Below are 57671 nucleotides of genomic sequence, written 5' to 3'. Positions count from 1 at the left end.
ACACGCAACAGCGGACCGGTGTCGATGTTCAGGCTGCGCTGGGCTTCGTCGTTGAGTGAATCGAGGTCGTCTACGCGGCTCAGTTCACAGGTCCACAGCACGCGCTCGGCACTTTCGCTGTCGCGGTAACGCTGCTGCCACTGGCCTTCGTCGTTCTGATGGAAACTCAGGCGCAGGCTGTCGTGGAGGGCCAGCACGGCGGCGAGGGCCTGCTGCAACAGCGCGGCGTCCAGCGCTTCGGGCACGTCGAGCAGCAGCGACTGGTTCCAGTGCTGACGCTGGGCGACCGGCAGGCTGAAGAAGCGTGCCTGAATCGGCGTCAGGGCAAACTCGCTAGGTACGACGGCTACCGGGACTGACGCGGCAGCAGGCTTGGCCTCGGCCACCGTGGCGACCTGGGCGAGTTCGGCAATGGTCTGTTTTTCGAACAACTGCTTGGGCGTCAGGCGAATGCCCTGACGGCGAGCACGGGCGATGATCTGCAGGCTGAGAATCGAGTCGCCGCCGAGGGTGAAGAAGTTATCGTGACGGCCCACCGCCTCGACGTTCAGCGCCGCTTGCCATAGCGCGGCGAGTGCGGTCTCGACCCCTTCACGGGGCGCTTCGAAATCGTCGGACGCCAGGGTCGGCGTCGGCAGCGCGCTGGCGTCGAGCTTGCCGTTGGCGGTGAGCGGGAAAGCGTCGAGGGTCAGGATGTGGCTCGGCACCATGTAGTCCGGCAGGCTTTGCGCCAGTTGCGTGCGCAGCGCCTCGCCGTCCACCTTCGCGCCGCTGTCGACTTTAGCATCGAGCAGCGCATAGGCGATCAACTGACCGCGATCATCGACGCGCACATGGGCGTCGCGCAGGCCGTCGAGCTGACGCAGGCGCTGGGCGATTTCACCCAGGGCGACGCGGTAGCCGCGCACCTTGACCTGATCGTCGGCACGACCCAGGAACTGAATCTGCCCGTTGGCCAGCAAGCGCGCGCGGTCACCGCTGCGGTAAAGCCGCGCACCGCTGCCGCTTGGGTCAGGAATGAACGCCGCAGCGGTCATCGCCGGACGCTGGTGATACCCGCGCGCCAGCCCCGGCCCGCCGATGTACAGCTCGCCGATGTCGCCCTGCACCACCGGTTGCAGCTGGTCGTTGAGAATAAGCGCCACGGCGTTGGGCAGCGGACGGCCGACGGGCACGCTGTCGCCCACCGACTCTTCAAACACCTCATTACTCAGCACGCCAACGGTGGTTTCGGTCGGGCCGTAGTGGTTGATGACCCGGCAGCCGGGCTTCAGGCGTTTGACCTGCGCCACCAGCTCCCACGGCAGCGTATCGCCGCCAAGGATCAGCGCGTGTTCGGGCAGCACATCGGCGGCATTCGTCGCCTGCAACAGGCCGTTCAAATGGGTCGGCACGATCTTCAGCACGCCCACCCTGTGCTCGGCCATGTACGCGGCGAAGCGGTCGGCGTCGTTGGTGCGGTCGGGGCTGATCAGGTGCAACGAACGCGCCGAGCACAGCGCGCCGAACAGCACGGTGTGGCCCAGGTCGGCGCCGACGGTGGAAACCATCGCCATGCTCGCCTCGGGCGCCAGATCAAGACGGGGCAGCAAGGCCTGGACGTAATCGGCCAGCGCGCCGTGACTGATGACCACCCCTTTCGGCGTGCCGCTGGTGCCGGAGGTGTAGATCAGGTAGGCGGCCTGATCGGCGTGGGGTTGCAGATCCAAGGCGTGCGCCGGCAATAAACGCCACGGGGCATCGGGCGCCACCCTGATGAGGTTGCCATGGAAGTCACCCGGCGCCGCCACGTCGCTGATCAACACGCTTGCGCCACTGTCCGCCAGCACAAACGCCTGACGCTCGGCCGGCCATTTCGGGTCCATCGGCACAAATGCGGCGCCACTTTTGAGCACCGCCAGCAGGCCAACGACGAACTCCAGCGAGCGCTCCAGCAGAATCCCTACGCGGCTTTCCACGCCCACACCGGCCTGACGCAGGTGCTGCGCCAGCTGATTGGCCTGGGCATCGACTTCGGCAAAGCAGGCGATGCGCTGTTCGTCTTGCAGGGCCAGGCGATTCGGCTGTGCACTGACACTGGCATCCCACAGGCTCAGCACATCGGTGGCCGGGAAGGTCACAGTTTCGGCAGCGAGGCAGGAAGGCTCGGCGCCGATCTGCAGATCAGCCAGACGCACCTGAGGTTGCGCCACCACTTGCGCGCAGATCCGCAGCAGGTCACCGGCAAGACCGGCGATGCGCGGTTCATCGAACAAGTCGCAAGCGTAGGTGAACACCGCCTGAATGCCGTCGGCGTCGTCAGTGATGTCCAGGCCTAAATCGAAGTGCGCGGAGTAGTCGTCGAGCTGGCTGACGTCCATGCGCACGCCAGCCATGTCGACGTTCTGCGGCAGCGGGAACTGCTGGGTGAATTTCACCTGGCACAGCGGGTTGTGGCTGAGGTTGCGCGACACGCCGAGGGCTTCGACGAGTTGCTCGAACGGCAGGTCCTGATGGTGTTGCGCGCCCAGGGCGGTGTGGCGAACCGACTCGATCAGCGTGCTGAACGACTGCTGGGGCGACACCTCGCTGCGCAGCACCAGCGTATTGACGAACAGGCCGATCAACCCTTCGGATTCGGTGCAGGTACGCCCCGCCACCGGCACGCCGACGCGCAGGTCAGTCTGGCTGCTGTAACGCTGCAACAGGGTTTTGTAAGCGGCGAGCATGACCATGAACAGGGTCGCGCCGTGGCGGCTGGCGAGTTCGCGCAGGCCTTGGCTCAACGCACTGTCGAGGGCGATGGCGTAGCGGGCGCCGCGATGGCTTTGCTGGGCCGGACGCGGGCGGTCGGCAGGGAGATTCAAAACAGTCTGGGCATCACCCAACTGCCCACGCCAGTACGCCAGTTGCCGCTGCCCTTCCCCACCGGCCAGACGCGCGCGCTGCCAGGCGGCGAAGTCGGCGTATTGAATCGGCAGCGGCGACAACGCCCGTTCTATCCCCGTTGCATGGGCGCTGTACAGCGCCGCGAATTCCTTGAGCATGACCTGCACCGACCAGCCGTCGGCGATGATGTGGTGCAGCACCAGCACCAGTTGCTGACGATCCGCCGCCAACCGCACGTTGAGCACGCGCCACAACGGGCCGTTCTGCAAATCCATCGGCTGCTCGACCGCCGCTCTGGCCAGCTCGCTCAATGCTTCCTGCGGGTCGGTGTCCTCGCTCAGGTAATGGCGTTCGATCAGCACCGGGGCCGGCGCGTGAATGCGCTGCACCAGCTTTTCGTTGGCGTCGATGGCGAAGGTGGTGCGCAGGCTTTCGTGACGGGCGGCCAGATCGTCGAGGCTGCGTTGCAGGGCAGCGTCATCCAGCGCGCCGGTCAGGCTCAACTGGCCGCACAGGTGATAGGCGCTGCTGTCGGGTTCAAGCTGCGCAAGGAACCACAGGCGCTGCTGGGCGAAGGATTGCTCGGGATCGGTGTCGCGGGAGATGCGCGGTACGCCAGCAGGCCGCTCGGCCCTGCGGCCCGGGGTGGCAACGTGGGCGGAGACATGCGCGGCGACGTGGGCGTTGAAGGCGCCAAGGGTCGGGTGTTCGAACAGGTGCGCGGGTTCAAGTTTCAGCCCCAGTTCGCTGTTCAGGCGCGACAGCACTTGCACCACGCCGACTGAATCGCCGCCGCGGGCGAAGAATTGGTCGTCGGCATTCAGGTCGCTTTTGCCCAAGACTTCCTGCCACGCGGCCAGGACTTCCGGCAGCAAAGGCGAAGCCTCAACCGAGACGTCCGCGCTGTCAGCATCGAGCAAACGCCCGTCCTGCCAGATCGCGAAGCTGTCCAGGCTGCCGTTCTGCCAGCCGCTGCGGCAGGCGGAACGTTGCAATTTGCCACTGGTGGTGCGCGGCAGTGCGCCCGGTTCCAGCAGCACGATGACTTTCGGCGCCACCAGAAACAGTTCGGACATCGCGTCGCGCACCGCTTCGCAGATCATCGGCGGCTTCATCAGGCGGCGCACGTTGCGGCTGATTTCCAGCGCCAGGCCAACCCCTTCGACGCCCTGCTCGTCCGTCACAGGGAAGGCGGCGATGCGCCCGCGACGCAGCAGCTCGACGCTTTTCTCCAGCGCCTGCTCGATGTCCTGGGGGTACAGGTTCTGGCCGTTGAGGATGATCAGGTCCTTCAGGCGGCCGGTGATGAACAACTCGTTGTCGCGGGCAATGCCCAGGTCGCCGCTGCGCAACCAGCGCTTTCCATCTTCCTCGACGAAAGTCTGCGCGGTGGCTTCGGCTTTCTGCCAATAGCCCTGGGCGACGCTTGGCCCGGCAATCCAGACCTCACCCACGTGGCCCGACGCGAGGGGCTGAAGCGTGGCCGGATCGACAATCCGAAGGTCGTGATCGGGCCGGCACCAGCCGCAACCCGGCAGACGGCTCTTGGCATTCTGATTGGCGAAAACCGCCTCAGCGGCGTCCCCGGCGGCGAGCTGGCTGCCGTCGAAATGCTTGATGCCGAACGGCCTGTCGCGCTCGGCGGCGCTCACATACAGGGTCGCTTCGGCCAGGCCGTAGCTCGGCGTCAGGGCGCGGCGGTTGAAACCGGCCGGTGCAAAATGCTCGCTGAAGGCATCCAGGGTGGCGATGCGGATCGGCTCGGAGCCGGAAAACGCCAGGCTCCAGTTGTCCAGCACAAGGCCTTTCACCGCGGCGGGCTTGATGCGCTCGACGCACAGGCGATAGGCGAAATCCGGGCCGCCGGAGAAGGTGCCGCCGTACTGACTCATCGCTTCCAGCCAGCGCGCCGGCCGGCCGAGGAAATAGTTCGGCGACATCAGCGTCAGGGTGCCGCCGTAGTACAGCGGCAACAGCAGGCCGCACATCAGCCCCATGTCGTGGTACAGCGGCAGCCAGCTGACCCAGCTCTCCACCCCTGAATCGGAGACGAAGTGCCGAGCCATCGCCACTTCGTTGGCCATGAGGTTGTCGTGGGAGACCATCACGCCTTTCGGTGCGCTGGTGGAGCCCGAGGTGTATTGCAGAAACGCCAGCGACGCGGTGTCGATCAACGGCGCCTGAAATCCTGCGTGGCCGTCGGTGATCTCTTCTACCGCGGCGAAGCGCCCGCCAGCGGGCATGAACGGCTGCAACAGGTGCTGGAACTTTTCCAGGTCTTCCCGACGCCCGAGGACCATCTGCGGCGCGGCGTCGTGAAGGATGCCGGTCAGCCGGTCGAGGTGCGTCTGCCGGTTGTACTCGGGGGCGAAGGCCGGGACCGCGATGACCCGGGCGTACAAACAGCCGAGGAACGCCGCCGCGTAATTGGCGCCGGTCGGCAGGATCAGCACGCAACGCTCGCCGCCTTGCACGCCAAGGTGCTGCTGCAGGCAGGCGGCAATGGACCGCGCCTTGGCATCCAGCTGGGCGTAGGTGGTCAGCAGCGGCGGCTGATCCTCGTGGACGATGTGTCGAAGGGCAATCCGGTCCGGCTGGGTCTGCGCATAAAAGCCCACCAGTTCGGGAAAATGCGCGGCCTGATCTCGTATGGATTTCATTCTTTCACCTGTTTGTATCGGCAAGGCTCAACCCGCAGGCAGCGCAGAGGCGGCCCACAACGTTGTGAGAAAAGAGTGGGTGGCCGCTGACGACCACCGCTGTGACGGGCTTTGGCGTAAACCCCGGGCTTAGCGCGCCAGCTTGAGTGCCACGCGAGGCTCAACCTGTGCCGGCGCGTGTCCAGCGCGCGCCGAACACGGTTGCGCCTGGTCACCGAAGATCGATTCGACGACTTCCTGAGAGCGGATCGCCAGCACCGACAACAGGGTGTCGCTCAAACCGTGACTGTCTTCGCAGCAACCCTGCAGGAAGATGCCCGCCTCGCTGCCCGGGCTCAGGGGCAAGCGATAATGACGGTCGACGTTGGCCCCCTCGATGTATTGCTGAATGCCCGAGAGCAGTTCCAGGTGATAGTCGCGGCGGTAACCGGTGGCGAGCACGACGACGTCGAATGACTCGCTGTGCATCTGGTCATGGGGCGCATCGCGCAGGAACAATTCGATGCCATCGCTGGCGACTTCGGCGTGGACCACTTCACGGTTGGTGAGCATGCGGTGACGCTCTTCGCCGCGCACCTTCTGCTGGTACATGCGCTGGAAGATGGTTTCGATCAGGTCGGTGTCGACCACCGAATAGTTGGTGTTGCGGAACTCGTCGAAAAGCGCGACGCGACGTTCCTGGCTGTGATTGAAAATGGTGTCGGTGAACGACGGGTTGAAGATCTGATTGACGAAGGGGCTGTCATCGGACGGTTTCAGCGCGCTGCCACGAATCACCAGCGTCGCCTCGACGTTGTCGAAACGCGAGGCGAGGTCTTCGAAGATTTCCGCCGCGCTCTGACCGCCGCCGACCACCGCCACACGCACCGGGCCGGGACGGTTGGCGAGGAGTTTTTCGATGCCGCCGCGATAGCCGGCAGAGTGCAGCACGCGCGCATCTTCAAGACCGTCGAAGGCCGCCGGCGACTGGGGAATGCCGCCGATACCGAACACCAGATTGCGCGCGCGACGACGGGAGATTTCGCCGTGCTCATCCCGGGACAGCACGTCCATGGCGACAAAGCGGCCATCCTCGAAATGCGGTTCCACCGACATCACTTCCGCGCCGTAATGGGCTTGTTCGTTGAAGTGCGACGCGGCCCAGGTCAGGTAGTCGGTGTACTCCTCGCGCGTCGGGAAAAAGGTCTTCAGGTTGATGAAGTCCTGCAGGCGGCCGCGCTCGTTGAGGTAGTTGACGAAGGTGAAACGGCTCGCCGGATTGCGCAGGGTCACCAGGTCCTTGAGGAAGGAAATCTGCATGGTGGAACCGTCGATCAGCATGCCTTCGTGCCAGTTGAACGCCGGCTTTTTCTCGAGGAAACAGACGTGGGGCGCCAGACCGCTGCGCTGGGCATGCTCCTGGGTGGCAATGGCCAAAGCCAGGTTCGACGGGCCGAAACCGATGCCGATGAAGTCGTAGACGAGTTCCATGCTTCCCTCTCGTAGCGCGATGCGCGATCGACTCCGGCAGGCCGCGCGATAAAGTCGCTGGCGCCGGATGGCCGTTCACGCAGATCAAAAATGTTTAAGACTGATTCTCATTAACATGACGACTGAGGCTGACGGCTGTTTAGTCCCGGTCGCGGAAAACTCTTACAACGTCTCTACTGTTTTCATCCGGTAGGCGGCGCCGATTTCTTCCACCGCGTCGCGGCTGGCGTTTTCCCGGCGATCGCCCTGCAGTTCAATGAGCTGCCCGGCCTCCATCTTCACCAGGCGGTCGGCCAAGTCGAAATACGGGTCGTCGTGGCTGATGGCGAACACCGTGACGCCGGCCCTTTTGAACATTGGCAGCAGCTCGCGGTAGAAGAAGCGGCGGAACAACGGGTCTTGGTCGGCGGCCCACTCGTCCAGCAGCAGAATGTCGCGCTTCTCCAGCAGCGCGAGCATCAGCGCCAGGCGCTTGCGCTGCCCCTGGGAGAAGCGCGTGTCGAGCAAGTGCCCGTCGGCGAGCTGCACCTTGTGCTTCATGTGCAGTTTTTCCAGCCAGTGCTCGACGTCAGCGACATCGGCGTTCTGCCCATCGGCGCCGAGCAATTGAGCAAACAGGTGGAAGTCGGTGAACACGCTGGCGAACAGCTGACGGTAGGCCAGCCAGTCATCCGAACCGATGACCTGGCCGTCGATCAGGATCGCACCCGCCGACGGTCGATACAGGCCGCTGAGCAAACGCGCCAAACTGGATTTGCCGCTGCCGTTGCCGCCCATGAGGAACACCGTTTCGCCCCGGCGCAGGGTCAGGTTGACGGGGCCGACATCGAAACCGGGCTCGTCGCCCTGGGGCGCATAGTGGTATTCGACGTCACGCAGTTCGAGGGTCTGCCAGTGGCCGGCGATGTGGCTTGGCGCGACGTCGAAGCTTTCGTGGTGCTCGGCCAGGGCCAGCGACTCGACTTTATCCAGCGCCACGCGTCCGGAGATCTGCGCCGGAATGGCTGCCACCGCCAGCACCAGCGGCGTGCGCATGAACAGCACGGTCAGCGCATAGGTCGCCGCCACTTCAGTCGGCGCCCAGCCCAGGCCGTTGGCCAGGTAAAACGCCAGGCCGATGGTGCCGAGGACCATGATGTTGGCCCAGTTGCTGGCGAGGCCGTGATAACGGTCGGCCAGGGTGAAATGCTCGCGGTAGCGCTGAGCGGCGACATCGAAGGTTTCGTCGTACAGCCGGCGCGCGCGGTCGCGGTTGAGGGTCAGCTCCTTGCGCCCGTCGATCACGCCTTGGTAGCTCTGATAGAGCTTGTCTTCGGACTCACGCAGGGCGCGGATGTGCGCGTTGAGTTTGCCCACCAGCAACCAGCCGACCCCCAACGTGAACGCCATCCAGCACAGCGTGGTGATGAACAGCGACGGCGACAGCCAGGCCAGGTAACTGAACGACGCAACGCTGAGCACCGAGCCGTAGATCAGGTCCGGCAGTTGCACGAAGGCCATGGTCACGGCGCGAATGTCGCTGGACAGGCTGGCGAAGATCTTCGCCCCGCCGATGGATTCGATACGCTCGATGTGGGTGTCGAGCAGGCGCTTGACCATCACCCGGCGCAGGCCGTATACGAACCGATGGCCCAGCGCGGTCAGCGACAACGACGCCCCGGACGCCAGCGCCAGCAGCACGGCGAGCATCAGGCCGAATTGCCACAGCGCAGTGCCGAGGCCTTCGTGGCTGCTGATCATGCGTTGGTTGACGAAGGCAATCACGCCGACGCTCAACAGCCCGCTGCTGACGCTCAGCAGCAGCACCCATGCAAGCGGCCAGCGGTATTGCTGGAAGACCAGACGAACTAATTTCATGAATGACTCCGGGCAGTGAAAACGGGGAAATGAAGCGGCGGTGCCTAGATCTCGCCGAGCCGCGCGCGGCAGTGAGACAGGGTGTCGCGCAGGAGGAAATTGACCATGGTCGGCGAGGTGCCGATGACCTTGGCCACGTCGCGCTGGGTGTAGCCCTGGATCTGGCTGAGGTCGAAGACGATGCGCATGCGCTTGGGCAGTTCGTTGAGCGCACCGACCAGTTGACCGAGGGACTCGCGACCGGCCAGCACGCGTTCCGGGGACACCTCGAAACGTATCTGCTCTTCATGCTCGGCTTCGGCGCCGTGGTTGCGTTCGAGACGCTGGCGGCGAAGACGGTCGATGGACAGATTGCGCACAACGCGAAACATGTAGCGCGCCGGTTCCGCAGAGGCCAGGTCGCTTTCGAGCATCTTCACGAAAGCGTCCTGGACCACGTCTTCGGCGCGGGCGCGACAGCCGAGGAATTTTGCCGCCAGCCGCAGCAGCGCTTCGCGGTGGGTGTTGTAGGTGCCCATCAGCGCGTCGAGGCGCGGGTCTCTCGCGCCACGGGTGGCGCCAACACACGGTGAGCAGAGCCGGGTGGGCTGGCTCATTGCAGGGCGAAAATCCATCTTGTTCGACATCCCTGGTAACAAAGGAACGCGAAGGATAACGCAAACGATTCTCATTGCAACGTAAGAAAGTTTACCGACTGGTGAAACTTTATCGTCGATACCCGAGTCGTTTTGGCCCTGCCGTTCTCATTTCATCAGGCGCAGCTCCAGGTATTGCAGGAGCATGATGGTCTTGCCGTCATTGATTTCGCCGCTTTCCACCATGGCGATGGCCCGCTCGAAATCCAGCTCCAGCACTTCGATGTCTTCGCCCTCCTCTTCCAGTCCGCCGCCGTCGCCGACCCGATCGTCGGCCTGGTATTCGCCGATGAAAAAGTGAATGCGCTCTGTCACCGAACCGGGGCTCATGAAGGCGTCGAAGATCTTCTTCACCGAACCCACGACATAGCCGGTTTCTTCCTCGGCTTCCAGTCGAATGCGTTCTTCAGGACTGGCGTTGTCCAGCAACCCTGCTGCCGCTTCGATCAAATAACCACTGTGGCCGTTGACGAAGGCCGGCATGCGAAATTGGCGGGTCAGCACAACGGTGCGCCGTTCCAGGTTGTACAACAGAATCGTCGCGCCATTGCCCCGGTCGTACACCTCGCGGGTCTGCGATTGCCAACTGCCGTCACGGCGTTGCAGCTCGAAGCTGTACTTCTTGAGCACGTACCAGTTGTCGGAGAGGAGTTGTTCATCGGTGATGCGGATGAAGTTAGGGGGCATATAGCGGTCCTTGATGAATGCGTTTTTTGATATCAATTGCCGGCGGTGATCCCGCTGATTCAACTGCCACTGGTAATCCCACTGATTCAACGCAATCACTCTGTAGGCGCCGGCTTGCTGGCGAACCCGCTGTGTCAGCCGCTGCGAGGGTGAATCGCCCACCGCGTTCGCCAGCAAGCCGGCTCCTGCAGGTCTTGAGTCCGACGCAGTTCCACAGTGCTACGGAGGTTGAGTGTAGGAGCGCGCTTGCCCGCGAAAGCGTCGGATCAGGCAACGCCTTGGTAAAGGGTCAAACACGCGCGCGACCCGCAAAAACCCCGAACTATTGTTTCCATCGATTGCCAACATAGGCACGAACGCCGTTCAGTTTGCTCGTGCAAATCCGGATGATGGCGGCACTGATTAACCAGACAAGGATTTGCCCGCAATGTCCATCAACATGACCATTCTGTTGGCCCTCATCGTTTCGTTCTCTATCGCCCTGGTGGGAGTGGTGCACATCTGACGCTGTCTGTAGCCGTGCAGTAAGCGCCGAAGCCCGGTCCAACACGCCAGACCGGGCAATCATCGTCACTCGTCGCTCTTTATTCGTAGAAAGCAGCCACCGTCTCCTTGCTGCCGACAAAAAAACTGTCGGCGACGATGCGCAGCGGTTGCAGGTCCAGATCGCTTTTACCCGCGTCGATCAGTCGCGCGAAGTGCCCGTACATGGCCGGGTACTCGCCCTCCTCCGATACGGTCTGCGCCACGCCGTCAATGCTGACCTGCGCGCCCCCCGCGTCCAGGCGCATCACGCCTTCATTGCAGTGCAACTCGATGCTCCACTGCTCGTTGACGCTGTGGTCGAAATCCAGTTCGGCAATCACCTGCACGTCCCGACCTGCGCGCATCTGCAACGACGCTGCGATGGGCGACTGGCAGTTGCTCGGCACGCTCAGATTGGCAGACTCGACGAACAGCGCGCGGGGCAGCAATTCGGTCACGATCGACAACGCGTTGATCCCCGGATCGAACACACCCAGCCCACCCGCCTGCCAGATCCAAGCCTGGCCCGGGTGCCATTTGCGCACCTGCTCTTTCCAGTCAATCCGCACCTGCTTAAGGATCTTGCCCTGCAGCCATTGCGCCGCGTTGCTCACCCCCGGGGCGAAGCGGGAATGCCAGGCGAACAGGCCGCTGACGCCCGCTGCGTTGACCTCGTCGATCAGGGCAAGCGCTTCGCCCAGGGTCGAGCACGGCGGTTTTTCCACCAGCACGTGTTTGCCGGCCTTCAGCGCCTCTTCAACCAGCGCAAAACGCCCCTGAGGCGGCGTGCAAAACGCGATGGCGTCCACCGCCGGTCCTTGCGCCAGCAGCTCAGCCAGCGAGCTGAAATTGGGCACGCCCGGACAGTGCTGACCCAGCGTCGCCACGGCCACCAGCTCAAACCGGTCACTGGCTCGGATCGCCGGCACGTGCTGGTCCTGGGCGATCTTGCCGTAACCCACCAGCCCTAAACGAATTGGATGCATCGATGACTCCTGTGATGTTGTCGTTGTTATGACGGACGCGCCCCAGACGGGACGCCCTGAAGCAAATTAATGAATGGGTGCTGCCTCGCCCTGCTGATATTCGCGAGGGGTGCAGCCGAACTCCCGGCGGAACACCGTGTGCAGGTATTGCGCGGACTTGAAGCCGCAGTTTTGCGCGATGTCGGCGATCGCCGCGTCACCGTGTTTCAGCCCTGAAGCGGCGGCGGTCAGTTTGAAGTTCAGAATTTCATCATGCACGCTGCAGCCGCGCGCCTTGCGAAAGTGTGATTCCAGCGAAGAACGGGAAATGCCGACGTAGCCCGCGACCTGGGCGGTTTTGATGCCCTGGCACGCGTACTGGCGAATGAAGTGCAGCGCCTGCATGACATAAGGGTTGCCAAGAGGCTGATGCAGGCTGGAGGCCTGAACGTTGATGGCCTCGGGCGGCACGAGAATCTGGCGAGTGGTCGAGGGCATGCCGTGCAGCATCTGGTGCAGCAACTGCGCCGCCGTGCGCCCCATCAGTTGAGTACCCTGAGTCACCGAACTGAGCGGCACCCGCGTCAGGGTGCGGGTCAGCGGGTCGTTGTCGATGCCGATCAGCGCCACCTGCTCAGGCACTGCAATGCCCGCCGTCAGGCACGCCTGCAGCAACTGCCGCGCACGGGCGTCGCTGACGGCGATGATGCCGATGGGTTTGGGCAGGCTTTGCAGCCAGGTGATCTGTTGTTCGACGGCGCTGTCCCACAACGGCGCGCTGGTGCTCAGGCCGCGATAGACCTCTCCGTGCAAACCGTCGCGCTGCAACAGCCGGCGGAAGGCTTTCTCACGCTCCTGGGCCCAGCGATTGCTTTGCGCTTCCGGCAGGCTGAAACAGGCGAAACGCGTCAGACCGGCCTCGATCAGGTGATCGTACGCCAGCTTGATCAGCGCGAAATTGTCGGTCGCAACGTAGGGAATGTGCTTCGGATAGGCCCGCTCGTCCTCGTAGGACCCGCCCACGGCCACCACCGGCAAGGTGCTTCCGGCCAGCGCCTCGCCGATCAGCGGATCGTCGAAGTCGGCAATGATGCCGTCGCCCTGCCAGCGCTCGATGCCTTTCAGGCGGCAGAGAAAGTCTTCTTCCAGAAACAGGTCCCAGGAGGCACGGGTGCTGCTCAGGTAATTGCCGATGCCGGTGATGATGCCGCGGTCATAGATCTTGCCGCCGTTGAACAGCAGCGCGATGCGGTGAGCGGGCGGGACGGTTTTCATTATTGTTCCCCGGGCCTGTGAAGCGAGTCGGCACAGACTAGGCCTGCGCCGGGGGAATCTCAATACTCAAAATCGAACACCGAGTTGGTGATTTTCGCAATCGGCGCGGACGGGGCCGTTGCTAGTATCGGGAACAGCCAAGAACAAAAAACGTGAAGAACAAGAAGGAAACCCCGATGCCCTGCTTCCCCGATGTCGACACCATTCGCTACGAAGGCCCCGGCAGCGAGTCGCCCCTCGCCTTCCGCCATTACGACGCCAACAAGATCATCCTCGGCAAGCCCATGCGCGAACACCTGCGGATGGCCGCGTGCTACTGGCACACCTTCGTCTGGCCGGGCGCCGACATGTTCGGCGTCGGCACCTTCAAGCGGCCATGGGTCAAACCGGGAGACGCCATGGAACTGGCGCGGTTGAAGGCCGATGCGGCGTTCGAATTCTTCTCCAAGCTGGGCATCGACTACTACAGCTTCCACGACACCGATGTCGCCCCCGAAGGCGCGAGCCTCAAGGAGTACAGCCATAACTTCGCGCAGATGGTCGACGAACTGGAGCGCCATCAGGAACAGAGCGGCATTCAGCTGCTGTGGGGCACCGCCAACTGCTTCAGCAACCCGCGCTTCGCTGCCGGCGCGGCGAGTAATCCGGACCCGGAAGTGTTCGCCTTCGCCGCCGCCCAAGTGTGCAGCGCGATGAACGCGACCCAACGGCTCAGGGGCTCGAACTACGTGCTGTGGGGTGGCCGCGAGGGGTACGAAACGCTGCTCAACACCGACCTTGCGCGCGAACGCGAGCAACTGGGCCGCTTCATGCGCATGGTGGTCGAGCACAAACACAAGATCGGTTTTACCGGCGACCTGCTGATCGAGCCCAAGCCCCAGGAGCCAACCAAGCACCAATACGATTACGACACGGCCACGGTGTTCGGCTTTCTGCATCAGTTCGGTCTGGAGAAGGAGATCAAGGTCAATATCGAGGCCAACCACGCCACCCTCGCCGGCCACAGTTTTCACCATGAAATTGCCACGGCAGCGTCCCTCGGCATCTTCGGCAGCATCGACGCCAACCGTGGCGATCCGCAGAACGGCTGGGACACCGACCAGTTTCCCAACAGCGTCGAAGAGCTGACCCTGGCCACCTACGAGATCCTCAAGGCGGGCGGTTTCAAGAACGGCGGCTACAACTTCGATTCCAAAGTGCGCCGGCAGAGCCTGGACGAAATCGACCTGTTCTACGGCCACGTCGCGGCCATGGACGTGCTCGCGCTGTAGCTGGAACGGGCTGCTGCGATGATTCAGGACGATAAGCTGCAAGCGTTCAAGGACCAGCGCTACGCCGGCTGGGACCAACCGTTCGGGCGCGCCGTATTGCCGGGGGATTTCAGCCTGGATTCCCTGGCGCAGCACGCGCTGGACAACGAACTCAACCCGCAAGCCGTGAGTGGTCGGCAAGAAATGCTCGAGGGCGTGGTGAACCGGTTTATTTATCCGTGACAGGTGATGATCGCAAAGCTTCCCGGCTAAAGCCGGTCCTACTAACGTCCGCCGGTCCTACTGCACATTGAGGCCGGTTACATTCTCACGACAATTCCCCGCTCGCGGCGCGCGGCCAGTCTCGACAGTTCCACCGGTACACGCTCGGACAGTGTCTCTAAACAAAAATAACAGGACGCAACCCCATGAAGAGTTTCAAGACCACCCTGCTCGCCAGTGCCCTGGCCCTGCTCAGCCTGCCTGTCATGGCCGATTCTGCCCATCCGAAAATCGGCTTTTCCATCGACGACCTGCGCCTGGAACGCTGGTCCCGAGACCGCGACTACTTCGTCGCGGCGGCAGAAAAAATGGACGCCAAGGTGTACGTGCAGTCCGCTGACGCCAACGAGCAGAAGCAGATCTCCCAGATCGAAAACCTGATCTCCCGTGGCGTCGATGTCATCGTCATCGTGCCGTTCAACGCCACCGTGCTGACCAACGCCGTCGCCGAAGCCAAGAAGGCCGGCATCAAAGTGGTGTCCTACGACCGGCTGATCCTCAACGCCGACATCGACGCCTACATCTCCTTCGATAACGAAAAAGTCGGCGAAATGCAGGCGGCCGGCGTGCTCAAGGCGGCCCCGAAAGGCAATTACTTCCTGCTCGGCGGCGCCCCCACCGACAACAACGCCAAGGTCCTGCGCGAAGGCCAGATGAAAGTGCTGCAGCCGGCCATCGACAAGGGCGACATCAAGATTGTCGGCCAGCAATGGGTCAAGGAGTGGAACCCGACCGAAGCCCTGAGCATCGTCGAAAACGCCCTGACCAAGAACAGCAACAAGATCGACGGCATCGTCGCTTCCAACGACGCCACCGCCGGCGGCGCGATTCAGGCCCTCGCCGCGCAGAAGCTGGCCGGCAAGGTACCGATCTCCGGGCAAGACGCCGACCTGGCTGCGGTCAAGCGCGTGATCGACGGCACGCAAACCATGACCGTCTACAAACCGCTGAAACTGATCGCCTCGGAAGCCGCGAAACTGTCAGTGCAACTGGCGCGCAACGAAAAGCCACAGTTCAGCTCGCAGTACGACAACGGCGCGAAGAAGGTCGACACCATCCTCCTGACCCCGACGCCGCTGACCAAAGACAACATCGATCTGCTGGAGAAGGACGGGTTCTACACCAAGGATCAGATCGCGGGTAAGTAAGGCATCAAGCTGAACAGGCCTGATTCGCCGCATTAATGCCAAACCCTGTGGGACCGACGTGATTCGGTGCCGCAGGGTTTTGCGCAAACGGCACTGCCGCACCCGTCTTCTGCTTCTGCGTGAGATCCTGAAATGTCCGATTACCTGCTGCAAATGAACGGCATCGTCAAATCCTTCGGCGGCGTCAAGGCACTCAACGGCATCGACATCAAGGTGCGGGCCGGCGAATGCGTGGGCCTGTGCGGTGAGAACGGCGCCGGCAAATCGACGCTGATGAAAGTCCTCTCGGCGGTCTACCCCCACGGCACCTGGGAGGGTGAAATCCTCTGGGACGGCCAGCCGTTGAAGGCGCAATCCATCAGCGAAACCGAGGCCGCCGGGATCGTCATCATTCACCAGGAACTCACCCTCGTCCCCGACCTGTCGGTGGCGGAAAACATCTTCATGGGCCACGAACTGACCCTGCCGGGCGGGCGCATGAATTACCCGGCGATGATCTACCGCGCCGAAGCCTTGATGCGCGAACTGAAAGTGCCGGACATGAACGTTGCGCTGCCGGTCTCGCAATACGGCGGCGGCTATCAGCAACTGGTTGAGATCGCCAAGGCGTTGAACAAACAGGCGCGCCTGCTGATCCTCGACGAACCCTCTTCTGCCCTGACCCGCTCGGAAATCGAGGTCCTGCTCGACATCATCCGCGAGCTCAAAGCCAAGGGGGTCGCCTGCGTCTACATCTCCCACAAGCTCGATGAAGTCGCCGCCGTCTGCGACACCATCTCAGTAATCCGCGACGGCAAGCACATCGCGACCACGGCCATGGCTGACATGGACATCCCGAAGATCATCACGCAGATGGTCGGCCGCGAGATGAGCAACCTCTACCCCACCGAACCCCACACCGTCGGCGACGTGATTTTCGAGGCGCGCCACGTCACCTGCTACGACGTCGACAACCCGAAGCGCAAGCGCGTGGACGACATTTCGTTCGTGCTCAGGCGCGGGGAAATCCTTGGCATCGCCGGGCTGGTCGGGGCCGGCCGCACCGAACTGGTCTCGGCGCTGTTCGGCGCCTATCCAGGCCGGTACACCGGCGAAGTGTGGCTGGACGGCAAGCTCATCGACACGCGCACGCCGCTCAAATCAATCCGCGCGGGCCTGTGCATGGTTCCCGAGGACCGCAAGCGTCAGGGCATCATTCCGGACCTGGGCGTGGGCCAGAACATCACCCTCGCCGTGCTCGACAGCTTCGCCCACCTGACGCGCATCGACGCCGAAGCCGAGCTGGGCAGCATCGACAAAGAAATCGCGCGCATGCACCTGAAGACCGCGAGCCCGTTCCTGCCGATCACCAGCCTGTCCGGCGGCAATCAGCAAAAAGCCGTGCTGGCGAAGATGCTGCTGACTCAGCCGCGAGTTTTGATTCTCGACGAGCCCACCCGCGGCGTGGACGTTGGCGCCAAATACGAGATCTACAAACTGATGGGCGCGCTGGCGGCCAGCGGCGTGTCGATCATCATGGTGTCGTCGGAACTGGCCGAAGTGCTCGGCGTCTCCGACCGAGTGCTGGTGATCGGCGATGGCCAGTTGCGCGGGGACTTCGTCAATCAGGGCCTGACCCAGGAACAGGTGCTCGCGGCGGCACTCAGCGAGTCCGGCGACACTGCGCACAACAAAAACAATAACGACCGGCCAGGTGCTGTGGGAGACGCGCGTCAATGAATCAGCTCAAGCAACTGTTCACCCGCTACAAAATGCTCGCACTGGTGATCGCCATCGCGGTCATCTGGCTGTTCTTCAGCTGGGAAACCGATGGGGGCTTTCTGACGCCGCGTAACCTGTCCAACCTGCTGCGGCAGATGTCGATCACCGGGATTCTGGCCTGCGGCATGGTGCTGGTGATCATCAGCGGCGAGATCGATCTGTCGGTGGGTTCGCTGCTCGGCTTGCTCGGCGGCGTGGCGGCGATTCTCGACGTGGTCTACCACGTGCCGCTGCCGCTGAATCTGTGCATCGTCGCCGGCTGCGGGCTGTTGATCGGTCTCGCCAACGGCTGCATGACTGCGTACCTGCGCATCCCGTCGTTCATCGTCGGCCTGGGCGGCATGCTGGCGTTTCGCGGCATTCTGCTGGGGATCACCGGCGGCACCACCATCGCCCCGGTGTCGCCGGAGCTGGTTTACATCGGTCAGGGTTACCTGCCGCCGCTGGTGGGGATCGTGCTCGGCGTGCTGCTCTTCGCGCTGACACTGTTCCTGACCTGGCGTCAGCGCAGCAACCGCGCGCTGCATGGGCTGGCCGCGCATTCGCTGGCCCGGGATGGGGTGCGCGTGGCGGCGATTGGCGCTGTCCTTGCCGGCTTCGTCTACACGCTGAACAGCTATGACGGGATTCCGGTGCCGGTCCTGCTGCTGTTGGTCCTGCTCGGGGTGTTCAGCTACATCACCACCCAGACCGTTTTCGGCCGACGCATTTATTCGGTAGGCAGCAACATGGAGGCCACGCGCCTGTCCGGCATCAACGTGCAGGCGGTGAAGTTGTGGATCTTCGGCATCATGGGCGTCATGTGCGCGCTCGCCGGCCTGGTCAACACCGCCCGCCTGGCCGCCGGTTCGCCGTCCGCGGGCAACATGGGCGAACTCGACGCCATCGCCGCCTGCTTCATCGGCGGCACCTCCATGCGCGGCGGTTCGGGCACCGTCTACGGCGCACTGCTGGGCGCCCTCGTCATCACCAGCCTCGACAACGGCATGTCCATGCTTGATGTCGACAGCTACTGGCAGATGATCGTCAAGGGCAGCATTCTGGTGCTGGCGGTGTGGGTGGATGTGAGTACACGGGCTGGACGGCGGTGAGTGCTTAACCACACTGACTTTCATCACACTCGAGTCAGTAGGAGCCGGCTTGCTGGCGAAGGCGGTGGGTCAGAGATGAATATGTGAGTTTACAAAACGGGTTCGCCAGCAAGCCGGCTCCTACGGAGTCCGTGGTGTGTCAATCAACCGGGCAGTGAGCGATCGGACGCCATCGGGGATCCGTAATCCGCTCACCGCCCCTCCAGCAACTCCCCCGCCCGATCCAGCAACCCCAGCGGATCGTCCGTCTTGTGAATGTCTACCGAGAGCATCTGCCTGAACTTGCGCGCGCCGGGGAAGCCGGTGCCCAGGCCCAGCACGTGGCGGGTGATGTGGTGCATCGAGCCACCGTCGCGAAGGTGCGCTTCGACATAAGGGCGCATCAGCGTCAGGGCTTCAGCGCGAGTGATCTGCGGGGCGTCGCTCCCGAACAGTTCGCGGTCCACGCCTGCCAGCAGGTACGGGTTGTGATACGCCTCACGACCGAGCATCACGCCGTCAAAGGTGTTCAGGTGCTCCTGGCACTGCTCCAGGGTCTTGATGCCGCCGTTGAGGATGATTTCCAGCTCGGGAAAATCCTGCTTCAACTGCGCGGCGATGTCATAGCGCAGCGGCGGGATGTCACGGTTTTCCTTAGGCGACAGGCCTTCAAGAATGGCGATACGTGCATGCACAGTGAAACTGCTGCAGCCGGCGTCGCGCACGGTGCCGACAAACTCACACAGTTGCTCGTAGCTGTCGCGGCCGTTGATGCCGATGCGGTGCTTGACCGTCACCGGAATCGTCACGGCGTCGCGCATGGCTTTGACGCAATCGGCCACCAGCTGCGGATGCCCCATCAACACCGCGCCGATCATGTTGTTCTGCACGCGATCGCTCGGGCAACCAACGTTGAGGTTGACCTCGTCAAAGCCCGCCGCCTGCGCCAGACGCGCACTGGCCGCGAGATCGGCCGGGTTGCTGCCGCCAAGCTGCAACGCGAGCGGATGCTCCGTTTCGTCGTGGCGTAAAAAGCGCTCGGTGTCGCCGTGGAGCAACGCGCCGGTGGTGACCATCTCGGTGTAAAGCAGCGCATTTTTCGACAGCAGACGCAGGAAGAAACGGCAGTGACGATCCGTCCAGTCCATCATTGGCGCCACGGAGAAGCGGCGAGAAAGCACAGACCATTCAGGACGGGCAGTTTGCGCAATACGAGGTTGCATTTTTTGAAGGCCTATCATTAGCAAATCTTGAAGTTTCAGCGATTTTCAGCGCACATGAACGACGTGTCAGGCTTAGGAAAAGCTGCCAAAAGCGAAATTGATGACTATCACATCACATAAAGGCAGGAGTGACTCAGTCAGCGACACGGTTCGGACATCAATCGACCAGCATGGTCGAACAGTTTAACTGACCCAAGCGCGTCGTAGAGCTCCGTCTTAGCCATTCATGGCCAAAGCCCGCTAGAAATTCGCCGGAGCTTTACAGGTCTGGGCTGGAATCTGCCCGAAGATTCGGTACGGGCCAGCGCTGATCGCTTCAATATAAGACTGCGAGCCTATCATCTTGACCTCTGTGAACTGGCTTAGATCACGGCGTACAGCCGCGGCACATTTGCTTTATGTATTTATGCCGCGACTAGACACCATACTCACCACCTCGATCTCAGCAATCGTATTAAATCGAAGTCGTTGGTGACTGCAGCACCACATTCAATCAGGGAAAAGATTGTGACAAAATTATTAAATAGCCGTGGAAATTCGTCCGAAAAGTGCAGTTGGAATCTGGTGAGACCGCGGGAGTTAGGCATGTCGCCAGATATTCACTCGCTTGAACGGCTAGCGCAGAAAAACAATGGATAGCTTTGCTGTAGACGGGCAACGCACAAAAGTGATATGAATCTACGAAAAATCCATCTGCAAATAAGGATATTGTCAAAAATGCATAAAACCAGTGATGTATTCGGCGTCAGAAGCTTACTCATCGAGTCGTACATTGAACGACCAACAGTTGACGAACTATTTAGCGCAGCGCTAAAAGACAAAAACCAAGTTATCGTCTATGGTTCCTCCAAGCAAGGTAAAACCTCACTAACTCTTAAGCATCTAGATCCATCACAGTACGTTAAAGTTGAGTGCTCGCCGCAAACTCGAACAATTGATATCTACCGATCAATACTCAGACAATCAAATATCACCTATTTTGAGAGCAACACATAGGGTATAAGCTTCGAAATTTCTTCAAATCTCAACGCCGGTGTTAAAGTTAAGGTTCCATTTGTAGGCGAGGCTTCATTAGGCGCTTCGGACGCAGATAAAAAAACTCAGAGCGACACATCCAAAGAGCTCTATATTGAATACAACCTTGAGCTAGCACAGGATGTTTCAGAATTACTAAAAAAGAAGGAAATCAACAAATTTATCGTCCTTGAAAATTTTCATTACTTATCCCTAGAGGTTCAAGAAAGCTTGGCTTACGACCTCAGAGTTTTTCAGGATCTCGGAGTGATATTTATTGTTCTAGGCATATGGCGAGAAGCTAACAGACTGGTCCAGTTTAATGGGGATCTGCTTGACCGCGTTACCGAGGTGCCAGTTGAGCCTTGGACAGACGGGGACTTTATCAAAGTTATTGAAAAAGGCTCGGCACTTTTAAAGGTAAATTTTTCAAACGTGATGAAAGATTTGATCAATTCTACTTTTGACAGCGTAGGGGTACTCCAAGAGCTTTGCAAGCAATGCTGTATCGCGGCGGGAGTTAACGAAACTGCAACGAAAGAGGTTTTCATCACACAAGACCATCTTTCCACCGCACTTGAAATAAAATCAGGTGAATATGGAGGTCGGCATATCAGAAACTTTGAATCATTTGTAGATATCACTAGAAAAACAAGCAATCAAAGTGGAAAGCCCTCTCTTGCTTTTCCTTACTATTTCATTAACTTATTGCTGACGACTGATCTTACCAACATCGAAAATGGATTATCTCGGTCATCCCTATTAATAGGAATTAGGAAGATCCATCACAGACCCGATGATGTAAGATCTGGGGATCTAGGGGCATTTCTCCATAACATTACGCAGCATCAAATAAATAAACGCATCCAACCCCCGTTTGTTGATTACGACCGAGGTAGCAAACTCCTAAAAATAATTGACTCTTCACTGTATTTCTTTTTGAGACATTGCGATAGAGAGGGGATTTTGGCAGACATTCCACACCCGGTGACGGATAATTCTGACGACCTCCTTAGCGACCTTGACGATGATGAAGCTGAGCAGTCGCCTTCAGGTAAGTGATCGCACGATAAAACTGGTGGTGACGGTTGACGCCCAGCGCAGCGGCTCGACGGCGGTGATCCGCCCGCACCTGGAAAACCCTGCGCCTCTGACGCTGCAATACCGAATGACCGTCAGGCAGATCAGCGCCCAAGGCACCTCGACCATCAACCAGCAGGGCGACCTGCAGAACGGCGTACCGGCTAACAGCGTGAGCCTTAACCTGCGGGCCGAGGCGACGTGTCAGGTTCATCTGGACGTCTTCGACCAGAGCACACTGATCAAAGCGCTGGACAGCGACTGCGGCGAGACGACGGCTCGCTGATTCAGACGGCGGCGGGTTTAGAAGGATTAGCCGCTCAGCCCCCTCCCTGCCCGGACCAGCCCCTGACCGTCATCGGATAAGATGCCAGCCCGCGGGAACATCCCGGGCAGTCCGGGCTCCAACCAATCTGGATCGAGTATCCGCCCTCCTCGGGAACCGACAGACCATGACCCCGCGCCGCCCTTTGAAAAAACTTGCATCGCCCGGATCATGGCTGAAGCGCAGGCACGCCGTTTGCGCAAATGCAGGCGTCTAAACCCGCCTGTCTGTCGCGGTTTACGCCCTTGAGTGACCGGCGGTGCTCGGGTAATGTCAGTACACCCACAGGACAGAGCACGCTCATGACTTCCAAGCTGGAACAACTCAAGCAATTCACCACCGTCGTGGCCGACACCGGCGATTTCGCTGCCATCGAAAAACTGAAACCCGTCGACGCCACCACCAACCCTTCCCTCTTGCTCAAGGCCGCTTCCAGCGACAGCAACGCTGACCGCCTGAAAGAAGCGTTCACCGGCAGCAAGGGCGACATCAACGTCGCCAGCGACCGTTTCGCCGTCGCCATCGGCCGTGAGATTCTGAAAGTCGTCCCGGGCCGCGTCTCCACCGAAGTGGACGCGCGCCTGTCGTTCGACACCCAGGCCTGCATCGAGCGCGCCGACCGCATCGTCGGTCTGTACGAAGATTTCGGCATTGGCCGCGACCGCATCCTGATCAAACTGGCGTCGACCTGGGAAGGCATCAAGGCCGCTGAAGTGCTGGAAAAGAAAGGCATCCAGTGCAACCTGACCCTGCTGTTCTCCTTCGCTCAGGCCCAGGCCTGTGCCGATGCCGGTGTGTTCCTGATTTCGCCATTCGTGGGCCGCATCTACGACTGGTACAAGAAAGCCGAAGGCAAAGACTACGTCGGTGCAGAAGATCCGGGCGTGCAGTCGGTGACCCGCATCTACAACTACTACAAGGCCAACGACTACAAGACCGTGGTCATGGGCGCCAGCTTCCGTAACCTCAGCCAGATCGAAGAACTGGCCGGCTGCGACCGTCTGACCATCAGCCCTGACCTGCTGCAGAAGCTGGCGGAAGACAACGGCACGCTGGAGCAGAAACTCAAGCCGGGCAATGGTGGCGAGCCGCGCGTGACCCTCAACGAAAGCCAGTTCCGCTGGGCTTCCAACGAAGACGCCATGGCCACCGAGAAGCTGGCCGAAGGAATTCGTCAGTTCGCCCGTGACCAGGTGGCACTGGAAAAGATGCTGTCGGCCAAAGCCTAAAGCGTCAGGCATGTAAAAAGGGCGGCACCCTCACAGGTGCCGCCCTTTTTTATTGCCTCGGTTCAGCACCGAAACGCGTTACTGGCATTGCTATTGGTGTTCAAGTGCGTTGACCAGATCACGGAAGGCCTCGCGGTTCGAATCGTTCAAGCCCATCAGAATCTTGTGGGCCTCAAGCACCTTGGCCTTGACCACGTCTTCGCACTGATCCTGGGTCGGCAGATCGCTCAGGGCCTCAAGACGTGGAATCGGCCGACCAACGATGTTGAACACCTGATCGAAGCCCATGGACTGCAACAGGCGCGTGATGTCTTCGTGGGTGGTGACGACCGTCGGCAACAACCCGGCCTTCTGGCGCGAGAGGATCGACAGCTTGGCCAGCAGACCCAGGGTCGTGCTGTCGATGCTGCGGGTTTCGGTCAGATCGATGACCACCGTCGAGAAGTTCATCGAGGTGAAGATCCGTTCAATTGTCGCATCCAACGCCGAGCACAGTGTCAGACGCACTTCACCCACAAACTTGAGGACGAATGTGCCGTCTTGCTCGGCGAACTGGATTCTACCGGTACTCATTAAAGGTTCCTGCTCAACACTAACAAGGCGATATCATCCGGCATCTCCCCTAGCGTGGCCAATCCAAACGTCTGGCGCAGACCATCCAGGCTGCCCCCCGCCGCCTTGACCAGTTCGGGCAAGTTGGCTTCTTTCTCTTTGAGTGTATCACCTGGCAGAAGGTCCAGAATGCCGTCGGACAGCAGCGTCAGACTAAAGGACTCAGGCAGATCGATGACGTGGTCCGTGTAAGTCGCTTCGTTGAACAGCCCGACGGGCAGACCACGACCTTCAAGGTAATGCGTGTCACCGGGTGTGTAGAACACCGGAAGCGGCAAATGGCCGCCGACGCTGTAGGTCAACTGCCCGGTGTCCTCGTCGATCACGCCGCCCACCATCGTCACGTGCTTGCCCAGCTTGCAGCTGATCAGCCCGCGGTTGATGTGGCCCAGCACGTCGGACGGCTTGAACTCCGGCAGACTGCCGCCGCGCTTTGATTCGAACAGCAGGCGCGTGGTCATGAACTTCAATAGCACGGTGATGAACGCAGACGACGCACCATGGCCGGACACGTCCGCCAGGTAGAACGCAACACGGCGCTCATCGACCCGGAAATAATCAACGAAATCGCCCGACAGGTACAGCGACGGAATGATCTCATGTTCGAATTCGAACGCGTCGATGGCCCAGGGGCTGGTAGGCAGCATGTTCATCTGCACCTGACGGCCCGCGTCCTGGTCTTCCTGCAGCAAGTGCAGGCTGGCCTCAAGCTCGCGGTTGGCGGTCTCCAGCTTCTGTCGGTATTCCTGGTTCTCGTGGAGCAGGCGCGCTCGATCCAGCGCACGTCGAACCGAGTGCTCCAGCACGGCGAGGTCTTCGAGGGGTTTGATCAGGTAATCGGCGGCGCCAAGGCGCAACGCTTCGACGGCATCGCTCATGACGCCTGCGCCAGACACCACGATGACCGGCGTTTCCGGCGCAAGGCTGGTGACCTGACGAATCAGCTCGAGACCGCCCACCTGCGGCATGCGCAGATCGCAGATCAGCAGATCGGGCTTTTCCTGCTCGAAAGTCTGTAGACCCTGCAGGCCATTACCGGCTTGCAGAACGCTGAACCCACTGTCTTCCAAATAGGCCGCGAGACTCGCGCGCACTACTTCGTCGTCATCGATGATCAGCAGCGTGGCACTGGTTTTTTGCATGTGGGCAAACGGCGCCAGATTAGGTTGGCGTAGGCGGCTGGTTGCAGTCAGCCCGCGTACTGGATTCGCTTCTAGCCTCTCTGGCTCAGGTAGCGGACTTTTGGTCAAACGCTTCACATGACAGAGCTGCCCTTCAAGGCGCAGACGGTACTCCCATCCGCCTGGCGTTTCAAGCGGGCCCCGCTGCCGAGCGGTGTCTTTACATCGCAAATCGCCCGGAGTTATAAGAACCGTTAAATCAGCAATCAAAACAAAGGATGTGCCATGGGCCAGCTCGATCGCGATTACGAAGAAAAACGGGATTACATTCGCATGCGGGTCGATGCGGACATCAGCCTGATCTACGCCGGCCAGATTATCCCGGCGGTCTGCGTGGATTTATCCAGCTCAGGCATGCAGATACAGGCGCCCCGCTCGTTCCAGGTGGGCGACAAGATCAGCGTGAGCATCGATTCCGAGCACGCCGCGCTCAAGGGCCTGGAGGCCGATACCGAGGTGGTCTGGATTGCCGACATCGACGGCGGTGAGCAGAAACTGGGCCTGACCATCCTGGCGATGAAGTGACGGCAGCCCGGAACTCCGTCACATTTTCGAAAACTGGCGAAAATAAAAAGGCGACCCTCGGGTCGCCTTTTTAGCATCGTGTTCCAGACCGGCTGGATCAGAAGTCGTCGACGACCTTGCCGTCTTTGACTTTGAACTCGCGGTTTTGCAGGTAAGCGTTGCGGATGAAGATGTACTTGTCGCCGTTGATCAGCTTTTCAGCCGACAGCAGGCTGGCGCGAGTATCGACAACGCTCACGCCCAGCGCAGTGTTGCGCGTCGGCACGTGATCGATGTAGCGCCAAGGCTGGGTGTAGGTGTCCGGGTATTTGGCGAACGCGTCACGCACGGTGCTTGGACCGAGAAGTGGCACCATTACGAACGGACCGCTGGCCACGCCCCAGTGGCCGAGGGTCTGGCCGAAGTCTTCGTCGTTGCGCTGCAGGCCCATCTTGGTGCCGACGTCGAAGAAGCCGAGAAGGCCGAAAGTGGTGTTGAAGATCAGGCGAGCGGTGTCGACGCCGGCTGCCTCAGGCTTGGCCTGGAGCACGTCGTTGGCAAAGTTGGTCACTTCGCCGACGTTCTTGAACATGTTGTGGATACCGTCTTCGAGGAACTGCGGCGTGATGAACTCATAGCCCTGGGCGATGGGTTTCAGCGCGTAGGTGTCGACGGTGTCGTTGAAACGGAAAATCGCACGGTTGACGCCTTCCCACGGATCTTCGTCCGCCGCGTTTGCAGCCATCGGCGCCACGGCCAGACTGGCCCACACGCACGTTCGAACCAGACGATTGATAAAGCCAGCACCGTTCTCGGGCATAGCTGAGACTCCCAGTCAAAGTAATGAAGCGGGCGCTACGCCCCAAACCAAAGGCAGGAGTATAAAGCCTTCTGTGACTATTTACGTCGCTGAAATGGTCGGTGTTTTGTAGGGCAATAAACATCTGGAGCCGCTGTCATCGTTCAGTCATCGATTTGTCATGGCAATCCCTTAGCGTCAACGGCTTTGAGAGGGAATGCCATGCTCGCCCCGGTTGCCGTCGCTGCTCCGTCGTTCACCGCTGTATTGTTCGGATTGAGCGGATGCCTCGTCGACTTCGGCGCCCAGACGCGCACGCTTCTTGCCAGCGATGGCAAGTCCCTCGTCTCCCAGGACGCCCAACCCTTTTCAGCACTGGCTCCCGGTGCGATCAATGCGCTGAAGCATCTCAAGCAGCACGGCATTCCCTGCGCCTGGATCGATGAATACCCCTCCTCGATCACCGATCAGCTGGCTGCGCCCCTCAGCTCGTTGATTCTTCCCACTCCCGCGCCGACCAACCGCTGGCCAGCGCCTGATGCGTGCTGGCAGGCGCTGATGACCCTCGGCGTCAAGCAACTGGACGGCTGCGTGCTGGTCAGCGGCGATCCGCGCCTGCTCATGGCCGGGATAAACGCAGGGCTATGGACGGTCGGGCTGGCGTCATGCGGGCCGCTGTGCGGTTTGTCGCCTGAGCAATGGGAGGCGTTGAGCGACCTGGACCGCGAACGCCGTCGCGGCCGCGCCACCCTTGAGCTGTATGCCGCCGGCGCGCATTCGGTCATCGATCACTTGGGCGAATTGGAGTCGTGTCTGGCGGATATCACGCTACGCCGGCAGAAGTCGGAAAAGCCTTGATCTGACTGGCGTCATGCACAGCGGGCTGGAGTGGATTAGTCTAAGGCAGTAAAGGACCTTTGCCTGCGCATTGCGGTCCATCGTGAGACTAATCAGATTAAGGAACACCTCATGTCCGTCAGCGACTTGCAACTACAACTCAACACTTTGCGCGAGCAGCTTGAGCAAAATCCGCAGCTGACTTTGGAAGAGCGCGGGAATCTGACCGAGGTTATGGAGCAGATCCAGGCGCAGATCGAACTCGAGACAGTGTCCCAGGACCCGAGCATTGCCGATGGCGTCAACCTCGCGGTCGAGCGGTTTGAAGTCGATCACCCCACCATCGCCACCACATTGCGCAATGTTTTGGTGTCGCTGGGCAGCATGGGGATCTGATTCAGGCACCCGCGGGCTCACCTCGTTGAAACAGACCGGCTCCATTCTGTAGGAGCCGGCTTGCTGGCGAATGCGGTGGGGCAGTCACCCTCGCATCGGCTGAGCATTCGGGACGCCAGCAAGCCGGCTCCTACGAATGGGGGCAGCAATGCCTCACTGCCGCGCGAGACGCCCGTTCTCCAGCGTCAGTGTTTCCGTGCTGCGGTACGGATTGATGTCCAGCCCGCCGCGGCGCACGTAACGCGCATACACCGTCAGTTTCTCCGGCTTCAGCAAGCGCTGCAGGTCCATGAAGATGCGCTCCACGCACTGTTCGTGGAAATCCGAATGCTGGCGGAAGCTGACGATGTACGCCAGAAAACTTGCGTGATCGAGCGCCGCGCCACGGTACTCGACCGCGACGCTGCCCCAGTCCGGCTGGCTCGTCACCGGGCAGTTGGATTTGAGCAGATGGCTGTGCAGCTGATCATCCACCACCCGCGACTCATCGCAGCGCAGCAGTTCGGGTTGAGGGCGGTCGTAGCTTGAAATGCTGACGTCGAGGTCATCGACACACACACCCGGCACCGCGACGATACCCTCAGCCTCGATGTCCTTCAAACTGCGAACGCGGACCCCCACCGGCTTGCCTGCGGCGGCCGACAGGTCTTTCTCCAGCGTGGCGATCAGCTCGGCTTCGGACGCAAACGCGGTCTGATTGAGCGAGTTCAGGTAGAGCTTGAACGACTTGGATTCGATGATATTGGCCGAGTCCGCCGCAATGCTGAACTCACCGATGGCTACCACCGGTTTGCCCGACGGCAGCAGCCAGGACAACTCGTAGCAATTCCAGAAATCCACACCCTGATAAGGCAGGGTCTCGGCGGTCAGTCCCAGTTCCGCCCACTTGGCAGCGCGCGGAATCGGGAACAGCAGAGACGGGGTGTACGTAGCGATGTATTCGCTGGACTTGCCCAGCGGCGAGTGTTCGGCTGCGGGATGCATGGCGGGACCTGAACCTGAGAAAAGCGGCTGTTAAAAACCAAGGCCGCGCAGTTTATCGGGTTCGGGCCGGGTTTTCAGCGTTTACTGAATGATCGCAACCTTGCCGACCATACCCGCCTGATAATGCCCGGGAATATTGCACGCGAACTCCAGGCCTGTGGCGTCGGTGAAGGTCCAGGTCAGTTCGGCGGTCTTGCCCGGCTCCACCAGCACGCTGTTGGGATCGTCATGTTTCATGCCCGCGGCGCCCTGCTCCGGGCCTTGCTCCCCGCCGTGGGCCATCCCGTGATCCATGCCGGCCATGTCGTGCTTCATGCCGGTCGGGGTGAGCATGCCGCTGGCCGTCATTTTCAGCATTTCCTGCTGGTGCGCCGCATGCATCGCCGCATCCCCGAGGTTGAACTCATGCAGCAGCCGGCCCTTGTTGACCAGCATGAACCGCACGGTCTCGCCCTTTTTCAAGTCCAGCGATTTTGGCTCGAAGTAGATATCGCCCAGCGTCACTTCAACCGTGCGCGTTGCCTGGGCGGCATCGGCCGGGTGACCGAACGCGAAATGCTCGCCGGGTGACGCCTGCGCCGAGAGGCTTGCACCCAGCAGCAGGGCGATAGCGAAATGACGGGGCAACATCGGCATCTCCTACTCGTAGCGCAAGGCGTGGGCCGGCTGGATCTGCGCGGCGCGGTAGGCCGGATAGATCGTCGCCAGAAAGCTGAGGATAAACCCGGCACTGCAGATGAGCGCCACATCGCTGCCTTCGAGCTTCGACGGAAGATTGCTGATGAAGTACACGTCCGACGTGAAGATGTGCTGACCTGTCACGCGCTCGACCCAGCCGACGATCTGACTGACGTTGATCGCCGCGATCACGCCCAGCACGCCGCCGACCACGGTGCCGACGATGCCGATGACGGTGCCCTGCACCATGAAGATGGCCATGATCTGGCCAGGAGTAGCGCCGATGGTGCGCAGGATCGCGATGTCGGCGCCCTTGTCGTTCACCACCATGATCAGCGTGGCGATGATGTTGAACGCCGCCACAGCGACGATCATCAGCAGCAACAGGCCGATCATGGTCTTTTCCATTTTCATGGCACTGAACAGGCTGCCCTGGGTGTGGGTCCAGTCATCCGCCTTGTAGTCCGCACCGAGGCCGGCGGCAATGGCCGTCGAGACCTGCGGCGCAGCGTACAGATCCGTCAACGCCAGGCGCACGCCCTGCACCTGATTGGGCTGCCAGCGCTGAATCACGGCGGCATCGGCAACGTTCACCAACGCCATCGAACCGTCCAGCTCTGCGCCCACCTTGAACACGCCCACCACCGTCAAGCGCTGCAGGCGCGGGGTAATGCCGCCCGGGGCGCTGCTGATCTCCGGAACGATCAGCGTCAGTTTGTCGCCGACGTTCAGACGAAAGCGCCGGGCCGTGATTTCGCCGATCACCACACCAAACTCGCCCGCTTTCAAGTCCTGCAGCCGGCCCTGCACGATGTGCTGGGTGACGATGGAGACTTTGGATTCCAGTGCCGGGTCGACGCCGTTGATCTGAATCGGCTGCATCGAGCCCTTGTAGGACAGCATGCCGTCCATTTCAGTGAACGGCACGGCGGCCGTCACCTGCGGATCCTTGAGCGACGCTTTGGCAGCCGGCTGCCAGTCGTCCAGCGGCTTCACGCCGGAGATGACTGCATGGGGGACCATGCCGAGGATCCGCGAACTCATTTCCTGCTGGAAACCGTTCATCACGGAAAGCACCACGATCATCGCCAGCACGCCCAGCGCCAGCCCGATCATCGAGGTCATGGAAATGAACGAGATGAAGTGGTTGCGACGCTTGGCCCGCGTGTAGCGCGTACCGATAAAGATGGATAACGGTCTGAACATTCGTGGAGCACCGTAACTAAGCAGCTAAAAGTAAAAAGCCGATGCCCGAGAGACACCGGTTGTGCGGGTCACGCTTCGACCAGACGGCCTTCTTCGAGACGCCACACGCGATCCATCTGCCGGGCCAGCGCCATGTCGTGGGTCACCACCAGAAACGCGGTGCGCGACGACGTGCTGAGTTCCAGCATCAGGTCTTGAATCCCTTGTGCGGTGTGGGAATCGAGGTTGCCGGTGGGCTCGTCGAGCATGACCAGACCCGGCTGGTTGACCAGCGCGCGGGCAATCGCCACCCGTTGACGTTCGCCACCCGACAATTCCGATGGCTTGTGCGCCATCCGATGCTTGAGCCCTACCCGCTCCAGCAGCGCGGTTGCGCGCTGACGCGCTTCCGGAATCGGCGTCTTGCCGATCAGCAGCGGCATGCAGACGTTTTCCAGCGCAGTGAATTCGGCCAGCAAGTGGTGGAACTGATACACGAAGCCAAGGGCACGATTGCGCAGCAGGCCGCGGGCCTTCTCGTTCAGCGCCGAAAGCTCTTCGCCCGCCAGCCAGACACTGCCTTCGGTGGGCGTGTCGAGGCCGCCGAGCAGGTTGAGCAAGGTACTTTTGCCCGACCCCGAACTGCCGACGATCGCCACGCGTTCGCCCGGGTGCAATTCCAGTTGCAGGCCCGACAGGACGACCACGGATTCCGGACCTTCCTCGTAGGATTTGCCCAGGTTGCGGCAGCTCAGTACAGCTTTATCACTCATGCCCGACTCACTCATAACGTAGCGCCTCCGCCGGCTGGGTGCGCGCAGCACGCCAGGCTGGATACAGGGTGGCGAGGAAACTCAGGACCAGCGCCGCGCCACATACCAGCAGCACGTCCTGGGCCATCAATTGCGAAGGCAGATAGTCGATGAAGTAGACATCCGCATTGAGAAACTTGTGGCCGATCAGGCCTTCCAGCGCCGAAATCGCCGAACTGACGTTGAGCGCCGCAAGAATGCCGACCCCGGCGCCGATCAGCGTCCCGACGACACCGATCACGGTGCCCTGGACCATGAAGATCGCCATGATCTGGCCCGGGGTCGCGCCCAGCGTGCGCAGAATGGCGATGTCACCGCGCTTGTCGTTGACCACCATGACCAGCGTGGAAATGATGTTGAACGCCGCGACCGCCACGATCAGCAACAGCAGCAGGCCTATGATGGATTTCTCCATACCGATCGCCTGGTACAGGTTGCCATGGGTGCGGGTCCAGTCGCGGGAGTAATACTGGTGCTCACCGAGATTCTGGGCGATTTCGTACGCCGTGCGCGGCGCTTTGAAAAGATCGGTGAATTTCAGACGCAAGCCCTGCACCTGGTCCGGCTTCCAGCGGTGCAGACGCGCCAGATCCTGCAGGTTGGTGACGCCCAGGTAGCCGTCCAGTTCGCCGGCGCCGACATGAAAGATGCCGACCACGGTGAAACGCTTCATGCGCGGGAACATGCCGGCAGGGGTCACGGTGACTTCCGGGGACACGAAAGTGACTTTGTCGCCCATCCCGACACCGAGCTTGGTGGCGGCCTTGTCCCCGATCAACACGCCGAAGCCGCCCGCGACCAGATCGTCGAGGCTGCCCTGCTTCATGAAGCCGTCGATGATCGACACCTTGCGCTCCTGCGCCGGGTCGATGGCGTTGAGCAGGATCTTCTGCACATTGCCGTTGTTGGTCAGCAAGCCTTGCATCTGGATGAAAGGCGCAACGGCTTCGACCTGTTTGTTCTGTTTGACGCGCGCGGCCAGGGCCTGCCAGTCATTGATCGGCTCGCCGGACTCAATGGTGGCGTGGGGCACCATGCCCAGCACGCGGGTACGCATCTCGTGGTCGAAGCCGTTCATGACCGACAGCACGACGATCATCACGACTACGCCCAGGGCGAGGCCGATCATCGACGTCAGGGAAATGAAGGAGACAAAATGATTACGGCGCTTTGCACGGGTGTAGCGCGTGCCGATGAATACAAAAAGAGGTCTGAACATGTAGGGGCTTGTTCGAAGGAATGGGAACGTCCTTGTGGCGGGCCTGGGCAAGCGGCTTTACACTCGAATCACAGTTGAATCGCGCTCGAGTCGCTGAGCTATGATTCTGAGCAATCCCTCTGACAACCGCCGCTAACACGGGTTCGCCATGCCGACACTAGATGAAGAAGAACGCCGCGAATACTACCGTATCGAGGACAGCGTCGCACTGGAAATTAACCGCATCGCCGGCCCCGGCACGGGAGATGAACCTGGCCATCACGACACTTCCACGCTCTTCGATCTGCTGAGCGAATTGCACGTCGCCGAGTTCGAATCCCAGCACCTGCTGCGGCAGCTGGATGATCGCGACCGCACCACCAACAGCTTTCTTCGGGCCATGAGCAAGCGCATCGACCTGCTGGGCCAAGTGGTTGCGCACACGGCATTGGGCAAGCTGGGCGCCCCGCAGCGCGTGATCATGTCCGAAGGTGGCCTGCAATTCGAGACCCCTCAACCCTTCCCGCCCGGCACCCTGTTGTCGGTGAAAATGGTGCTGATGCCCCAGGCTTCGGGGATGATGCTGCGCGCGCGGGTGACGCAATGCCATGCGTTGACCATCGGCGATTTCGACGTCGGCACCGAGTGGATCGACCTCACCGACGCCCAGCGCCAACTGCTTGCCCGACACATTCTGCAACGACAAGCCGCGCAGCGACGCCTGGCCCGTGAGCAGACCGACCCCGACGCAAAGCCCAACTGATTCCAGCGCGACTTATTCCAGCTCTACGCCTACCAAGGAGTAATTGTGACCCTTATTTACGGCCACCGCGGCGCCAAGGGCGAAGCACCGGAAAACACCCTGACCAGCTTTCAGGAGTGCCTAAAACACGGCGTTAAACGCTGCGAACTGGATCTGCACCTGTCCCGCGACGGCGAACTGATGGTGATCCACGACCCGACACTCAAGCGCACCACGGACCGCCGGGGCAAAGTCGTCGAACACGATGCCGCCGACCTGGTGACCTACGACGCGCGCAAGGGCGGGCCGGGCTGGGTGCAGCCTTGCCCCGTTCCCCGCCTGGAAGAGCTGTTCGAGCAGTGCCCGTTCGATCACTGGCAGCTGGAAGTCAAAAGCGCGTCGCGCACCCGTGCGGCGACGACGGTGCTGGCCATTCGCGAAATGGCTCAGCGCCACGGCCTGCTGGATAAAGTGACGATCACGTCCAGCTCCCGGGAGGTGCTGCGCGCCGCGCTGGAGCTGACGCCGGACATTTCACGCGGGCTGGTGGCGGAATACGCGTGGCTCGACCCGCTGAAAGTCGCGCAGGGCTACGGCTGCGAGATACTCGCGCTGAACTGGACGCTGTGCACGCCCGAGCGCTTGAAGAAAGCCCAGAATCAGGGCCTGCATGTGTCAGTGTGGACAGTCAACGAGCCCGCGCTGATGCGCAGACTCGCCGACTTCGGCGTTGACAGCCTGATTACAGACTTTCCCGGTTTGGCCAGCGCCACCCTTGGGAAGTACTGAAATCGGTCTCCCCGGCCGGCTCAGGCCACCGGCCGGAGCCGCTCAAAAAAGCCGGTTGAGGCCGTCGTACGCCGCTACCCGATAGGCCTCGGCCATGGTCGGGTAGTTGAACGTGGTGTTGACGAAGTACTTGATGCTGTTCGCCTCACCCGGCTGGTTCATGATCGCCTGACCGATGTGCACGATCTCTGAGGCCTGGTCGCCGAAGCAGTGCACGCCGAGGATCTGCAGGGTTTCCCGGTGAAACAGGATTTTCAGCATGCCGACCGGCTCGTTGGAAATCTGCGCGCGGGCCATGCTTTTGAAAAACGCCTTGCCCACCTCGTACGGGACTTTGGCCACGGTCAGGTCGTGTTCGTTCTGACCGATGGAGCTGATCTCGGGGATGGTGTAGATCCCGGTCGGCACGTCGTTGACGAACCGCCATGCGCCGTTGTCCACCGCGCTGCCCGACGCCGAACGACCCTGGTCATACGCTGCGCTGGCCAGACTCGGCCAGCCGATCACGTCGCCTGCGCCATAAATGTTCGGCTGGCTGGTGCGGTAGGTTTCGTCGACATCGATCTGCCCGCGCCCGTTGGCCTTGATGCCGACGTTTTCCAGACCCAGCTTGTCCGTGTTGCCGGTACGGCCGTTACACCACAGCAAGGCGTCGGCCTTGACCTTCTTGCCGGACTTCAGGTGCAGGATCACACCGTTGTCCAGCCCTTCAACGCGCTCGTATTCCTCGTTGTGGCGAACCATCACGTTGTTGTTGCTGAAGTGATAGCTCAGGCCCTGGGAGATTTCCGAGTCGAGGAAGCTCAGGAGTTGGTCACGGTTGTCGATCAGTTCAATCTCGACGCCGAGGCCGCTGAAAATCGATGCGTATTCGCAGCCGATAACGCCTGCGCCGTAGATGATCAGTTTGCGTGGGGTATGACCCAGGCTGAGGATAGTGTCACTGTCGTAGATGCGCTTATGGGAAAAGTCGATATCGGCCGGGCGATAAGGCCGCGAGCCGGTGGCGATGATGATCTGATTGGCAACCAGTTTTTCCACGACGCCGGTGCTGCAGACCACGTCGATGCTGCGCTCGTCGGCGAAGCTGCCGGTGCCGAAGAAGACGTCGACACGGTTGCGCGCGTAGTAACCGGTGCGCGACGCCACCTGTTTGTTGATGACCTTCTCGGCGTTCTTCAGAACGTCCGGGAACGAAAACCAGCGTGGTTCACCGATGGCGCGGAACATCGGGTTGGTGTTGAACTGGATGATCTGCTTGACCGAGTGACGCAGGGCCTTCGAAGGGATCGTGCCCAGGTGCGTGCAATTGCCGCCGACCTGCCGACGGCTGTCGACCATTGCCACCTTACGCCCGGCCTTGGCAGCGTTCATTGCCGCGCCTTCACCCGCCGGGCCCGAACCCAGCACTACCACGTCGTAGTTGTAGACAGCCATGCGTACTCCTCAGAACTGGCCGAGACACCACTCTGGTGCCTCCGGCTGAATCACGCCGCCGCGGGCGGCATGAAGGATCGAAACTCGCGGCGCAGTCTAGTCTCACCGAGGGCAAACAACCATTAACCCTTGGTCGCGTCCCCGGCAAACCTTTCTGCACTGCCGCCAGTCGAGTGCTGGAAACCTCACCCGACTGTAGAATTGCTGCGGATGATAAATCCCTTGCGTGACGAATCCTAAAAAAATCGCACACCCACGCATCGACCGTGCTTCTGTAGATACCGGCTTGCTGGCGAACGCGGTGGGTCAGGCGAGGCGATGTCTACTGGCGCAATGCATTCGCCAGCAAGCCGGCTCCTGCAGAGGACTGATGGAATTTACTCAGCCAGATGCAGAAACAACCGCTGCGCCAGTTCCTTGCCGATGGCGCTGCGATACACGCTCACCACTTCCTTGTTGTCCTTGGCCGCCTTGAGCATGGCCCCGTAACCCATCAACCGCTGTTCCGGCAGTTTAAGGTGCGCGGCGGTGAAGGCATCCGCCGCCGCGTCCTCGGTGGCGTAGTGAAAATGCGCCCACCACAGCAGGTGGTCTTGCTTGTCGCGAATGGCGTATTCCTGCACGAAGTCGTTGCGGCGGGCGCCCGACATATTTTTTCGGCCTTCGACACGGGCGATGTGAACCTCGTGCTGTCGATCCAGATAACTGATCCGGCTGGCTGTCGGCGGCTGGCGTTTGATCATTTCGATGCGTAAATGCCGGCCCTGCTCGCGGAATCGCTGTCCGGCCGCGCGCAAATCGTCCAGCAAGGTCTGTACCGGCTGACCCTTGCTGTCTCCTGCATCGGGATCGTCCAGATGAATCTGCAGCTTCTCCGCCAGCTCACCGAGCTTGTCGGCCTTTTGCACCAGGATGTCTTCCATGTCCTCGGGCTCACTGGCGCGAAGGGACTGGCGCACCGCACTGGCGATGTCAGGTTCTACCCGCTCCAGCAGGGCGCGGCCGCGACGCATGAGTTCTGCCAGTGGGACAAGGCTGTCTCGATTAACCGGCTTGCGGCGCTGCTCCTCGAGCTCAACCCATTCCCCTTCCGCGTGCTGATGGTACGCGCCGACCACGCGATTGCCGGTGGCCGCAGTGACTTCTACAACCTCACCCAGTGAAGGCTCCTCGCCTTCACGCAAACGGCCGATCAACGTGCGTTGCCCTCGGGTCTTGATCACCCGCTTGCGCGTCTGGGCGGCCCTCGGGACATATTCCGCAGGCGTTTCGGCGGGCTCCTCGCTCTCGCAAATGAGGTCCGAAAGCCGGTGCTCGGCGCGGTCGGAAATCGCCGACAGGTCCTCGAAGAAACGGTTGAAATGCGCGGTATTGACCGATTCGGGCTCACTCTCGAAAGCGGCCAGGGCGACGATCGACGCTCGGTCATATTCCCTGAGGGAGCTTTCCAGCACAGCGATCTGTTCGGCGATCGTGTAATCGTGCGGCCTTTCCAGTTCCGCCTGCGACGTTAGCGCCGAGTGCAGCGAGTCGTCGTTGATCAGGCGCTTTAGCGTCACCGCCCTGTGGGTATCCAGAATGGTCTCGGCACTGAAACACAATTCAAGGGACGACCACATGCGGCTGGCGCGCCAATCGATGGGGGAGTACATCCGGCTGCTGTAGAACTCCAGCGCTTCCGCGCGCCAGTATGCCTCCCCGACTTTCGGCACCTCGCGCAACCTCTGCCATAACCCCTCCCTGACAATGGACCAGTGCACGCCGCTCTCTTGCAACACCAGAGACTTCTCGAACAGCCCCAGATAAATCCCGACATTCTCGGAGGAGACCTTCGCAGACACCGCGCGCATCCGGGCCAGCTCGTCTTTAGCCACAATGAGCATGTCGCTCAGCAGTACACCCTCCAGCAGACAGATCCGCCGGGCGATACCTTGCAGATCCCTGGCATAGGTTTTGTCAGGGGTGCGATCGGCAGGACGCAGTTCCTGGTCGATTGCATTCTTGCGGTCGATGATCTCCATCACGGCGCGGATGTCTGCTTCCAGCAACGAAGTGACCTCGTGATGCCTCTCGACCGGCATGCCATCGATACGGTTGTCGTTCTCCACAATCCTGCCGTACAAATCGGTCTGGCGCTTCAGCAGCTCGGACTTCTCCGCCAGGGCCAACTTGAGCCGGGCGGCGTTTTCCAGCGCCAACTGCCGGGCACTGCGCTTGGGACCGCCGCCGCGAAGGCGCAGGGTCAGGTCCAGGCGCCAGGCCTCGCCATCCCGCGCAAGCCAAGGCCCGGTGGGTTCATCGTTGCGCGGGTCGACAATTTGCACGTCGTCGCTGGCCTGAACCCTGTACACCGCGCCATCGATGCGCGCGTACCACGCGCCATTCAGCTCATACAGCCCCTGCGTGCCGGCGGCGCGTGAAGGATCAGGCAGCAAAGGCGCCGGCAGGATTTCAAACGCTTGCAGCGCAGCCTGCTGGTCGGCTGTCAGGCTCAGATCGGCTCGCGACCAGGAGTAATCCAGCCGTGCTCTCGCTCTGCCGGGCAGCGGGTCGGGCTCCACAGCGGGCACCGGCTCAGGTACTCGCTGCGGCAGTTGCGCTGTAAACAAGCCAGCCAGATTCGCCCGTGCAAGCCCCGCTGCTCGCCCGCGCACCGGGCTGACCCGCTTGCCCTGCGTGCTGTGCAGCAACAGCATCACCACGGTGAGCAGCACGTTGCCCATGGACTCTGCGCGAGCACTGGCGTTGGCATTGCGCTCAGAGGCCAGGACCCCTTGCGCTTCGTTCATCATTTGCACCAGCCACAGCGCATTACCCACCGGTCCGGAGATAAACGGCATGATGGTCTCCAGCGCCAGCCAGCCGCCACGTTTGAGCAACGCCCAGCGGCTTTCGGCGTTGGAGGTGGACTGCCTGTCCGCCAGCTGGATCAGCGCGGACGCGTTGGCCTTGAACAGCGCAATCAGTGGATCACCCACCACTTCATCGACAGCCAACTGCGCGGGCGACGGGGTTTCGAGGGGCGCGAACTCCGAACCCTGGCCGAAGCGCACGATGTGAGGCTGATCGAACCCGCCATTGGCATACACCTGCCGCGCGTGATCGTCCATCCAGGTCAGCACTTCGTCGTGCAGCTCACCCGGCTCGACAATCGCGGTACGCAGTGCACCCCAGGACGTGAACTCGGTCAGCGACTGATGCGAAAACGGCCGGTACAGCAGCACCGGTCCTCTGGTCGTATCGCGATCACCGATCACGAACATGTTAGCGACCTCATCCGCCTGCGACCCGACCGTTGCGTGGAAGGCCAGCGGGCGCAGGGTCGTGTTGCGCAGCGCTGAAGGGCGCTGCTCCGGAGGCCTCACGAGGGCGGCAACTTGCTGATAGGCGCTGTCGCAAAACTGCCCCTCGCTACGTAGCTTCAGCGCCAGCGCCTGCAGTGGCAGCTGAGCGCGAAGCTGGTCGATGTACGCCGCCTGGCGCTTGCCAGATTCAGCGGGGTCAGTCACGAGAACCCTCTTCAGCAGCGCGGGGTAGTGGCGCCCGATGTCCACCTGACACACCAGCAGCCGCAGATAATCGGCGCTGAACCAGTCCGGCGCCGGGGTGCCGTCCCTGTGCACAACGTGCAGCGCACCGGCCGGCTCGCCGGAAAGATTTTCCAGAGCAAACTCGGCGAGGCTCATGCGTACCGGTTCGACCAGGCCCGAGGCGACCACCTGACCACCGCTGGGAATCGCGGCGGCGACCACTGTGCGGATAATGACGTCCAGATCCGCGATCAGCAGATCTGCGGCCTCCGGGTGATCGGTGAGCATTTCACGCTGCAGTTGCTGGCTGGCGTAATCGAGCAATGGCGGAATGTCTTCGTTAAAGGTACTCCCTGCCCCTGCCGACGCGCTCGCCACAGCAATCATTCGACGGCTGAAATCAATTCGGTCGGCAACGCTGACGTTGCGCAACCAGTCCGGAAGGGTTTCGGGGCTTTCCATCCCGGGGAAGGCGGGGAGCAGAAAAGGCGTGATGTCGGTGGCAACGGCCATACGGCGATCCAGATCAGCAAAATCCTCCGCGTCGGCGTGGTCCAGCCGGGCAATCTGCTGCAGTTGATGGGCCAGTATCGACTGGGCCAGCGCGTAGAACAGATCGCCCTTAACCTCGCGCAGCGTCCAGGTTTCGGGCGGGGTGGCTGACGGCGAAGTATCGATGCTGGCCATCAGATCAGTCAGCGAGCCATGCCTGACGACAAGACCCGGCGACTGCCAGGTGAAAAACATCTCCGTGCCGCCCCAGAGACCGGTAACCGCCAGCACGGCCAGCACTGACGCCGGTGAAGAAGCGTCTACTGCCTGAGGTATGCACGCGCGAATGACATCGTCCGGATGGACCTGGTCCAGATTCACCATGAAATTGCGCTGGGTCTGATCGGAAAACGAGGCGATGGGACGCAGGAAATCGCCCTCGTTTTCGTGCAGCCCCAGGGTGTCGCCTAACGCCTTCAGATAGCCCTTCTTCAACACATCGGCGAGCTGCGCCCATGGGGTTTGTCCATCTGCTGCCGGCGCTCCCCAGAAATCCACCAGCGCCTGCTGAAACTGTTCGTTCAGCGCCAGAGCAACCGTATCCGCAAGAATATTCAACTGATCGAAATCAATCGGTGTCGCGGTGGCGCCCTGAGCGGCGGGATTGATGACAAGTGTGTTGGTCTCGGCACGCCAGCGTGGAGTCTTGCCCGTCAGGAATACCTGCTGCAGATTTCTGAACAGCGTTTCCGCGCGCTGACTGCCGTCAGAGGCGATTCGGGTGATGACGCAAATCTCGGGATCGATTTCAAGGTTCGGAAATTGTTGTTGCAGTGCGCAATGCAGCTGCTTGATCGCGACATCCTGCAAGGTCGGTCGCTGGGAAAACGCAGCGATCAGATTAATGTTTGAGCTCATTTGCCAGTTAACTCGTGCAATGGATCGAGGATCGCTCAGGGGCCTGTCAGGTGCTGAGAGAATTTGCGGAGTTAAACCGGGAGTGAGGCCATCGGTGGGATACATAGATATTGTTTTTACGCAGGTGCAGCGGGAGGCATGTGGTCGCTGCGCAGGGGGTTCTGATTGCCAACCGCCAGCTTTACACATATCGTTACAAATCTGCGGTACGCGAGGCCAAGCTCGGGCGCCGCAGCAGAGGACGCATAAATACAACGGATCCCCCAGCTAGACAGCCTAAGTGAGTAATTCCAGATGGCCTCGAACACAGGCAAAGGCAAGGCGATATTTCGCGTTGTCAGCGGCAACTTCCTTGAAATGTTTGACTTCATGGTCTATGGCTTCTACGCCACAGCCATCGCCAAAACCTTCTTCCCTGCCGACAGTGAATTCGCATCGTTGATGCTGTCGCTGGCGACCTTCGGTGCCGGTTTCCTCATGCGCCCGCTGGGTGCCATTTTCCTCGGCGCCTACATCGACCATCACGGCCGGAAAAAAGGTCTCGTCATTACGCTGGCGATGATGGCCATGGGTACGGTATTGATTGCCTGCGTGCCGGGCTACGCGACCCTGGGCGTCGCCGCGCCGCTGCTGGTGCTGATAGGGCGTCTGCTGCAGGGCTTCTCGGCCGGGGTTGAGCTGGGCGGTGTGTCGGTTTATCTGGCAGAGATTTCCACGCCGGGCCGCAAGGGCTTCTTCGTCAGCTGGCAGTCGGCAAGCCAACAGGCGGCGGTGGTTTTCGCCGGTCTGCTGGGCGTTGCTCTGAACCACTGGCTGAGCCCGGAAGACATGGGCCAATGGGGCTGGCGCGTGCCGTTCCTGATTGGCTGCCTGATTGTTCCGGCGATCTTCGTTATCCGTCGTTCGCTCGAAGAAACCCCTGAGTTCGAAGCCCGCGCCCAGCACCACCGCCCAAGCCTGGGCGAAGTGGTCAAGTCGATCGGTCAGAACTTCGGTCTGGTTATCGCCGGCATGGCGCTGGTGGTGATGACCACCGTATCGTTTTACCTGATCACCGCCTACACACCGACGTTCGGCAAAAACGAACTGCACCTGTCTGATCTGGACAGCTTGCTGGTGACCGTCTGCGTCGGTATTTCGAACTTCATCTGGCTGCCGGTGATGGGCGCGCTGTCGGACCGAATCGGCCGCAAGCCCCTGCTGCTGGCGGCGACCATTCTGGCAATCATCACGGCGTACCCTGCCCTGTCCTGGCTGACCGCCAACCCGAGCTTCGTCAATCTGCTGATGGTCGAGCTGTGGTTGTCCTTCCTGTACGGCTCGTACAACGGCGCGATGGTGGTTTCCCTCACCGAGATCATGCCAGTCGAAGTGCGCACCACCGGCTTCTCCCTGGCCTACAGCCTGGCGACCGCGACGTTCGGTGGTTTCACGCCCGCAGCCTGTACCTACCTGATCCACGTGCTGGACAACAAAGCGGCACCGGGCATCTGGCTGAGCGGCGCTGCGGTGCTGGGCCTGATCGCCACGCTGGTGCTGTTCCGCAAAGGTCAGACCCGGATTCAGGGCGTGACGGCGGTCGGCTGATCGCTGCAAGCTGCAAGCTGCAAGCTGCAAGTAAAAACAAAAACGCCCCGACTGGTTCGGGGCGTTTTTGTTTCGGCAGGACATCGACGCCAACTGGAGGAGCGCGCTTGCCCGCGATGACGGTGGGTCAGTCAAAGTATCCAGCGGCTGACACGCCCCGATCGCGGGCAAGCGCGCTCCTACAGGTGATCGGTGTTGAATCCGGAAGCCGCGTCAGGTCAGGACCTGTAGGAGCCGGCTTGCCGGCGAATGCGTTGGGTCAGTGTGTGCAATATTAGATGACACTGCGCCTTCGCCAGCAAGCCGGCTCCCACAGGAGACCGCGCATGGCCCGGTCTTACGCCGAGCACAACAACCAACAAAAACGCCCCGACTGGTTCGGGGCGTTTTTTTTGCTTCAACTTGCAGCTTGCAGCTTACCGCTGCTTTCAACCTACTTCGGGAAGGCTGGCGGGTTGACCCCGGTCATTTCTTCCATCACGCGGACCACCTGGCAGCTGTAGCCGAATTCGTTGTCGTACCAGACGTACAGCACAACGCGGTTATCCATCGCGATGGTCGCTTCGGCATCCACCACGCCGGCGTAACGCGAGCCGACGAAGTCGGTGGAGACCACTTCCAGGGAGTTCACGAAGTCGATCTGTTTGTGCAGATCGGAATACAGCGCCGTGTGGCGCAGGTACTCGTTCATCTCTTCCCGCGTGGTTGCCGTCCCCAGGTTCAGGTTGAGGATGGCCATGGACACGTTCGGCGTTGGAACGCGGATCGCATTGCCGGTCAGCTTGCCGGCCAGCTCGGGCAGTGCCTTAGCTGCAGCGGTGGCCGCGCCGGTTTCGGTGATGACCATGTTCAGCGCGGCGCTGCGGCCACGGCGATCGCCCTTGTGGAAGTTGTCGATCAGGTTCTGGTCGTTGGTGTACGAGTGAACCGTTTCGACGTGACCGTTGACGATGCCGAACTTGTCGTTGACCGCCTTGAGCACCGGCACGATGGCGTTGGTGGTGCAGGATGCCGCAGAGATGATCTTGTCATCGGCGGTGATCTGCTGATGGTTGATCCCGTGCACGATGTTCTTCAGCTTGCCCTTGCCCGGCGCGGTCAGGACCACGCGGTCGATGCCCGGGCATTGCAGGTGCTGGCCCAGACCGTCGGCATCACGCCATACACCGGTGTTGTCGACCAGCAGCGCGTCCTTGATACCGTACTGGGTGTAATCCACCTCGGCCGGGTTCTTGGCGTAGATCACCTGAATCAGGTTGCCGTTGGCGCAGATGGTGTTGTTGGCTTCATCGATGGTGATGGTGCCGTCGAAAGGACCGTGGACCGAGTCACGGCGCAGCAGGCTTGCGCGCTTGACCAGATCGTTTTCAGCGCCTTTGCGGACCACGATGGCGCGCAGACGCAGGCCGTCGCCGCCACCGGTTTTTTCGATCAGGATGCGCGCCAGCAAACGACCGATGCGACCGAAGCCGTACAGTACGACGTCAGTGCCTTTGCGCTCGCCGGAATTCTGCTGACCAATGACTTCGGCCATTTCTTCGCGGATGAATTCTTCAGGGGTGCGGCCGTTGCCTTCGGCCTTGAACTTGACGGCCAGCTTGCCCAGGTCCACCGAAGCGGCGCCCAGTTTGAGCTCGCTCATGGCTTTGACGAGGGGGAAAGTCTCGTGTACGGACAACTCGCTGGCGTCCGCTTGACGGTGACGCGCAAAGCGGTGTGCCTTGAGAATTGCGATGACTGAACGGTTGATCAGGCTGCGGCCATAGATCGAACTCACCACATTATTATTGCGGTAGAGCTGACCGATAAGCGGGATCATCGCCTCGGCGAGGGCTTCACGATCGATCCATTCACCAAGACACTGGTCGGGCTTCTGAGTCACGGGAACCTTCCACATGTAGGGGCTGAAAAAAGGGACTACATTATGCACAGGCCTTTGTTTATGAGCAATCCAGACTTTCCTCGACCTGGAGCACTACATAATTGCGAGCGCACAAAACTGACAGCGTCTCTGCGGATTAGTTACACTCCCCGGCTTTGCCGCAACGCCTGGAGCTTTAACTTCCGTGCCCGTTCTGCGCCTTCCGATTCTGCCTGCTGCGGCAGGCAAACAACATTGGGGTAACCTCCCCGGTGCCGCCCTGAGTCTCGCCATCGCCGAGGCTGCCAGCGCCGCGAAACGCTTCACCCTGCTGCTCACTGCAGACAGCCAGAGCGCCGAGCGACTGGAGCAGGAACTGAAGTTTTTCGCCCCGGATCTGCCGGTGCTGCATTTCCCCGATTGGGAAACCCTGCCCTACGATCTGTTCTCGCCCCATCAGGACATCATCTCTCAGCGCATCGCCAGCCTTTACCGGCTGCCGGAGCTGGTGCACGGCGTGCTGGTGGTGCCCATCACCACCGCCCTGCACCGTCTGGCGCCGACCAGTTTCCTGCTGGGCAGCAGCCTGGTCCTCGACGTCGGCCAGAAGCTCGACGTCGACGCCATGCGCACCCGCCTTGAAGCCAGCGGCTATCGCTATGTCGACACGGTGTACGAGCACGGCGAGTTCACCGTCCGTGGCGCGCTGATCGACCTATTTCCGATGGGCAGCAAGCTGCCTTACCGCATCGACCTGTTCGATGACGAAATCGAAACCCTGCGCACGTTCGAGCCGGAAACCCAGCGTTCTATCGACAAGGTCGATTCGGTGCGTCTGTTGCCGGCGAAAGAATTCCCGTTGCAGAAGGAAGCCGTGACGCGTTTCAAGGCGCGTTTCCGCGAGCGCTTCGACGTCGACTTCCGCCGCAGCCCGATCTTCCAGGACTTGAACAGCGGCATCACGCCCGCCGGTATCGAGTACTACATCCCGTTGTTCTTCGAAGAAACCTCCACGCTCTTCGACTACCTGCCCCAGGACACCCAGGTGTTTTCCCTGCCGGGCATCGAAGCGGCAGCCGAGACGTTCTGGAAGGACGTGCGCAATCGCTATGAAGAGCGCCGTGTCGACCCGGAACGCCCGTTGCTGCCACCGGCCGAGCTGTTTCTGCCGGTCGACGACTGCTTCGCGCGCCTGAAAAATTGGCCGCGGGTGGTCGCCAGCCAGGACGACGTCGAGACCGGCGTTGGCCGCGAGCGTTTTCCGGCGCAGGTGCTGCCTGATCTGGCGATCGAAGCCAAGGCCAGTCAACCGCTGGCGGCGCTGTCGAAGTTCCTCGGCGAGTTTCCCGGCCGCGTGCTGTTTACCGCTGAATCTGCCGGTCGCCGCGAAGTGCTGCTGGAATTGCTCGAACGCCTGAAGCTGCGCCCGAAAACCCTGGACAGCTGGCAGGAGTTCGTCGACAGCAAGGAGCGTCTGGCGATCACCATCGCGCCGCTGGACGAAGGCCTGGTGCTGGAGCAGCCAGCGCTGGCGCTGGTGGCGGAAAGCCCGCTGTTCGGTCAGCGGGTCATGCAGCGTCGTCGTCGCGACAAGCGCGCCGACAGCCACGCCAGCGATGCAGTGATCAAAAACCTTGCCGAGCTGCGTGAAGGCGCACCGGTGGTGCACATCGATCACGGGGTCGGCCGTTATCTGGGGCTGGCAACGCTGGAGGTCGAGAATCAGGTCGCCGAGTTCCTCATGCTGGCCTACGCCGAAGAGGCCAAGCTGTACGTGCCGGTGGCCAACCTGCACCTGATCGCCCGCTACACCGGCAGCGATGACGAGCTCGCGCCCTTGCACCGCCTGGGTTCGGAAGCCTGGCAGAAAGCCAAGCGCAAGGCCGCCGAACAGGTGCGCGACGTGGCCGCAGAGCTGCTCGACATCTATGCCCGCCGCGCGGCTCGCGAAGGGTATGCCTTCGCCGATCCGAAACTGGACTACGAAACGTTCAGTGCCGGCTTCCCGTTCGAAGAAACCCCGGATCAGCAGACCACCATCGAAGCCGTGCGCGCCGACATGCTCGCGCCCAAGCCCATGGACCGTCTGGTCTGCGGCGACGTGGGTTTCGGCAAAACCGAAGTGGCAATGCGCGCGGCGTTCATCGCCGTACACGGCGGCCGGCAAGTGGCGATTCTGGTGCCGACCACCCTCCTCGCCCAGCAGCACTACAACAGTTTCCGCGACCGTTTTGCTGACTGGCCGGTGACGGTTGAAGTGATGAGCCGCTTCAAATCGGCGAAAGAGATCAACGCCGCCGTGGCCGACCTGGCCGAGGGCAAGATCGACATCGTCATCGGCACCCACAAGCTGCTGCAGGACGACGTCAAGATCAAAAACCTGGGGCTGGTGATCATCGATGAAGAGCATCGCTTCGGTGTGCGCCAGAAGGAACAGCTCAAGGCCCTGCGCAGTGAGGTCGACATCCTGACCCTGACCGCGACGCCGATCCCGCGCACCCTGAACATGGCGGTGGCCGGCATGCGCGACCTGTCGATCATCGCCACCCCGCCTGCGCGCCGGCTGTCGGTGCGCACCTTCGTCATGGAGCAGAACAAGCCGACGGTTAAAGAAGCGTTGCTGCGTGAGTTGCTGCGCGGCGGTCAGGTGTACTACCTGCACAACGACGTGAAGACCATCGAGAAATGCGCTGCGGACCTGGCCGAACTGGTGCCGGAAGCGCGCATCGGCATCGGCCACGGGCAGATGCACGAACGCGATCTCGAACAAGTGATGAGCGACTTCTACCACAAGCGCTTCAACGTGCTGATCGCCTCGACCATCATCGAGACCGGCATCGACGTGCCGAGCGCCAACACCATCATCATCGAACGCGCCGACAAATTCGGTCTGGCCCAGCTGCACCAGTTGCGCGGCCGGGTCGGGCGCAGTCACCACCAGGCCTACGCCTACTTGCTGACGCCGCCGCGCAAGCAGATCACCCCGGATGCCGAGAAGCGTCTGGAGGCGATCGCCAACACCCAGGACCTCGGCGCAGGCTTCGTGCTCGCCACCAACGACCTGGAAATCCGTGGCGCCGGCGAGCTGCTGGGCGATGGCCAGAGCGGGCAGATTCAGGCGGTGGGTTTCACCCTGTACATGGAAATGCTCGAACGCGCGGTGAAGTCGATCCGCAAGGGCGAGCAGCCCAATCTCGACCAACCGCTGGGTGGCGGTCCGGAGATCAATCTGCGGGTGCCGGGGCTGATTCCGGAAGCCTACTTGCCGGACGTCCATACGCGCCTGATTCTGTACAAGCGCATCGCCAACGCCGCCGACGAAGAAGGCCTCAAGGACCTGCAGGTCGAGATGATCGACCGCTTCGGTCTGTTGCCGGATCCGACCAAGAATCTGGTGCGCCTGACCTCGCTCAAGCTGAAGGCCGAGCAACTGGGCATCAAGAAAGTCGACGCCGGGCCTCAGGGTGGACGCATTGAATTTGCGGCCGATACCACGGTAGACCCGCTGACGCTGATCAAGCTGATCCAGAGCCAGCCCAAACGCTACAAGTTCGAAGGCGCCACGCTGTTCAAGTTCATGGTGCCGATGGAGCGTCCCGAGGAGCGTTTCGCCACGCTGGAAGCGCTGTTGGAACGCTTGACCCCGCCGTCTTCCAAAAAATCGGTTTAAGGATTCACCATGCGTCTGTTCCGCTTCTTCACCCTGCTGCTGGTGCTGTTTGCCCCTGCGGCCTTCGCCGATGGCGCCTATCAGGTGGAACTGATCCTGTTCCGCCAGAACGGCGAGCCGGCGGCCACCAATCAACCCGCGCCGGAAGACTGGGCCGCCGGGGCGCAACGGCTGGGCGCAGACAGCCAGACGCCCACGGCGCTGGACGGTCTGGTGAACAAGCTGGAATCGAGCGACGGCTATAAAGTGCTGCTGCACAAAGCCTGGCAACAGGACCTCAGCGCTGCGCCGAGCAAGGTGGCGATCAGCGACGGCCAGGAGCAGTTCGGCCACTTCCCCATCGAGGGCACGGTGAGCCTGGGTCTGGCGCGTTTTACCGACATCGACGCGAACTTCTGGGTCAATCAGCTGGACAGCCACGGCGTGCTGATGACCAGCGAGCGCATGCGGCAGGCCACCCGGGTCAGAAACGGAGAACTTACTTACATGGACAACGGAAGCCTCGCCATGCTGATCAAGGTTTCTCCTGTCCAGCCACCGCGTTGACGCAGGCCTAGACGTGGCGTCCCTACTGGAAAAAGCCCTCGCCCTGCCGTGGGAACCGCTGTTCAAAACGCAATCAGTCGAGCGCGGTCTGGCGTACGCGCGGCAGAAGCGCGTGATGCTCGACCACTTGAGCGGCGATGTCGTGCGCACGGTTTGCCGGGGCTCGAGCCTGGAGATCTACACCCAGACGCTGTTGTTCAAGGACCCGGAGCGCACGCGCAATTTCATTGTCGGCAAATGCACCTGCCCGGTCAGAAACAACTGCAAGCACTGTGCGGCGGCGCTGTTCTTCTTGCAGGACCCGGAGAACAACGCCGGGATCCTGGCAGCGGTCGATGGCGAGTCGGTTGCGCGCAGGCCAAAAGTCGTCGAGCAAAAACCCAAGTTGCCCGAGCGCCTGGAAAAGAACATCAAGCCCGAGCCGCGGCTGATTCTCGCCAGCTTCGAGTACAGCGCCTACGAGCCGCGCAATGGCAAGATGCAGCGGCACATCCAGCACCGCGCCGCCCTGGCGTTTCGCTACCGCGAATCCTATGTGTCCGGCGTGCCCGCCCCCGGCCGTGGCGGCGACATCCTCTGGCATCTTCCGGACGAGACGCTGCGCATGCGCCGCCATCCGGAGCGTGAAGGCGAATACCGCAAGCAACTGCAGGAACTGGGCTTTCGCATCGCGACACGACAGAGCAAGGCGCTGCCCGACAGTGCCGGCGAGATGTTCGAGCTGCCCACCGACAAAGCCTGGCTGAGCTTCATCCTTGATGAATTGCCCCGGCTGCGCGCCGAAGGCTGGCAGATCGAAATGAGCGAAGACTTCGGCTTCGACGTGACGCCGGTGGACGACTGGTACGCCGTGGTCGACGACGAGCCGGAGCGCGACTGGTTCGATCTGGAGCTGGGGATCATCGTCAACGGCGAGCGGCTGAGTCTGCTGCCGATCCTGATCAATCTGCTGCGCACGCACCCGGAATTGATGACCGTCAGTGGCATCGCCAAGCGGCGCGACGACGAGCAGTTGCTGGTTCAGCTCAACCATTTCACCCAGCGCGGCGGCGTGCCGATTCAGGTGGCGCTGCCTTATGGCCGCCTGAAACCGGTGCTGGCGACCCTCGGCGATTTCTACTGGCGCGAGGACGGCAACAACGCCATTCGCCTGAACACCGCGGACGCCGCGCGGCTCCGGCAGCTCGACGACCTGCCGCTGGTGTGGCAGGGCGGCGACCGGCTGCGGCAGTTTTCCGAGCGACTGGTGAACATCAAGGATGTGCGCGGTGAGGTGCCGCAAGGCCTGAATGCGACGTTGCGGCCCTATCAGCTGGAGGGTCTGAGCTGGATGCAGGCGTTGCGCGAGCTGGAAGTCGGCGGCGTGCTCGCCGATGACATGGGCCTGGGCAAGACCCTGCAAACCCTGGCGCACCTGCTGCTGGAAAAACAGGCCGGACGTCTCGACCGACCGGCGCTGGTGGTGATGCCCACCAGCCTGATCCCCAACTGGATGGACGAGGCGAAGCACTTCACGCCGCAACTGAAGGTGCTGGCGCTGTTTGGCACCCAGCGCCATCAGGATTTCAAGCACCTGCAGGAGTACGACCTGATCCTGACCACTTACGCGCTGCTGCCGCGGGATGTCGAAGTGCTCAGCCAGCAACTGCTCCACGTGCTGGTGCTCGATGAAGCGCAATACATCAAGAACCCCAACAGCAAAGCGGCGCAGGCGGCGCGTCAGTTGAATGCGCGACAGCGTCTGTGCCTGAGCGGCACCCCGCTGGAAAACCACCTGGGTGAGCTGTGGTCGCTGTTTCATTTCCTGATGCCCGGCTGGCTGGGGGATGCCAAGCAGTTCAACAGCAATTACCGCACGCCGATCGAGAAGCTCGGCAACGAGCAGCGCCTGGAGCACCTCAACGCGCGGATCAAGCCATTTCTGCTGCGCCGGACCAAGGAGCAGGTGGCGACCGAGCTGCCGCCGAAGACCGAGATCGTGCATTGGGTCGAGCTCAACGACACCCAGCGCGACGTGTACGAAACCATGCGCCTGGCGATGGACAAGAAGGTCCGCGACGAGATCACCCTGAAGGGCGTCGGGCGCAGCCAGATCATCATTCTTGAAGCGCTGCTCAAGCTGCGTCAGGTGTGCTGTGATCTGCGGCTGGTCAAGAGCGGGCCGGTCAATCCACGGCAGTCGAGTTCGGGCAAGCTGGACAGCCTGATGGAGATGCTGGAGGAGTTGTTTGCGGAGAATCGCAAGATTCTGTTGTTCTCGCAGTTCACGTCGATGCTGGAGTTGATCGAGGCGGAGTTGAAGCAGCGCGGGATCGCGTATTCGCTGCTGACCGGGAAGACCAAGGATCGGCGGGTGCCGGTACAGGATTTCCAGAGCGGCAAGCATTCGATCTTTTTGATCAGTTTGAAGGCAGGCGGCACGGGGCTGAATCTGACGGCGGCCGATACGGTGATTCACTACGATCCGTGGTGGAACCCTGCGGCGGAGAATCAGGCGACGGATCGGGCGTATCGGATTGGTCAGGACAAGCCGGTGTTTGTCTACAAGATGATTGCCCGGGGGACGGTGGAGGAGAAGATTCAGCATTTGCAGCAGGAGAAGGCTGCGCTGGCGGCCGGGGTGCTGGATGGGCGCAAGGCCGGGGACTGGAAGTTGCAGGATGAGGATATTGCGGCGTTGTTTGCGCCGTTGCCGGCGGTGGCCAAAAAGGTGAAACGCTAAGCACATCAAGATCAAGAGCGTCTGCCTGGGGGCAGACTGTTTCGCCTTCGGCGAGTTACTTGGAAAAGCACCCCAAGTAACCAAGGGTGCTTGCTCCTGGTTTGGCTCCTCCTCCGTCGGAGTACCCTCTCTCCGACGACGCTCCGTGGGCCCGCGCCGAACGGACATCCATGTCCTAACGGCGCTCTCGCCGCATCCATGCGGCTCGGCCCACTGCGCGTCGTCTGCGTTCGGCCTGCACCCAAGTCGCGATTGGCGGTGTCTGGTCTATTTGCGTTCGAAGATCAAAAGCAGATCAGAAGCGCGCGTGGTAGGACCGGCTTTAGCCGGGAAGCCTTTGATCTTGATCGTTCCCACGCTCCGCGTGGGCATGCATCCCGGGACGCTCCGCGTCCATTCCCGGCTGAAGCCGGTCCCACTAGCAGCACGCGGTGTTCAAATGGGAACGGCTGAAGCCAGTCCAACGGGCTGGATGAGGTGTTCAAATGGGAACTGCTGAAGGGAACCCAACTGTCTGGATGCGGTGCTTTCGTGGGACCGGGAAGAGGCCAGTGTGGGCGCTGGCAATGTTGCGGATGTACGAGGTCGGGAAAACCGGGGTCACCCCGCTGCCAGCACTTCTTCCGCCCACTTCACGTAACACACAACAACTGGCATTTCGTGTTCGGCGCAGAAGTCGATCCAGCGCAGTTGGTTGTCTTGCAGGCGGTCGCCGGGGCCTTTGACTTCGATCATTCGGTAGCGGCGTTGCGCGGGATAGAACTGGATGAGGTCGGGCATGCCGGTGCGGTTGGCTTTGATGTCTTGCAGCAGGCGCCGGAACCAGCGGTTCAGGTGTTGCGCCGGCAGGCAATGCAGCGCTTGGTCCAGCAGTTCGGGGGTCAGAGTGCCCCAGAACACGAAGGGCGATTGCAGGCCGAATTTGCTGAGGTAGGTGTCGCGGATCATCGCTTCGTAGCGATGGTCGTCAAGTTGTGCCAGGCATTCGTCGAACAGGGCCGCCCGGCGCTGGTAAAAGTCCGGGCTGTAGAGGTCGCTCGGCGCACTGTGGAACGGGTGGAAAAACGCCCCCGGCAGCGGCGCAAAAATCGCCCGCCAGCAAAGCAGGCCGAACAGTGAATTGACCAGCGCATTCTCGACGTAGTGCACCTCGCTGCCCTCTTCCGCCAAGTGCTGCTGGATCAGCCGTTCGACGCTGTGATCGGGCAGTGGCAACACGCTCAAATCAAGCCGGCTGACCGTGCGTTTCATCCTCTTCTGCACACTGCCCTCGCCCAGCTTGCGCTTCAGACGCGGTTGAATGCGCAGCAGGTGTTGGGTTTCTTCGTCGTTTTCCGGCGCCGATTGCGCTTCCAGCAGCAACGTCATGGCGTCGAGGAATTGCTCGCTGCGTTCGAGCACCCGGATCCTGCGCACACGGGCGCCGGGGTAGCTGGACTGCGCGTAGACACTCAACGCCAGCGGCCAGTCCTGCTCGCGTTCGGCCTGCTGGCCGATCTTGAACAACAACTTGGCGCGACGCATGGCCAGCCAGGGGTTGTCGGTCTTGACCGCCAGCGCCTGCGGAGCCAGGTCGGCCAGTGCCATGCCGTCGTCAAGCGCCTGTCGGCAGGTGTGCAGGTGCAGGCAGATGTCGATGTCAGCGCGTTGGTTGATGCCACGGGACTCGACAGAAAATTCGACTTTTTCGTAGCGATAGATGCCCAGGTCCGCCAGTACAAACTCCGACCACTCCTGATACAAGTTGCCGAAGTACAGCAGGCGAAGCCGGTCGCACAGTGGCATGACCTGAAGGGCGAAGATCACTTCTTCGAACCCGGCAAACCAGTGCTCCAGGCGCTGGGGTGCTTCGTAGATCGGCAGCAGGCGCTGCAGGAGGTCGGATTTTTTCTCCGCGTTTTTGACGCCGTGGGCCTTGAAACACTGGCCCAGTTCGTCTTTGCGCAGCAACGCGAACAGGGCGTGAAGATCAAGATGGGGTTGGCCGTCGACCCAACCTGATTCCAGCAAGGGCGCGGCGGCCAGTCGGACATCGCCGATTTCTGCGTAATCCAGTTTGCTGGCGCGAAACAGCGTGCCTTTGCGCATGACCATGCGAACGAGCAGCGCCTGTGCAGGTTGCGGGAGCTGGGCAAAGTCGTCGATGAAACGACGCTCGTCTTCGTCGAGCAAGTCGTCGTAGCGCTGGGCGATCCAGTTCAGCACCTGGCGGAAGTTTTCCAGGTAGTAAAACGGATTGTCGAGGGGGGAAAGGCTCATGGCGAGGTCACGTAAAGGCTGACGGAAGAGCGTCAGGATACTGGTTATCCGTACAGATTCCAGCCCTGCCTGCTGTAGGATGGCGCCGGCCCGATCAACGGCCCCTGCTCACCCGTTAGACTCGCTTCACGCATTGTTCAGGAGATCACCATGCTTTCCGCCGGCAAACCCCTTGTTTATCTCGCTGGCTTCGACGTGTTTCGCGCCGACGCCATCGAGCACGGCCGCGCGTTGAAAGCCCTGTGCGATCAGCACGGTCTTGAGGGTTTGTACCCTTTTGATAACGAAGTGCCGCAGGGGCTGAGGCCTGAAGAGGCGGCCGCAGTCATTTGCAACGCCAATATCGCGATGATCAAACGCTGCGACGCGGTGCTGGCCAATCTAAACCCGTTTCGTGGCGCCGAGCCGGATTCAGGTACAGCCTTCGAAGTGGGGATGGCCGCTGCGCTGGGCAAACCGGTGTGGGCGTATTTCGCGGCGAATGGCGCGTTGCGCGATCAGATCGCCCATGACGCGGCCGGCTTCGATGGGCAGGGGTTTCAGGTAGAGGATTTCGGTTTGCCGCGTAATTTGATGCTGGCGTGTACCTGGGCCGGCAGCAGCGAGACCGCCGAAGAAGCGATCGGGGCGTTGGCTGCGCATCTCGCTGACTGAACCCAAGCCCTGTAGGAGCGCGCTTGTCCGCGATGGCGGCGTATCAGTCACCTCATCATTGACTGAGAAACCGCCATCGCGGGCAAGGTAGAGCGCCACCCCGGTCGCTCCTACAGGTCATCTGACGGCAGATCCATCTGCGGTGCCGTCATTAAGGTCATGCGATCACCAACGCCCTCGTCTATTCCAGGTTCGATGAACTGATGTCCAGCTTGTCAGCGTCGGCAAACTCGTCCAGATCCAGTTCGCTCAGGTCCAGCTCGCCCTCGGGGTCGCGGTCTTCATCGGAATCGGCGTCGTTGAGGGGCGACCGGTCGCCGCCAAAATGCTCGCCATCGTGTGCCAAATAGGTAATTGCGAAGGTATCCGGCTGGCTTGTCTGTACCTGCATCTGTACCTGCATCATTGACGCTCCGTAGGTGAATGTCGTTACGCAGGCTAACCCACCCGGCGGGTTAAAAGCACAGGTTACGACCAACTGAGGAAGGATCCGCCGTCATCGCGCAGCATCTGCACCATGGCGTGGGCGGCAGGCGACAGGTAGCCCTCGCGGCGCAGCATCACGCAAATGGTCCGCGCCATGGTGGTCTGTTCCAGCGACACCTCGCGCAAGTCCTGCATGTTCTTGCCGAACTCCAGCGTCTCCCGGGCGATGAAACTCAGCAGGCTGGTCTGGGCAATCAGGCGCGGCAGCAGGGAGATCGAGTTGGATTCTATCTGCACTTCCGGCAGCGGCAGGTCGTGGCGAGCGAAGGCGTCGTCGACCCAGATGCGCGACGACACACCGGACGGCGGCAACACCCAGCGGTACCGACACAAGTCGCGCATCTCGAACGGCGCGGTGAAGATCGGGTGATTGCGGCTGGCGATAACCACGGCTTCGTCGGTAAGGATCGGGTAGAAGGCGAACTCCTCCTCAGCGCTGCGCTGGGCGCAGATGATCATGTCCAGATGCCCGGAGCGCAGCTGCTCGCGCAGCATGTCGTCCTGACCGATCACCAGCTTGAGCGTCACCTGCGGCGAGCGTTTGAGCAGCGCGTTGGTCAGTTCGGGCAGCAGGTACTCGGCCATGGTCGCCGCACAGCCCAGACGGATATCCCCGACCGCGCCACTGGCGAAATCACGCACCTCGCGTTGGGTCTGGGCGATGCTTTGCTGCAACACCTTGCCCCTTGCCTGCAGCAGTTCGCCGACTGGCGTGAGCTTGATTCTGCGACCGTCGCGCTGGAACAGCTTGGTGCCGAAGGATTCCTCCAGCCGCTGAATGCTTTTGGTCAACGCCGGCTGGCTGCGATTGAGTTTTTCAGCCGCGCGCCCCAGATGACCGAGCTCGGCGATGGTTTCGAAATAGGTCAGGTCACGCAGGTCCATATATCAACCAAAGTTATCAATTCATGATTATTAGAAAATAGACTTGATCGATTGCGCTGTCGATACTGGGCGTCATTGGAAATGCACTCGGCACGGAAGCACCTCAGCTCACTCCTTATCAGGAGAAGCCAATTGCCAGGAAAAGCCAATGCTCTGGAGATCCGCGTTGCCACGCCCCGCCTCGTTTGCCCTCGCCCACCAGCACCCGCTGACCCAATGGTTGCTGCTCATCCTTATGGCCGGCAGCGCCGGCCAACTGTTCAAATACTTCCACGTCCCCGCCGCACTGTTTCTCGGGCCCATGCTGGTGGCGATCGGCTTCGGCGTCGCCGGGGCCAGTGTTCGCTTGAACAAGCACGTGTTCCGCCTGGGTCAGGGGACGGTCGGCGTGCTGGTCGCCCATTCCATGACCGTCGGCGTTCTACTTGCGGCGATGCAATCCTGGCATGTGATGGTCTTCGCCACCTTGCTCACGGTGGCGTTGAGTGCGGTGGTCGGCATTGGCATGGCGCGCTGGGGCGGCATTCAAAGCAGCACAGCGGCGTGGGGGACTTCGCCGGGCGCGGCGTCGGCGATGGTCGCGATGTCCGAGGATTACGGCGCCGACTCGCGGGTGGTTGCCACCATGCAATACGTGCGGGTGGTCTGCGTGGTGATGGTCGGCGCGCTGGTCAGTCGGTTGATCGGCGCCGATGCCGGCGGTTCGGAGGCCCACAGCACGGACGCACTGCTGCACGGGATGAACCTGCTCAATCTGGGTCTGAGCCTGCTGGTGATCGTGGTCGGCGTGATGCTCGGCAGTCGGTTGCCGGCCGGGGCGTTGCTGGTGCCCTTGCTGCTCGGCGGCGCGTTGCAGTTGAGCGGCGTGCTGCAGATCACCCTGCCCACCTGGGTGCTGGCGATTGCCTACGGCGCAATCGGCAGTTACATCGGCCTTCGCTTCGACCGCGTGACCATCAGTTATGTCTGGCGGCGGCTGCCCGCGATGATCGCCGGCGCGCTGGTGCTGATTCTGCTCTGCGCCCTGTCGGCCTGGGGCATCGCTGAAATCATGGGCAAGGACTTTCTCTCGGTGTACCTGGCCACCAGCCCCGGCGGCCTTGATGCGATGGCGATCATTGCCATCGACACCCATTCGGACGTCGGCTTCGTGCTGGCAATGCAGACGCTACGGCTGTTCGGCGTGATTGTCACCGGCGCCTACATCGCCCGGCAGGTGATTCGGGTGTCGCAACGCTTTGCCTGAGTGTGCGAAGCCCGACGGGGCGAACACAGAGTAAGCGGCGCGCACGCCGATGGAATCTTCATCGATCCGGCGACCTCCAACGCTGCACACTCATTGGAGGCGAACGCCATGGCCACGCTGAAAATCGCCACGTTCAACATCAACGGCATCCGCGCGCGTTTGCCCATTCTGTTGCAGTGGCTGGAAAAAGAAGCGCCCGACATCGTCTGCTTGCAGGAGCTGAAAGCCGCCGACTCAGCCTTCCCCGCCGATGACATCCGCAATGCCGGCTACGGCGTGATCTGGCAGGGCGAGCCCTCGTGGAATGGCGTGGCGATTCTGTCCCGGGACAGTGAGCCGCTGGAGATTCGCCGGGGGTTGCCGGGCAATGAAAAGGACAGTCACAGCCGCTATCTGGAGGCGGCCGTACAGGGCGTGATCGTCGGCTGCCTGTATCTGCCCAACGGCAACCCGCAGCCGGGGCCGAAGTTCGAGTACAAGCTGGACTGGTTCGAGCACTTCATCAAACACGCCGACTCGCTGTTCAAGAGCGAGCATCCGGTGGTGCTGGCCGGGGACTACAACGTCATCCCCACCGACGACGACATCTACAACACCCGCTCATGGCTGAAGGATGCCTTGCTGCAACCGGAAAGCCGCGCGTGCTTTGAGCGCCTGTTGGACCAGGGCTGGACAGACGCCCTGCGTGCGAAATTCCCGGACGAGCGGGTTTACACGTTCTGGGATTATTTCCGCAATCACTGGAAGACCAACTCAGGGCTGCGCATTGACCACCTGCTGTTGAGCAAGGATCTGGCGCCCAAGCTGAAAAATGCCGGGGTGGATCGCTGGGTGAGGGACCTGCCCCACGCCAGTGACCATGCACCGACGTGGGTTGAGTTGAAGGTTTGATGGGGTGGCGGTGGCTTGATTGATCGTAGTGAGTCAGGCCCGGAGGCGTCGCCTGTTGTGCTGCCGCTTCGCGCCAGATCGCGGGCAAGCGCGCTCCTACAATGGATTTCGACAATCCCCATCATCTGCGGCGAACAAAATTCCGTGGGAGCCGGCTTGCTGGCGAAAGCGTCCTTCCAGACAATTCGCGCTCATCTGACAGGCCGGGTTCGCCAGCAAGCCGGCTCGTACGAACTTTATGTACGCCGACGATTGTGTGCGTTGCAGAGATCCACTGTAGGAGCGCGCTTGCCCGCGAATGCGATCTGTCAGCGCCATCGATTCAGCCTGACACAGCGGATTCGCCAGCAAGCCGGCTCCTATGTATGGACTCGCCTCCACTGTCTACCCGCTTTTAAACACCGCCACCCGGTTGCATCTATGTATAAGGCCTGTTCGAGGAAGCC

At 61.4% G+C, this 57671-nt stretch carries 40 protein-coding genes and 1 pseudogene (1 of these 41 running past the window's edge); 19 read left to right on the top strand and 22 right to left on the bottom strand.

Annotated elements, in window-relative coordinates; translation table 11 throughout:
- The 7 genes from L4G42_RS15350 to L4G42_RS15320 form a co-directional block, all read right to left on the bottom strand.
- Positions 1 to 5528: the 5' portion of a non-ribosomal peptide synthetase gene (locus L4G42_RS15350; protein ID WP_237260920.1), read on the bottom strand. Its footprint begins 4243 nt before the window's first position; 5528 of the gene's 9771 nt are visible here — the first part of the coding sequence; it begins with the start codon at positions 5526 to 5528; the stop codon falls past the left edge of the window.
- 129 nt (positions 5529 to 5657) lie between these two features.
- Positions 5658 to 6998, bottom strand: coding sequence for a lysine N(6)-hydroxylase/L-ornithine N(5)-oxygenase family protein (locus L4G42_RS15345; protein WP_237254000.1), 1341 nt, complete (start codon positions 6996 to 6998; stop codon positions 5658 to 5660).
- 162 nt (positions 6999 to 7160) lie between these two features.
- A complete protein-coding gene (locus tag L4G42_RS15340; RefSeq protein ID WP_237253999.1) occupies positions 7161 to 8855 on the bottom strand; it encodes a multidrug ABC transporter permease/ATP-binding protein in 1695 nt (564 codons plus the stop codon).
- Positions 8856 to 8899: 44 nt separating this feature from the next.
- Entirely contained in the window at positions 8900 to 9451 is a 552-nt protein-coding gene (locus L4G42_RS15335) for a sigma-70 family RNA polymerase sigma factor (protein ID WP_237253998.1), read from the bottom strand.
- A 147-nt stretch (positions 9452 to 9598) separates the two neighbouring features.
- Entirely contained in the window at positions 9599 to 10354 is a 756-nt protein-coding gene (gene nudK / locus L4G42_RS15330; protein WP_237253997.1) for a GDP-mannose pyrophosphatase NudK, read from the bottom strand.
- A 407-nt stretch (positions 10355 to 10761) separates the two neighbouring features.
- Positions 10762 to 11688, bottom strand: a complete 927-nt coding sequence (locus L4G42_RS15325; protein ID WP_237253996.1) for a Gfo/Idh/MocA family protein — start codon at positions 11686 to 11688, stop codon at positions 10762 to 10764.
- A 66-nt stretch (positions 11689 to 11754) separates the two neighbouring features.
- A complete protein-coding gene (locus tag L4G42_RS15320; RefSeq protein WP_237259985.1) occupies positions 11755 to 12942 on the bottom strand; it encodes a XylR family transcriptional regulator in 1188 nt (395 codons plus the stop codon).
- A 176-nt stretch (positions 12943 to 13118) separates the two neighbouring features.
- On the opposite strand from L4G42_RS15320, the pseudogene xylA reads away from it, so the two are divergent.
- From xylA to L4G42_RS15300, 4 genes and pseudogenes are all read left to right on the top strand, one after another.
- Positions 13119 to 14435: pseudogene (gene xylA, locus L4G42_RS15315) on the top strand (xylose isomerase).
- A gap of 185 nt (positions 14436 to 14620) precedes the next feature.
- Complete coding sequence (gene xylF / locus L4G42_RS15310; protein WP_237253995.1) at positions 14621 to 15622, top strand: D-xylose ABC transporter substrate-binding protein; 1002 nt, start codon at positions 14621 to 14623, stop codon at positions 15620 to 15622.
- Between the two features lie 132 nt (positions 15623 to 15754).
- A complete protein-coding gene (gene xylG / locus L4G42_RS15305) occupies positions 15755 to 17341 on the top strand; it encodes a D-xylose ABC transporter ATP-binding protein (protein ID WP_237253994.1) in 1587 nt (528 codons plus the stop codon).
- Positions 17338 to 18474, top strand: a complete 1137-nt coding sequence (locus tag L4G42_RS15300) for a sugar ABC transporter permease (protein ID WP_237253993.1) — start codon at positions 17338 to 17340, stop codon at positions 18472 to 18474. Before xylG ends, L4G42_RS15300 begins: the two co-directional genes overlap by 4 nt.
- Before the next feature lie 191 nt (positions 18475 to 18665).
- Here the strand turns inward: L4G42_RS15300 and dusA are convergent, their stop codons facing one another.
- A complete protein-coding gene (gene dusA / locus L4G42_RS15295) occupies positions 18666 to 19676 on the bottom strand; it encodes a tRNA dihydrouridine(20/20a) synthase DusA (RefSeq protein WP_237253992.1) in 1011 nt (336 codons plus the stop codon).
- A 1245-nt stretch (positions 19677 to 20921) separates the two neighbouring features.
- On the opposite strand from dusA, the gene L4G42_RS15290 reads away from it, so the two are divergent.
- The 3 genes from L4G42_RS15290 (at position 20922) to tal (ending at position 23324) form a co-directional block, all read left to right on the top strand.
- Positions 20922 to 21752, top strand: a complete 831-nt coding sequence (locus L4G42_RS15290; RefSeq protein WP_237260918.1) for a hypothetical protein — start codon at positions 20922 to 20924, stop codon at positions 21750 to 21752.
- Complete coding sequence (csgH, locus tag L4G42_RS15285) at positions 21718 to 22056, top strand: curli-like amyloid fiber formation chaperone CsgH (RefSeq protein ID WP_237253990.1); 339 nt, start codon at positions 21718 to 21720, stop codon at positions 22054 to 22056. The genes L4G42_RS15290 and csgH overlap by 35 nt, the downstream gene beginning before the upstream one ends.
- 341 nt (positions 22057 to 22397) lie before the next feature.
- Positions 22398 to 23324 carry a transaldolase gene (gene tal, locus L4G42_RS15280; RefSeq protein WP_237259984.1) on the top strand — a complete coding sequence of 309 codons (927 nt, stop codon included), beginning with the start codon at positions 22398 to 22400 and terminating at the stop codon, positions 23322 to 23324.
- A 90-nt stretch (positions 23325 to 23414) separates the two neighbouring features.
- Here tal and rssC read toward each other — a convergent pair whose 3' ends face one another.
- A complete protein-coding gene (gene rssC / locus L4G42_RS15275) occupies positions 23415 to 23897 on the bottom strand; it encodes an anti-sigma factor antagonist RssC (RefSeq protein ID WP_237253988.1) in 483 nt (160 codons plus the stop codon).
- A complete protein-coding gene (gene rssB / locus L4G42_RS15270) occupies positions 23897 to 25078 on the bottom strand; it encodes a two-component system response regulator RssB (protein WP_065989620.1) in 1182 nt (393 codons plus the stop codon). Before rssB ends, rssC begins: the two co-directional genes overlap by 1 nt.
- Before the next feature lie 264 nt (positions 25079 to 25342).
- Here rssB and L4G42_RS15265 point away from each other — a divergent pair, with 264 nt between their 5' ends.
- The gene (locus tag L4G42_RS15265) at positions 25343 to 25642 is read left to right on the top strand and encodes a PilZ domain-containing protein (protein ID WP_237253987.1); all 300 of its coding nucleotides are present in this window, start codon (positions 25343 to 25345) and stop codon (positions 25640 to 25642) included.
- 97 nt (positions 25643 to 25739) lie between these two features.
- Here the strand turns inward: L4G42_RS15265 and L4G42_RS15260 are convergent, their stop codons facing one another.
- Positions 25740 to 26441 carry an MlaA family lipoprotein gene (locus L4G42_RS15260; protein ID WP_237253986.1) on the bottom strand — a complete coding sequence of 234 codons (702 nt, stop codon included), beginning with the start codon at positions 26439 to 26441 and terminating at the stop codon, positions 25740 to 25742.
- A gap of 201 nt (positions 26442 to 26642) precedes the next feature.
- Between L4G42_RS15260 and L4G42_RS15255 the strand changes: the two genes are divergently transcribed.
- Positions 26643 to 27278 carry an HAD superfamily inactivated hydrolase PcrP gene (locus tag L4G42_RS15255; RefSeq protein WP_237253985.1) on the top strand — a complete coding sequence of 212 codons (636 nt, stop codon included), beginning with the start codon at positions 26643 to 26645 and terminating at the stop codon, positions 27276 to 27278.
- A 111-nt stretch (positions 27279 to 27389) separates the two neighbouring features.
- The gene (locus tag L4G42_RS15250; RefSeq protein WP_237253984.1) at positions 27390 to 27653 is read left to right on the top strand and encodes a DUF4404 family protein; all 264 of its coding nucleotides are present in this window, start codon (positions 27390 to 27392) and stop codon (positions 27651 to 27653) included.
- A gap of 153 nt (positions 27654 to 27806) precedes the next feature.
- Here the strand turns inward: L4G42_RS15250 and queF are convergent, their stop codons facing one another.
- The 5 genes from queF to L4G42_RS15225 all read right to left on the bottom strand — a co-directional run bounded on the left by queF (position 27807) and on the right by L4G42_RS15225 (position 32531).
- Positions 27807 to 28637: an NADPH-dependent 7-cyano-7-deazaguanine reductase QueF gene (gene queF, locus L4G42_RS15245; protein WP_237253983.1), complete on the bottom strand. Its 831-nt coding sequence runs from the start codon at positions 28635 to 28637 to the stop codon at positions 27807 to 27809.
- A gap of 81 nt (positions 28638 to 28718) precedes the next feature.
- The gene (gene copI / locus L4G42_RS15240) at positions 28719 to 29267 is read right to left on the bottom strand and encodes a copper-resistant cuproprotein CopI (protein ID WP_237253982.1); all 549 of its coding nucleotides are present in this window, start codon (positions 29265 to 29267) and stop codon (positions 28719 to 28721) included.
- 9 nt (positions 29268 to 29276) lie between these two features.
- Positions 29277 to 30521 carry a lipoprotein-releasing ABC transporter permease subunit gene (locus L4G42_RS15235; RefSeq protein ID WP_237253981.1) on the bottom strand — a complete coding sequence of 415 codons (1245 nt, stop codon included), beginning with the start codon at positions 30519 to 30521 and terminating at the stop codon, positions 29277 to 29279.
- Positions 30522 to 30589: 68 nt separating this feature from the next.
- Complete coding sequence (gene lolD / locus L4G42_RS15230) at positions 30590 to 31273, bottom strand: lipoprotein-releasing ABC transporter ATP-binding protein LolD (protein ID WP_237253980.1); 684 nt, start codon at positions 31271 to 31273, stop codon at positions 30590 to 30592.
- Positions 31274 to 31280: 7 nt separating this feature from the next.
- Positions 31281 to 32531 (bottom strand): lipoprotein-releasing ABC transporter permease subunit, encoded by a 1251-nt coding sequence (locus L4G42_RS15225; RefSeq protein ID WP_237253979.1) that lies wholly within the window; start codon positions 32529 to 32531, stop codon positions 31281 to 31283.
- A gap of 148 nt (positions 32532 to 32679) precedes the next feature.
- Here L4G42_RS15225 and L4G42_RS15220 point away from each other — a divergent pair, with 148 nt between their 5' ends.
- Together L4G42_RS15220 and L4G42_RS15215 are read left to right on the top strand one after the other, a co-directional pair.
- A complete protein-coding gene (locus L4G42_RS15220; RefSeq protein ID WP_237253978.1) occupies positions 32680 to 33273 on the top strand; it encodes a PilZ domain-containing protein in 594 nt (197 codons plus the stop codon).
- Positions 33274 to 33318: 45 nt separating this feature from the next.
- The gene (locus L4G42_RS15215; RefSeq protein WP_237253977.1) at positions 33319 to 34041 is read left to right on the top strand and encodes a glycerophosphodiester phosphodiesterase; all 723 of its coding nucleotides are present in this window, start codon (positions 33319 to 33321) and stop codon (positions 34039 to 34041) included.
- A gap of 42 nt (positions 34042 to 34083) precedes the next feature.
- On the opposite strand, the gene sthA is transcribed toward L4G42_RS15215, so the two are convergent.
- Together sthA and L4G42_RS15205 are read right to left on the bottom strand one after the other, a co-directional pair.
- A complete protein-coding gene (gene sthA, locus L4G42_RS15210; RefSeq protein WP_237253976.1) occupies positions 34084 to 35478 on the bottom strand; it encodes a Si-specific NAD(P)(+) transhydrogenase in 1395 nt (464 codons plus the stop codon).
- Between the two features lie 377 nt (positions 35479 to 35855).
- Positions 35856 to 40418 (bottom strand): dermonecrotic toxin domain-containing protein, encoded by a 4563-nt coding sequence (locus L4G42_RS15205; RefSeq protein ID WP_237253975.1) that lies wholly within the window; start codon positions 40416 to 40418, stop codon positions 35856 to 35858.
- A 294-nt stretch (positions 40419 to 40712) separates the two neighbouring features.
- On the opposite strand from L4G42_RS15205, the gene tcuC reads away from it, so the two are divergent.
- The gene (gene tcuC / locus L4G42_RS15200) at positions 40713 to 42005 is read left to right on the top strand and encodes an MFS transporter (protein WP_237253974.1); all 1293 of its coding nucleotides are present in this window, start codon (positions 40713 to 40715) and stop codon (positions 42003 to 42005) included.
- Between the two features lie 433 nt (positions 42006 to 42438).
- Here the strand turns inward: tcuC and L4G42_RS15195 are convergent, their stop codons facing one another.
- Positions 42439 to 43902, bottom strand: a complete 1464-nt coding sequence (locus L4G42_RS15195; protein WP_237254024.1) for a glyceraldehyde-3-phosphate dehydrogenase — start codon at positions 43900 to 43902, stop codon at positions 42439 to 42441.
- Positions 43903 to 44071: 169 nt separating this feature from the next.
- Here L4G42_RS15195 and mfd point away from each other — a divergent pair, with 169 nt between their 5' ends.
- Genes mfd through L4G42_RS15180 form a run of 3 tightly spaced genes read left to right on the top strand, consistent with a single transcriptional unit; the run spans position 44072 to position 50804 of the window.
- Positions 44072 to 47536, top strand: coding sequence for a transcription-repair coupling factor (gene mfd, locus L4G42_RS15190; protein ID WP_237259981.1), 3465 nt, complete (start codon positions 44072 to 44074; stop codon positions 47534 to 47536).
- A 9-nt stretch (positions 47537 to 47545) separates the two neighbouring features.
- Entirely contained in the window at positions 47546 to 48082 is a 537-nt protein-coding gene (locus tag L4G42_RS15185; protein WP_237253972.1) for a peptidoglycan binding protein CsiV, read from the top strand.
- A 13-nt stretch (positions 48083 to 48095) separates the two neighbouring features.
- Entirely contained in the window at positions 48096 to 50804 is a 2709-nt protein-coding gene (locus L4G42_RS15180) for a DEAD/DEAH box helicase (protein ID WP_237253971.1), read from the top strand.
- Positions 50805 to 51404: 600 nt separating this feature from the next.
- Here L4G42_RS15180 and L4G42_RS15175 read toward each other — a convergent pair.
- Positions 51405 to 53063: a VRR-NUC domain-containing protein gene (locus L4G42_RS15175; protein WP_237253970.1), complete on the bottom strand. Its 1659-nt coding sequence runs from the start codon at positions 53061 to 53063 to the stop codon at positions 51405 to 51407.
- Between the two features lie 150 nt (positions 53064 to 53213).
- Here L4G42_RS15175 and L4G42_RS15170 point away from each other — a divergent pair, with 150 nt between their 5' ends.
- Positions 53214 to 53717 (top strand): nucleoside 2-deoxyribosyltransferase, encoded by a 504-nt coding sequence (locus L4G42_RS15170; protein ID WP_237253969.1) that lies wholly within the window; start codon positions 53214 to 53216, stop codon positions 53715 to 53717.
- Positions 53718 to 53898: 181 nt separating this feature from the next.
- Here L4G42_RS15170 and L4G42_RS15165 read toward each other — a convergent pair whose 3' ends face one another.
- Positions 53899 to 54123, bottom strand: a complete 225-nt coding sequence (locus L4G42_RS15165; RefSeq protein ID WP_237253968.1) for a hypothetical protein — start codon at positions 54121 to 54123, stop codon at positions 53899 to 53901.
- A 62-nt stretch (positions 54124 to 54185) separates the two neighbouring features.
- Entirely contained in the window at positions 54186 to 55088 is a 903-nt protein-coding gene (locus L4G42_RS15160; protein WP_237260916.1) for a LysR substrate-binding domain-containing protein, read from the bottom strand.
- A 148-nt stretch (positions 55089 to 55236) separates the two neighbouring features.
- Between L4G42_RS15160 and L4G42_RS15155 the strand changes: the two genes are divergently transcribed.
- Together L4G42_RS15155 and L4G42_RS15150 are read left to right on the top strand one after the other, a co-directional pair.
- A complete protein-coding gene (locus tag L4G42_RS15155) occupies positions 55237 to 56334 on the top strand; it encodes an AbrB family transcriptional regulator (RefSeq protein ID WP_237253966.1) in 1098 nt (365 codons plus the stop codon).
- Positions 56335 to 56442: 108 nt separating this feature from the next.
- Positions 56443 to 57225 (top strand): exodeoxyribonuclease III, encoded by a 783-nt coding sequence (locus L4G42_RS15150; RefSeq protein ID WP_237253965.1) that lies wholly within the window; start codon positions 56443 to 56445, stop codon positions 57223 to 57225.
- The last annotated feature ends 446 nt before the right edge of the window (positions 57226 to 57671 follow it).

It is taken from the genome of Pseudomonas petrae (genome assembly GCF_021728295.1).
GTDB classification, from domain to species: Bacteria; Pseudomonadota; Gammaproteobacteria; order Pseudomonadales; family Pseudomonadaceae; genus Aquipseudomonas; species Aquipseudomonas petrae.
The sequence above is the reverse complement of the archived record's forward strand: the minus strand, read 5'-3'. Positions and strand labels throughout refer to the sequence as shown.

Bases quoted from the DNA above. Each gene is read 5' to 3' on its own strand.
- L4G42_RS15345 (WP_237254000.1), bottom strand. From the start codon at position 6,998: ATGGAACTCGTCTACGACTTCATCGGCATCGGTTTCGGCCCGTCGAAC.
- L4G42_RS15340 (WP_237253999.1), bottom strand. From the start codon at position 8,855: ATGAAATTAGTTCGTCTGGTCTTCCAGCAATACCGCTGGCCGCTTGCA.
- L4G42_RS15335 (WP_237253998.1), bottom strand. From the start codon at position 9,451: ATGAGCCAGCCCACCCGGCTCTGCTCACCGTGTGTTGGCGCCACCCGT.
- L4G42_RS15325 (WP_237253996.1), bottom strand. From the start codon at position 11,688: ATGCATCCAATTCGTTTAGGGCTGGTGGGTTACGGCAAGATCGCCCAG.
- L4G42_RS15320 (WP_237259985.1), bottom strand. From the start codon at position 12,942: ATGAAAACCGTCCCGCCCGCTCACCGCATCGCGCTGCTGTTCAACGGC.
- xylF (WP_237253995.1), top strand. From the start codon at position 14,621: ATGAAGAGTTTCAAGACCACCCTGCTCGCCAGTGCCCTGGCCCTGCTC.
- xylG (WP_237253994.1), top strand. From the start codon at position 15,755: ATGTCCGATTACCTGCTGCAAATGAACGGCATCGTCAAATCCTTCGGC.
- L4G42_RS15300 (WP_237253993.1), top strand. From the start codon at position 17,338: ATGAATCAGCTCAAGCAACTGTTCACCCGCTACAAAATGCTCGCACTG.
- dusA (WP_237253992.1), bottom strand. From the start codon at position 19,676: ATGCAACCTCGTATTGCGCAAACTGCCCGTCCTGAATGGTCTGTGCTT.
- csgH (WP_237253990.1), top strand. From the start codon at position 21,718: ATGATGAAGCTGAGCAGTCGCCTTCAGGTAAGTGATCGCACGATAAAA.
- tal (WP_237259984.1), top strand. From the start codon at position 22,398: ATGACTTCCAAGCTGGAACAACTCAAGCAATTCACCACCGTCGTGGCC.
- rssC (WP_237253988.1), bottom strand. From the start codon at position 23,897: ATGAGTACCGGTAGAATCCAGTTCGCCGAGCAAGACGGCACATTCGTC.
- rssB (WP_065989620.1), bottom strand. From the start codon at position 25,078: ATGCAAAAAACCAGTGCCACGCTGCTGATCATCGATGACGACGAAGTA.
- L4G42_RS15265 (WP_237253987.1), top strand. From the start codon at position 25,343: ATGGGCCAGCTCGATCGCGATTACGAAGAAAAACGGGATTACATTCGC.
- L4G42_RS15260 (WP_237253986.1), bottom strand. From the start codon at position 26,441: ATGCCCGAGAACGGTGCTGGCTTTATCAATCGTCTGGTTCGAACGTGC.
- L4G42_RS15255 (WP_237253985.1), top strand. From the start codon at position 26,643: ATGCTCGCCCCGGTTGCCGTCGCTGCTCCGTCGTTCACCGCTGTATTG.
- L4G42_RS15250 (WP_237253984.1), top strand. From the start codon at position 27,390: ATGTCCGTCAGCGACTTGCAACTACAACTCAACACTTTGCGCGAGCAG.
- queF (WP_237253983.1), bottom strand. From the start codon at position 28,637: ATGCATCCCGCAGCCGAACACTCGCCGCTGGGCAAGTCCAGCGAATAC.
- copI (WP_237253982.1), bottom strand. From the start codon at position 29,267: ATGTTGCCCCGTCATTTCGCTATCGCCCTGCTGCTGGGTGCAAGCCTC.
- L4G42_RS15235 (WP_237253981.1), bottom strand. From the start codon at position 30,521: ATGTTCAGACCGTTATCCATCTTTATCGGTACGCGCTACACGCGGGCC.
- lolD (WP_237253980.1), bottom strand. From the start codon at position 31,273: ATGAGTGATAAAGCTGTACTGAGCTGCCGCAACCTGGGCAAATCCTAC.
- L4G42_RS15225 (WP_237253979.1), bottom strand. From the start codon at position 32,531: ATGTTCAGACCTCTTTTTGTATTCATCGGCACGCGCTACACCCGTGCA.
- L4G42_RS15220 (WP_237253978.1), top strand. From the start codon at position 32,680: ATGCCGACACTAGATGAAGAAGAACGCCGCGAATACTACCGTATCGAG.
- sthA (WP_237253976.1), bottom strand. From the start codon at position 35,478: ATGGCTGTCTACAACTACGACGTGGTAGTGCTGGGTTCGGGCCCGGCG.
- L4G42_RS15205 (WP_237253975.1), bottom strand. From the start codon at position 40,418: ATGAGCTCAAACATTAATCTGATCGCTGCGTTTTCCCAGCGACCGACC.
- tcuC (WP_237253974.1), top strand. From the start codon at position 40,713: ATGGCCTCGAACACAGGCAAAGGCAAGGCGATATTTCGCGTTGTCAGC.
- L4G42_RS15195 (WP_237254024.1), bottom strand. From the start codon at position 43,902: ATGTGGAAGGTTCCCGTGACTCAGAAGCCCGACCAGTGTCTTGGTGAA.
- L4G42_RS15185 (WP_237253972.1), top strand. From the start codon at position 47,546: ATGCGTCTGTTCCGCTTCTTCACCCTGCTGCTGGTGCTGTTTGCCCCT.
- L4G42_RS15175 (WP_237253970.1), bottom strand. From the start codon at position 53,063: ATGAGCCTTTCCCCCCTCGACAATCCGTTTTACTACCTGGAAAACTTC.
- L4G42_RS15170 (WP_237253969.1), top strand. From the start codon at position 53,214: ATGCTTTCCGCCGGCAAACCCCTTGTTTATCTCGCTGGCTTCGACGTG.
- L4G42_RS15165 (WP_237253968.1), bottom strand. From the start codon at position 54,123: ATGATGCAGGTACAGATGCAGGTACAGACAAGCCAGCCGGATACCTTC.
- L4G42_RS15160 (WP_237260916.1), bottom strand. From the start codon at position 55,088: ATGGACCTGCGTGACCTGACCTATTTCGAAACCATCGCCGAGCTCGGT.
- L4G42_RS15155 (WP_237253966.1), top strand. From the start codon at position 55,237: ATGCTCTGGAGATCCGCGTTGCCACGCCCCGCCTCGTTTGCCCTCGCC.
- L4G42_RS15150 (WP_237253965.1), top strand. From the start codon at position 56,443: ATGGCCACGCTGAAAATCGCCACGTTCAACATCAACGGCATCCGCGCG.